This window comes from Shewanella inventionis (genome assembly GCF_019931735.1).
GTDB classification, from domain to species: domain Bacteria; phylum Pseudomonadota; class Gammaproteobacteria; order Enterobacterales; family Shewanellaceae; genus Shewanella; species Shewanella inventionis.
The window spans coordinates 2,364,532-2,422,202 of sequence record NZ_CP082926.1; the positions used below are offsets into that span (position 1 = coordinate 2,364,532).

47 protein-coding genes and 1 pseudogene (2 of these 48 only partly in view) are annotated in these 57,671 nt (G+C 41.9%); 23 read left to right on the forward strand and 25 right to left on the reverse strand.

Annotated features, from left to right (window positions below):
• The 9 genes and pseudogenes from pflB to K8B83_RS10580 form a co-directional block, all read right to left on the reverse strand.
• Window positions 1-231 carry the beginning of a formate C-acetyltransferase gene (gene pflB, locus K8B83_RS10540; protein WP_188737471.1) on the reverse strand. It extends 2,052 nt beyond the left edge of the window, so 231 of the gene's 2,283 nt are visible here — the first part of the coding sequence; its start codon is at window positions 229-231; its stop codon lies beyond the left edge, outside the window.
• A gap of 389 nt (window positions 232-620) precedes the next feature.
• Window positions 621-2,153, reverse strand: a complete 1,533-nt coding sequence (locus K8B83_RS10545; RefSeq protein WP_188737473.1) for a DUF3360 family protein — start codon at window positions 2,151-2,153, stop codon at window positions 621-623.
• A gap of 492 nt (window positions 2,154-2,645) precedes the next feature.
• Window positions 2,646-3,005 (reverse strand): hypothetical protein, encoded by a 360-nt coding sequence (locus K8B83_RS10550; RefSeq protein WP_188737475.1) that lies wholly within the window; start codon window positions 3,003-3,005, stop codon window positions 2,646-2,648.
• A gap of 40 nt (window positions 3,006-3,045) precedes the next feature.
• Window positions 3,046-3,444, reverse strand: a complete 399-nt coding sequence (locus K8B83_RS10555) for a DUF1801 domain-containing protein (protein WP_223419951.1) — start codon at window positions 3,442-3,444, stop codon at window positions 3,046-3,048.
• Between the two features lie 300 nt (window positions 3,445-3,744).
• Window positions 3,745-3,987, reverse strand: coding sequence for a LysR substrate-binding domain-containing protein (locus tag K8B83_RS10560; RefSeq protein WP_398410805.1), 243 nt, complete (start codon window positions 3,985-3,987; stop codon window positions 3,745-3,747).
• Window positions 3,988-4,079: 92 nt separating this feature from the next.
• A complete protein-coding gene (gene tnpC / locus K8B83_RS10565) occupies window positions 4,080-5,714 on the reverse strand; it encodes an IS66 family transposase (protein ID WP_223419095.1) in 1,635 nt (544 codons plus the stop codon).
• Between the two features lie 23 nt (window positions 5,715-5,737).
• The gene (tnpB, locus tag K8B83_RS10570) at window positions 5,738-6,055 is read right to left on the reverse strand and encodes an IS66 family insertion sequence element accessory protein TnpB (RefSeq protein ID WP_086904928.1); all 318 of its coding nucleotides are present in this window, start codon (window positions 6,053-6,055) and stop codon (window positions 5,738-5,740) included.
• Entirely contained in the window at window positions 6,052-6,411 is a 360-nt protein-coding gene (locus K8B83_RS10575; RefSeq protein ID WP_086904927.1) for a hypothetical protein, read from the reverse strand. The genes tnpB and K8B83_RS10575 overlap by 4 nt, the downstream gene beginning before the upstream one ends.
• 68 nt (window positions 6,412-6,479) lie before the next feature.
• Window positions 6,480-7,172: pseudogene (locus K8B83_RS10580) on the reverse strand (LysR substrate-binding domain-containing protein); the annotation flags it as partial.
• Between the two features lie 243 nt (window positions 7,173-7,415).
• Between K8B83_RS10580 and K8B83_RS10585 the strand changes: the two are divergent.
• The gene (locus K8B83_RS10585; protein WP_223417409.1) at window positions 7,416-8,738 is read left to right on the forward strand and encodes an IS4 family transposase; all 1,323 of its coding nucleotides are present in this window, start codon (window positions 7,416-7,418) and stop codon (window positions 8,736-8,738) included.
• Between the two features lie 66 nt (window positions 8,739-8,804).
• Here the strand turns inward: K8B83_RS10585 and K8B83_RS10590 are convergent, their stop codons facing one another.
• Entirely contained in the window at window positions 8,805-11,645 is a 2,841-nt protein-coding gene (locus K8B83_RS10590) for a TonB-dependent receptor domain-containing protein (RefSeq protein WP_223419953.1), read from the reverse strand.
• A 617-nt stretch (window positions 11,646-12,262) separates the two neighbouring features.
• Window positions 12,263-13,228, reverse strand: coding sequence for a cysteine synthase A (cysK, locus tag K8B83_RS10595; RefSeq protein ID WP_188737483.1), 966 nt, complete (start codon window positions 13,226-13,228; stop codon window positions 12,263-12,265).
• A gap of 387 nt (window positions 13,229-13,615) precedes the next feature.
• Between cysK and K8B83_RS10600 the strand changes: the two genes are divergently transcribed.
• Together K8B83_RS10600 and K8B83_RS10605 are read left to right on the forward strand one after the other, a co-directional pair.
• Entirely contained in the window at window positions 13,616-14,737 is a 1,122-nt protein-coding gene (locus tag K8B83_RS10600; RefSeq protein ID WP_188737486.1) for a beta-ketoacyl-ACP synthase III, read from the forward strand.
• 32 nt (window positions 14,738-14,769) lie between these two features.
• Window positions 14,770-16,002, forward strand: a complete 1,233-nt coding sequence (locus K8B83_RS10605; RefSeq protein ID WP_223419955.1) for a response regulator — start codon at window positions 14,770-14,772, stop codon at window positions 16,000-16,002.
• An 81-nt stretch (window positions 16,003-16,083) separates the two neighbouring features.
• On the opposite strand, the gene K8B83_RS10610 is transcribed toward K8B83_RS10605, so the two are convergent.
• Together K8B83_RS10610 and cysZ are read right to left on the reverse strand one after the other, a co-directional pair.
• On the reverse strand, window positions 16,084-18,408 hold the full coding sequence (locus tag K8B83_RS10610; RefSeq protein ID WP_223420049.1) for a carbohydrate binding family 9 domain-containing protein: 2,325 nt from the start codon (window positions 18,406-18,408) through the stop codon (window positions 16,084-16,086).
• A 190-nt stretch (window positions 18,409-18,598) separates the two neighbouring features.
• Window positions 18,599-19,372, reverse strand: a complete 774-nt coding sequence (gene cysZ, locus K8B83_RS10615; protein WP_223419956.1) for a sulfate transporter CysZ — start codon at window positions 19,370-19,372, stop codon at window positions 18,599-18,601.
• Window positions 19,373-19,532: 160 nt separating this feature from the next.
• Between cysZ and K8B83_RS10620 the strand changes: the two genes are divergently transcribed.
• The 8 genes from K8B83_RS10620 (at window position 19,533) to K8B83_RS10655 (ending at window position 29,517) form a co-directional block, all read left to right on the forward strand.
• Entirely contained in the window at window positions 19,533-22,958 is a 3,426-nt protein-coding gene (locus K8B83_RS10620) for an AAA family ATPase (RefSeq protein WP_223419958.1), read from the forward strand.
• A gap of 21 nt (window positions 22,959-22,979) precedes the next feature.
• A complete protein-coding gene (gene zipA / locus K8B83_RS10625) occupies window positions 22,980-24,047 on the forward strand; it encodes a cell division protein ZipA (RefSeq protein WP_223419960.1) in 1,068 nt (355 codons plus the stop codon).
• Between the two features lie 134 nt (window positions 24,048-24,181).
• Window positions 24,182-26,194, forward strand: a complete 2,013-nt coding sequence (gene ligA, locus K8B83_RS10630) for an NAD-dependent DNA ligase LigA (protein ID WP_223420051.1) — start codon at window positions 24,182-24,184, stop codon at window positions 26,192-26,194.
• A gap of 54 nt (window positions 26,195-26,248) precedes the next feature.
• Window positions 26,249-26,746 (forward strand): DUF2919 domain-containing protein, encoded by a 498-nt coding sequence (locus tag K8B83_RS10635; RefSeq protein WP_188737498.1) that lies wholly within the window; start codon window positions 26,249-26,251, stop codon window positions 26,744-26,746.
• Window positions 26,747-26,814: 68 nt separating this feature from the next.
• Window positions 26,815-28,026 (forward strand): HD-GYP domain-containing protein, encoded by a 1,212-nt coding sequence (locus K8B83_RS10640; RefSeq protein WP_223419962.1) that lies wholly within the window; start codon window positions 26,815-26,817, stop codon window positions 28,024-28,026.
• A complete protein-coding gene (locus K8B83_RS10645; RefSeq protein WP_223419964.1) occupies window positions 28,023-28,829 on the forward strand; it encodes an SDR family oxidoreductase in 807 nt (268 codons plus the stop codon). The genes K8B83_RS10640 and K8B83_RS10645 overlap by 4 nt, the downstream gene beginning before the upstream one ends.
• A 50-nt stretch (window positions 28,830-28,879) precedes the next feature.
• Window positions 28,880-29,113 carry an RNA-binding S4 domain-containing protein gene (locus K8B83_RS10650; protein ID WP_223419965.1) on the forward strand — a complete coding sequence of 78 codons (234 nt, stop codon included), beginning with the start codon at window positions 28,880-28,882 and terminating at the stop codon, window positions 29,111-29,113.
• 11 nt (window positions 29,114-29,124) lie between these two features.
• Complete coding sequence (locus K8B83_RS10655) at window positions 29,125-29,517, forward strand: ribonuclease E inhibitor RraB (protein ID WP_188737507.1); 393 nt, start codon at window positions 29,125-29,127, stop codon at window positions 29,515-29,517.
• A gap of 136 nt (window positions 29,518-29,653) precedes the next feature.
• Here the strand turns inward: K8B83_RS10655 and K8B83_RS10660 are convergent, their stop codons facing one another.
• Both K8B83_RS10660 and K8B83_RS10665 read right to left on the reverse strand, forming a co-directional pair.
• On the reverse strand, window positions 29,654-29,854 hold the full coding sequence (locus K8B83_RS10660) for a hypothetical protein (RefSeq protein ID WP_223419967.1): 201 nt from the start codon (window positions 29,852-29,854) through the stop codon (window positions 29,654-29,656).
• A 123-nt stretch (window positions 29,855-29,977) separates the two neighbouring features.
• Window positions 29,978-30,655: an SDR family NAD(P)-dependent oxidoreductase gene (locus tag K8B83_RS10665; RefSeq protein WP_188737510.1), complete on the reverse strand. Its 678-nt coding sequence runs from the start codon at window positions 30,653-30,655 to the stop codon at window positions 29,978-29,980.
• A gap of 202 nt (window positions 30,656-30,857) precedes the next feature.
• Between K8B83_RS10665 and K8B83_RS10670 the strand changes: the two genes are divergently transcribed.
• The 5 genes from K8B83_RS10670 (at window position 30,858) to K8B83_RS10690 (ending at window position 38,953) form a co-directional block, all read left to right on the forward strand.
• A complete protein-coding gene (locus tag K8B83_RS10670) occupies window positions 30,858-31,619 on the forward strand; it encodes a TSUP family transporter (RefSeq protein WP_223419969.1) in 762 nt (253 codons plus the stop codon).
• A gap of 48 nt (window positions 31,620-31,667) precedes the next feature.
• A complete protein-coding gene (gene sbcD, locus K8B83_RS10675) occupies window positions 31,668-32,984 on the forward strand; it encodes an exonuclease subunit SbcD (protein WP_223419971.1) in 1,317 nt (438 codons plus the stop codon).
• Window positions 32,984-36,682, forward strand: a complete 3,699-nt coding sequence (locus K8B83_RS10680; protein WP_223419973.1) for an AAA family ATPase — start codon at window positions 32,984-32,986, stop codon at window positions 36,680-36,682. The genes sbcD and K8B83_RS10680 overlap by 1 nt, the downstream gene beginning before the upstream one ends.
• Window positions 36,683-36,991: 309 nt before the next feature.
• Window positions 36,992-38,278 (forward strand): peptidoglycan DD-metalloendopeptidase family protein, encoded by a 1,287-nt coding sequence (locus tag K8B83_RS10685; protein ID WP_373284875.1) that lies wholly within the window; start codon window positions 36,992-36,994, stop codon window positions 38,276-38,278.
• 258 nt (window positions 38,279-38,536) lie between these two features.
• Window positions 38,537-38,953 (forward strand): VOC family protein, encoded by a 417-nt coding sequence (locus K8B83_RS10690; protein ID WP_188737519.1) that lies wholly within the window; start codon window positions 38,537-38,539, stop codon window positions 38,951-38,953.
• Between the two features lie 70 nt (window positions 38,954-39,023).
• On the opposite strand, the gene K8B83_RS10695 is transcribed toward K8B83_RS10690, so the two are convergent.
• Window positions 39,024-40,289: an MFS transporter gene (locus K8B83_RS10695; protein ID WP_223419975.1), complete on the reverse strand. Its 1,266-nt coding sequence runs from the start codon at window positions 40,287-40,289 to the stop codon at window positions 39,024-39,026.
• 372 nt (window positions 40,290-40,661) lie between these two features.
• Here K8B83_RS10695 and K8B83_RS10700 point away from each other — a divergent pair, with 372 nt between their 5' ends.
• Window positions 40,662-41,036, forward strand: a complete 375-nt coding sequence (locus tag K8B83_RS10700) for a VOC family protein (protein WP_188737523.1) — start codon at window positions 40,662-40,664, stop codon at window positions 41,034-41,036.
• 34 nt (window positions 41,037-41,070) lie between these two features.
• On the opposite strand, the gene K8B83_RS10705 is transcribed toward K8B83_RS10700, so the two are convergent.
• From K8B83_RS10705 to K8B83_RS10715, 3 genes are all read right to left on the reverse strand, one after another.
• Window positions 41,071-41,670, reverse strand: coding sequence for a M48 metallopeptidase family protein (locus K8B83_RS10705; RefSeq protein WP_188737654.1), 600 nt, complete (start codon window positions 41,668-41,670; stop codon window positions 41,071-41,073).
• A gap of 132 nt (window positions 41,671-41,802) precedes the next feature.
• Complete coding sequence (locus K8B83_RS10710; protein WP_188737525.1) at window positions 41,803-42,240, reverse strand: DUF3010 family protein; 438 nt, start codon at window positions 42,238-42,240, stop codon at window positions 41,803-41,805.
• A gap of 107 nt (window positions 42,241-42,347) precedes the next feature.
• On the reverse strand, window positions 42,348-43,703 hold the full coding sequence (locus tag K8B83_RS10715; protein ID WP_188737527.1) for a DEAD/DEAH box helicase: 1,356 nt from the start codon (window positions 43,701-43,703) through the stop codon (window positions 42,348-42,350).
• 170 nt (window positions 43,704-43,873) lie between these two features.
• On the opposite strand from K8B83_RS10715, the gene rssA reads away from it, so the two are divergent.
• From rssA to nrdG, 3 genes are all read left to right on the forward strand, one after another.
• Entirely contained in the window at window positions 43,874-44,818 is a 945-nt protein-coding gene (gene rssA, locus K8B83_RS10720; protein WP_188737529.1) for a patatin-like phospholipase RssA, read from the forward strand.
• A 220-nt stretch (window positions 44,819-45,038) separates the two neighbouring features.
• A complete protein-coding gene (gene nrdD / locus K8B83_RS10725; protein ID WP_188737531.1) occupies window positions 45,039-47,156 on the forward strand; it encodes an anaerobic ribonucleoside-triphosphate reductase in 2,118 nt (705 codons plus the stop codon).
• On the forward strand, window positions 47,156-47,623 hold the full coding sequence (nrdG, locus tag K8B83_RS10730; RefSeq protein WP_188737535.1) for an anaerobic ribonucleoside-triphosphate reductase-activating protein: 468 nt from the start codon (window positions 47,156-47,158) through the stop codon (window positions 47,621-47,623). The genes nrdD and nrdG overlap by 1 nt, the downstream gene beginning before the upstream one ends.
• Here the strand turns inward: nrdG and K8B83_RS10735 are convergent.
• Window positions 47,613-48,851: an NADH:flavin oxidoreductase/NADH oxidase family protein gene (locus K8B83_RS10735; RefSeq protein WP_188737537.1), complete on the reverse strand. Its 1,239-nt coding sequence runs from the start codon at window positions 48,849-48,851 to the stop codon at window positions 47,613-47,615. The genes nrdG and K8B83_RS10735 overlap by 11 nt on opposite strands.
• Window positions 48,852-48,981: 130 nt before the next feature.
• Window positions 48,982-51,432 carry a TonB-dependent receptor gene (locus K8B83_RS10740; protein WP_188737539.1) on the reverse strand — a complete coding sequence of 817 codons (2,451 nt, stop codon included), beginning with the start codon at window positions 51,430-51,432 and terminating at the stop codon, window positions 48,982-48,984.
• 458 nt (window positions 51,433-51,890) lie between these two features.
• On the opposite strand from K8B83_RS10740, the gene K8B83_RS10745 reads away from it, so the two are divergent.
• From K8B83_RS10745 to K8B83_RS10755, 3 genes are all read left to right on the forward strand, one after another.
• Window positions 51,891-52,247 carry a YibL family ribosome-associated protein gene (locus K8B83_RS10745; protein ID WP_188737541.1) on the forward strand — a complete coding sequence of 119 codons (357 nt, stop codon included), beginning with the start codon at window positions 51,891-51,893 and terminating at the stop codon, window positions 52,245-52,247.
• Between the two features lie 37 nt (window positions 52,248-52,284).
• Complete coding sequence (gene ribA, locus K8B83_RS10750) at window positions 52,285-52,893, forward strand: GTP cyclohydrolase II (protein WP_188737543.1); 609 nt, start codon at window positions 52,285-52,287, stop codon at window positions 52,891-52,893.
• A gap of 155 nt (window positions 52,894-53,048) precedes the next feature.
• Window positions 53,049-53,837, forward strand: coding sequence for a hypothetical protein (locus K8B83_RS10755; protein ID WP_223417167.1), 789 nt, complete (start codon window positions 53,049-53,051; stop codon window positions 53,835-53,837).
• A gap of 139 nt (window positions 53,838-53,976) precedes the next feature.
• On the opposite strand, the gene K8B83_RS10760 is transcribed toward K8B83_RS10755, so the two are convergent.
• The 4 genes from K8B83_RS10760 to K8B83_RS10775 all read right to left on the reverse strand — a co-directional run.
• Entirely contained in the window at window positions 53,977-54,339 is a 363-nt protein-coding gene (locus tag K8B83_RS10760; protein ID WP_188737546.1) for a VF530 family protein, read from the reverse strand.
• Between the two features lie 109 nt (window positions 54,340-54,448).
• Window positions 54,449-55,909, reverse strand: coding sequence for a carbon starvation CstA family protein (locus K8B83_RS10765; protein ID WP_188737549.1), 1,461 nt, complete (start codon window positions 55,907-55,909; stop codon window positions 54,449-54,451).
• Between the two features lie 164 nt (window positions 55,910-56,073).
• Window positions 56,074-56,784: a two-component system response regulator BtsR gene (btsR, locus tag K8B83_RS10770; RefSeq protein WP_188737551.1), complete on the reverse strand. Its 711-nt coding sequence runs from the start codon at window positions 56,782-56,784 to the stop codon at window positions 56,074-56,076.
• A protein-coding gene (locus K8B83_RS10775) for a sensor histidine kinase (RefSeq protein ID WP_188737553.1) crosses the window boundary here: on the reverse strand, window positions 56,781-57,671 show its 3' portion. 786 nt of this gene lie beyond the right edge of the window; the window shows 891 of its 1,677 coding nt (coding positions 787-1,677); its start codon lies beyond the right edge, outside the window; its stop codon occupies window positions 56,781-56,783. The genes btsR and K8B83_RS10775 overlap by 4 nt, the downstream gene beginning before the upstream one ends.

Below are 57,671 nucleotides of genomic sequence, written 5' to 3' on the forward strand. Positions count from 1 at the left end.
ATCAGTATCAAAATCGACAGGTGCGTGAGTTTGGTTTTCTAACTTGATGCCTTCCATCACTTTATCCCATAGCGATAAAGTAGCATCGGTTGCGCCAGCTAAGAATGCTTCATCACCCTCGTATGGCGTATAGTTTTTCTGGATAAAGTCACGTACGTTAACTTCTGTTTTCCAATCGCCAGCTACGAAACCTTCCCACGCATTGGCAAATAGTTCGGTTTTATCTGTCATTTACTTAACCCTCTGGTTGTTTAATTACGGATACCTTTCAAGTAAAACAAGCGCTGTTATCCGTTAAATGTTTGCATTCTAGTGTCTAGGAACATTCGCTAGACTGAGTCGTTTACCGCTTCTGCGACATTCTTGGCAATCGGTATGCCTAACTCACTTTAATGACGCTTCAGATCTAATAACCGGCAATGGTTTTAAATTGGTAAGACCATTTATCCACCTAATAATAATAGCACAAGCCATAGGTATTTTCGGCACATTTCGTTATTGGATTGGTAAAACTGTTAACTGGTTAACAATACCGTTTTTTATTTGGCGTTAAGCAGCCAACAAAAAAAGCGAAACATGATCTGTTTCGCTTTTTTAGTGGTTTTTTGAGTGAGGTTTTATTATAGCAGTGCAGGGATGCCTTCAATCATTCCTACGGCAAGCATGGCAGCTAAACAAATCACAAATGCAAGGCCTGGGATCACAATTCTGTCAGCAAATGATAATGTTTTAGGGCGCTCTTTATCGCCAATCAAACCATTGTTATCAAGTAGCATTGTTAGTGCCCAAGCAAGTACTGGGTTGGCAACAAATGAGGCGAAAATACAAATGCCGGCAGCTTGACTGCTGGTGGTATCTTTTACCATTTGTAAACCCGCTTCAAGTAGCGGTAAAAACACACCGACTAATAGCGCAATAGACATTACAGGGCGCCATACGGTGATATCCATTGGGTAACCTACAATCGCCACAATAATACATAAACTACCGAGTAAAATTGCGCCTGCTGGAATAGGGCGTTTAGCGATAGCCGCAGGGATCATGTATGTTCCCCAAGATGAAGTAATGTTACCGCCACCTACAGCTGTACCAACCATCTGTCTGATTGAGCATGTGGTCATCGTGTCGTCCACATCCATTAATACTTTTTCTGCACCTTTAGGGTAGTTGAGCTCTTGGAAAATACGGTGACCCAAAAAGTCAGGTGACCACATTGCGACAGCTAAAATGGCGAAAGGTAGAGAGGCGATAAAGTGGGCCATATTAGGTAAGCCCAACATCCAGCCGTGTTCTGTAGAGCCCCACCAGTAAACGGGGTTTAAATTAGGGATACCAGGTGCGGTAGTAAATTGCAGATCAAGCCCTGCGCCCAGTCCAAATGCTAACGCAATGGCAGCAATCGAACACAGCGGAATGGCTAACCAACGTTTGCCAAACTTAGCTAATGACGCATAGATTATGACGTTTATTACCAGGATGATAAAGGCTACATACCCTAGTGAATAATCTAAGCTGTGTTTCGCTTGTAAGCCGCCAGCCCAATCAAACAACGACCCTATTTGACTCTTAGCGCCCATAAAGCCAAGAAACACCAATAAGCCGCCAGCAACTCCACTACTGGTGAGATTAACCAGTTTTGAACCCCCTTTGAAATAGCTTAACAACAAGCCGAATATACCGATAAGGATTGCTAAAGCTAACGGATGAGCACCAGCAAGGGCGATGGTGCCAATGAGCGGGATCATTGGGCCGTGATTTCCGCCAAGGTTTGCACGTGGATTAATTAATCCCGAGCTGATAATACAAAACAATAATGCAGGAATAAGCATTTCTACGCGCACAATTTGAATGGCAAATTCAGCCCCCAGATTGACATGCTCCCACTTTTCACTGAGCCCTGCCGCCCATGCAGCCATTACCGCTGAGTACATTACTGTAATACCAATAGTACCTGCGATGGCTGGGACTAAGTCTTCCCATTCAAAGCGAAAGTCACGCCCAGGAAGGTTAAGTCCCCAGCGCCTTGGTTTCATTATTTTTAATTCGTTTTCTAAGTAGGCATCGCGCGTTGCAAATTCACTGGCTGGGCGGTGAAGTTCACTGTAACTCGCTTCATTGTCTGGTGTGGCTGCTTGATTGCTTGTATCTGACATAATTTCTCATTCTCCGAAAAGAACAGGTTATTTCATCAATTGATGAAGTTGAGTGTGTTCCATTGCAGTGATGGCGGTTGGCCATTAAGTTAGCTAGCCAATGAGCTTAATGCGCTCAGATCACCTTACTCGACTGCGATGCATTTTCATCAAATTGCGCCACAGTGATGTCCTTATAGTGTGTGTTTTTCTTGGTAAGACCAATTTACCTGTTAATTTTAGCATAGGCCGTGCAGACCATCACTTGCTATCAAGAAAGTTGATGTTTTGTTTATTCGAAGTGGGAGCTGGTTAACAAATTGAAGCTAATATTAGATCAATAAATTGCATTTATACGGGATGGTGTCGTTTGTTTTTTGTTCAAATCAAGGTTGCAGGGTAATGTTGTTATTTGATTGGTGATGTAAGGTTGCTTCATTACCGCGCCCAGCACTGAAAACAAGGCGATGCTCTGAAGCAAATATCTTCAAGTTGATTTGGCATAGCCAAAGTTTACAGGCACCGAAACGAAACGAGCATAGTGTCATAAGCAATCATATTACAACATTGAATGACATCGGATTTCATTTGATGTAAAAGCATATCATTGTCAATTACATCATCTGTATTTAACAGGGCGCTGCGCTGTAAACGGCCTAAAAAACTGTGGTGTTGAACCTGGGTATGGTGAATGTCTTTATCGAGTTCAATCTCAATATCCCATTCTGCAAACGCCATTTGAATTTCTTGTTCAAATTGCTTTTGCATCAATATATTATCGCCATCAGCGTCAGCTAAATTGTCAGCGGTAAATTCATGGGTTATTACCAGCTCAAATTGAGCAAGCATATCCAGCATATTGTTATGAACCATGTGGTTCTCCTATCCAGTGATAGTATTTGTGATTAGCATACTAGCTTGCTTTACAATGGTATTTTTGCTGCATGTGCTTTACCGAGTGTGTTGCAATTTCAGTGAATACCGTTAGGTTTATATCTGATAATTTATTGATGTAGAGGCACGATTTACCTAATTTATGCTTGCCTAGCTTTGAAAGTAATTGTTGGTATGCTTCAAATCCTGGCATGATATACACCACTAAATGTTGTTTACGCGGTGAGAAGGCTATGACGGCAGATCCGCCTTCTCGGCCACTCTCATATTGATAATGATAGTGACCAAATCCAATAATGCTTCCCATTAAATAGGGTTTATAACCCGATGCGCTTTCAAGTAGTGATAACAGACTATGTGCATCTTTCTGCCTGGCCTCATTATCTAACTTTGATAGAAAGAGTTTAATGTCGTCCATTTATTTATCCTCTTGCAGTATCGAAAAACCTAATTTTTTAGAAGGGTAATCGCATTTGTTGCCGTTGCATGTGTTCATTTAGTCATCAATTTTACGCCATATTTACGCCATAATGTTTACAAACAAAGCCCACTGAAACTGTGTTTTTTATCTAGATTACCTACACTTTAGCACTGTCTGTGCATATCCGTTGAGTGGTTTGAATTTTTGATTCAGTCATTTACCCGTCGTTTATTGTGGGTCTAAATATCTTGTGCTGGCATAGTCGATATAACGCTTTTGGATATTGTTTTATTAATGCTATTTTTTTGCTAATCGTTTGGCCTCAGCAATAAGGCAGGCTCTTAACGGATTATCACCCGTATCTTGACGCCATATAAACGACAAATGACGATTTAAATTAAGCTCTGGTGTGTTGAGCACCACCAACTCACCTTTAAATACGTCTTTTTCAATATCTAAATAGGGCAGGCAGCTTAAATAGACTCCATTTTTAACAAGTGCTTTTAATAAACGTGAGCTTACGGCAGCATGGCGTGACATAAGTAATAAAGCAAAAAATCTGGTTTCTTAAATTTCAGGCACGGCAATACTTAGGCCACTGGCCCAAGCATTGCTTGATTATGAGCGGTTTATTATTGGTATTGGTCGAGATAATTCCAAGGTAGGTATTTTTCAGGATGCTTTTTTGCATCATCCGCATCTCGTTGCAGTCGCGTAAAGTAATCAAATACATTGATGCCTGCTTCATTGCCTGTTGCTATCATCGACGTGATAACATCGCCAATGTTCGCACCGAGTAAGCTTTTACGAAACATCGCATTTTTTCTATCTCGCACCACTATTTTTAACATCGATTCTATGCGGTTATTATCTATTTTTACCCCTTCGTGATGGCAAAATAAACTCAGCCCGTCATAGTGTTTTAAAAAATAACGGATAGCTTTGCCTAGACCGCTATTTTCTTCAATGCTTTCATTAGTAAAGTGCTTTTCACCCCAACTTTTAATCGCTTCAAGTATGGGTAATGAATGTTGCTGATGGTACTCAAGTCGCTCGCGTGCGGTGAGTTCACGTTCAATGGTTGTCTGTTCATTGCGCCAAACTTCACCATAGAGTGTGAGTATATTTTCAACCTCTTCGGGGAAATGATTAATGACATCGACAAACTGGCGCCTTGCATGGCTATTACAAAGTGATGTTTCAACCTCGCAAGTACTTGGCTGATTACTGGCGAGCGCATCACTCATTAATATCGGTGCGACAGTGACTTGTCGTTTGTAGAGTATGCGGTCGATAAACTCACCTGCGTGCCCAATATTGGTTTCAAATAACACAATATCATGGCCCGTTTTTAAGCTGGCAATCACTCCTGATGTATAAACACCTGAGCGCAAGCGTGTTTTCTCGCTATTACGTACTTTCTTTTCAACTGGCTTGGCGTCAAGAATACGGTGGGTGGTGTCATCTAAGTAATAGTGCTTTGCATCGCCAGCCAACTCAAACAAGTGCTGGTAAACAGGATAAATCGCATCACAGACAAGCTCTACTTGGTCAAACACCGTCGACGCAGTGATGTTGACGCCCAATAGCTTTTGGATGTTGCCTTGACGATAAAAAGGTAGCCCTGCAAAGTATTTATAAATCGCCATTAACGCACGCGCAGAGTAACCATATTTTTGATGACTATTACCGTCATGTAATACTTCATCGGGCAGGTTTGCCGTGAAATAGGCACCACACGCATTGCAACGCAAGCGCTCCATAATATGTTGCTCTGGGGTAAAAGGCGTTTGCCCTGTAATGCGCAACAAACTGCCAGGCTCGACTTTATAGACCTTACCTTTCAAACATTCTGGGCAGCTATCCCCTTTATTTACTTCGTTTAACGCATGTTTGATGATAACCGGTTTGACCTGTGTAAAGTCTTCATCCTGTGTTTTTAGTTTTTTACTTTTCTTGCTGGTTTTTTTCTGTGCTTTACACAGGTCGCTTTGTTTTTCTGATGATTTTTCAATCCCAAGTAACTTACGTAATTTATGCACGGTGATACCGTGGTCAGCTAGCTTGTTTTGTGTTGTTGTTAATGTCAGTAACGCATCAAGCAATAACTGATAATCATCAGCGCTAAGCGCAAGATTATTTTCTTTGGCTTCAATCACTCGCTTGATTAAATCATCGAGAGATTGTGCATCGATATCGTTAAAAGGTTTTGCCACAATAAGCCTTTTGCCTGCGGGAATAAAAAAGAGGATGGAGTATGATCCCATTTAAAATGAAATCAAGCGGTTATTTATAATGGGTGGTAATTCCCGCTGAGCAATTGCCGTAAATGTTTGGCGTCCACGGACGTCATGGCACTATTAATGGTTGGCCAGCCAGAGAACTTGCCCTTAGATAAACGCTTTGTCATCAACCAAAAACCGTTATTTTCATAAGCGAGTGCGCGCACCATGGTTTTGTTACGATTAATAAAAACAAACAAGGTACCAGAGCGAGGCTCACAATGAAGGCGTTGTTTACACAGCGTAGCTAACCCATCAATGCCTTGACGAAAATCAGCGGGCTGGGTAGCAATCAAAATGTCGCTATGACGGGTTAAATGGATCATGATTTTATGGCCTCAATTAACTGAGCAAACCGTGTTTCGCTGACTTCGCCAGATACGGCTAAAGAATTGCCATTGTTGAACTTCAGGGAGATAGAAAGCGACTCGGTTATCGGCGTTGCATTGGGTAGTGAAATAAAGTGATTGGATACATCACTTGATGAGTTGGCGGTAAGCCAAGTATTGAATTGCTCATGACTAATACGCAACTTTTTAACAATGGTTGTTTTTGAATAATGCGGTAAAAGGGCGATCGCTTGCTGGCGCAAATTTTCAGGGATTGCACTACCTCGAGAAGGTTTATTGCTTCGCCACTGTTCAAAGTTAGCGAGGGTGTTAAGGAGTTTATCTGGCATCATTGTGACCGGGTTGATTTAGTTACAATGATTAAATCAGGTTAATTGAAATAAGTTGAGCTACGCTGCCGTAAGCTCACTAATAAACCGACTTGTTCATATTCTTTCCACACATTGAGTTTATCAATCAATCCGTGAATTGCTGCATCAAAAATGCGTCGTGTACCCGCACCAGGTTCTCTTAATACCCATTTAGCGAGCTCTAGCTGAGACAGGCTGGTTTTGGGGTGCTGAGCGAAGGGATGGTGGGGGGCTGCAACAACGACAAGGTGGTCATCTATCCACGGTTCTTGATGAAGTCGACTGTCATCAATACGTCCTTCAATAATGCCTAAGTCAAATTGGTAATCTAGTACTTCTTTGGCAACATGATCACTGTTTTCTACCGCGAGCTCTATCCTGAGTTCAGGAAAGTCATTATCAATGTTACTGATAAGTTGAGGGAGTAGGTGTTCTGCTGCAGTTTGGCTGGAGCATAGCTTAACGGTGCCGCTGATAATATGTTGGTCATGTAGGCCGAGGGTTATTTGTTGGGCATCTTGGAGCAACTTTTGAGCTCTTGGGCGTAACCATTGCCCCCAGTGACTCAAAATTAATCGATTTCCTTGACGTATAAATAACGGACGTCCCAGTAAATGCTCAAGTTGACTTAATGACATACTCACAGCAGATTGGCTCATCGATAATTTTTTGGCCGCCGCACTAACACTTTCTAGGCTGGCCACTGCGTCAAAAACAGCGATTTGTTTTAATGTGAAATGCATACATTACCTATTGATAGTAAAGCCAATGAGCCAATAGTCGGTCATTTTGGCTATACGGTATAGTCATCAATGTGAGTTTTGTGGCGAGATTAGCAGTAATCCAAGAAACAGGCGGGCTTTACCCCCATACATACAAATAAAAAAACGGCATCAAAAGATGTAATGCCGATCGTTTAAGCGACTTGAACGATCTTTTCTAGGCTTCATAATCGGTCTTAGATTTATTTCTGAGGCCGATTTTTTATGTCTGAATTTTCTTTAGAGTTACAAGCGACTGCTGAATTGCATTTTCCAGAGTCAATCGACTCATTTCGCAAAAATATCCCTATCGAATGGGTATCGGAAGCCGTTAATCAAACAGGCCGTGCCGCCGTCAGAAAGAGAAGATTCCCTGCTGAACAAGCCGTTTGGTTGGTACTTGGGATTGGTTTGATGCGTAATCGTTCTATTAGCGATGTTTGCGATAAATTGGAATTGGCTTTTCCTGATTCAAAAGGCGATTTGCCCCCCTTAGCCACGAGCAGCATTGTTAAAGCTAGACAGCGCATTGGTTATGAACCATTGCGGTACCTATTTCACACCACGGCAACTCACTGGGAAGCTGAAGGACAGTCAGACTCAGTCTGCGGTCTTAAGCTTCTTAGCGTTGATGGCACTCAATTTAAAACGCCAGAAACTGAAGATAATAAAAAGTTAGGCTACGCCAGAGGTAAATCAACATTCCCCTCGGTCCTTGCTGTGACGCTCATGTCAACACGAACGCACCTCATTTCTGATGCCGCCTTCGGCCCCATAACAAACAGTGAAATATCTTATGCTCAACAACTTGTAGGCTCAGCCCCAGATAATTCTTTGACTCTTTTTGACCGTGGTTTCATGTCTGCAGAGCTTTTTGAATCATGGCGTGGAGCAGGAGCGAATACTCACTGGCTCACACCAATAAAAAGCAAATTTAGGTACGAAGTTTTAGAAGAATACTCAGAGCACGATAAACTGATAAAAATGCCTGTGTCACCTGATGCAAAAAGAAAATATCCTCACCTTAGGGATAGTTGGCAAGCTCGTTTGGTGCTTATTCCTGTGCCTAAAGGAGAAATCAAAGGGTTTATAACCTCACTAGAATGCCCGATTACCTACCCATTGAAAGATATCATTAACGTTTATTGGGAACGCTGGGAAATAGAGCAGAGTTATGGTGAACTCAAGCAAGGTCAACTGAATAATCAAGCCATTCTTAGAAGCCAAAAAGTCGAAGGTATTTATCAAGAACTATGGGGAATCTTAATTTCTTATAACCTAGTTCGATTAGAAATGAAAAGGATGGCAGAATCTCATGACGTAGAGCCATTAAGAATAAGCTTTATCAATGCATTAAGACTCATTCAAGATGAGTTCCTATGGTGCTCAGGACGGACACCTGGAACGATCCCTAAAAAGCTGCAAAACCTTAGGGAGAATGGAAAGCGATTAATCCTACCAAAAAAAAGAAAGCGAAAACCATTTCCAAGACAAGTGCTATATAAAGCACCACGTTACCCCTATAAGAAAAGAGCCGCTCACTGTTAAGCGAGCGGCATTACATCAAAAGATGCCGTTTAAAAGACAGAACTTACAAAAACATCATATCAATGTTTAAAATTTATAAGTTGCTGTGGTGTGGAAGAAACGACCTACGTTGTCATACGCTGAGCTTGCTTCTTCAGTACCTGTAGTACCGTAAGGTAAGTCACGGTTAAATACGTTGTCGATACCAAACTTCAATGTCACGCCAGAGTCAAAGTTATACGCCACAGATACATCACTGATGTAGTAGTCGCCATAGGCCATAGCGCTGCTTGGGTTTGCATTGTTATCTAATGTGTAGTTAGTGTACAAGTCTACCGCTTGGATATAACGAGTTCTCCAGGCATAGTCCCAGTTATTGATCGCATAACCTACACTTAAGTTAGCCTGCCACTTTGCATAACCAGCCGTACCAGCAAGCTCTTCATAAGTGTCTGGCTCATCTTGGAATGAATAATCATTACGCTTAAGCAGACGAGTCGCAATCAGGTTAGTTGTTACGTCACCTTCAAAGGCTTCAAAGGTGTAGCGAATATCAAAGTCGATACCAGATGCTTCAAGTGAAGCGATATTTAACGCAAATTGTTTAATTTGGGTAATTTCGCCAGTGCTTGAATCACGAGTAATCAAACTGCAGTATTCGTTGTTAATACCTGATGTAGAGTCTACACAACGGTCAAGAATATCTTGAGCACCTACAGCGCTAATGGCGTTTTCGATTTCGATATCCCAGTAATCAGTGGTAATAGACAAACCTTCGATAAAGCTTGGTTGATATACCACACCTAAGGTGTAACTTGTTGACTCTTCTTCTTTTAACTCTTCATTACCGCCACTTAATCCTTCAAGTGTTTTGTCATCATAATCTGAGTCAAAGCTGCTTGAAACGCCTAATGCGGCACAGTTTGCTTCGCGAACAGAGGCATCACTTAAGTCATTTAGGTTTGATGTGCGGCAAGGATCATCAACACTAAAGAACGTTTGACTCGCAGCGCCATAAAGCTCACTGATGTTAGGTGCACGGATTGCTTCAGAGTACGTAGTACGAACACGAACTTCGTCGTCGACTTCCCAGCTTAAGCCTGTTTTCCAGGTAGTGGCATTGCCAATGGTGCTGTAATCAGCAAAACGAACAGCTAAATCAAGATCTAACTGACGAACCATAGGTAAGTCAGCTAATAACGGCACTGTCATTTCGGCAAAGACTTCGCTGACGTCAAATTCGCCTTTGTCTTCACCCAATACGTTGAAGAAAGTTCCTTCAGCATTATCAGGTTCAAAGATTTCACTTTGTTCTTTACGGTATTCAACACCGGTAGAGAACCCAACATAACCCGCTGGCATTTCAAACAAACCAGAGTTTGTCATAGTGCCACCTAATACGGTCTGCTTAATCACCGAGGTACCGATAGAGGTGGTATTAATATAATCAATGGCTTCTTGGCTAGGAGCACCAAACCCAAAAATATCAACAGCCACACAGCCAGCAGCTCTTGCTGTTTCATCGCGACATACGGCTTCGCCATCAACTAAAATTGAATCAAGCGCATTGGCGTAATTGCTATAGACTAAGTTGTTTTTGTTAATACGCTTAAGATCAGTTTGGCCATAAACAGCGTAAACATCGTAATCCCAATCTTCTAAAACAACACCTTCCATACCTAAAACGTAGCGTTGGGTTTCACGGGTATCATCTTCGATACGTACACCTAAATCCGTCATAAAGCGACGAACGTTGATCGTGTCTACGTCATTAGCTTGCATTAAGCTCGCAAGTTCTGGGCTAACAAAGGCATTATCTATGCTGACATTGTTAACTGAACTACCAAAGAAAAATGCAGGTTGTCCTTCGTCAGTTGACTGACTATTAACGTATTTGCTTTCAAAATAAACGTTGTGATCATCGTTTAGTTGGTAGTTTGTTTTGAAGTTAATATTGTAACGTTCAAATTCAGGCTGCAAGGTAACAAACTGATTTAAGTTAGTGAAGTCACAATCGGCACAACGAATACCATCAACGTTTTCGCCCAAGTACACATCTTTCATTGAACCGTCAGCGTTAAAGGTTTTCCAACCATCTAAATAAAACGTGCCGGCATTACTGATGCTGTAATGACCTGCATTTGGCGTTAAAATTTTATCAGGATCAGCTGGGTCGTTATTATCTACGGTGCGGCTTGAGTTGGTTAAACTGGCAAACGATGTTGCAGTTTGCTCGCGGTCATAAGCGGCTAATTCATCTTGTGCACTGTACTCAACGGCAAAAGCAATATTACCATCGCCTTGCGCAAAATCGGTACCGTAAGAAAGAGAGAAACGATCTTTATTAAAATCGCTGTCATCAGCCCAGCCTTTTGTGGCAGAAACATCTAAACCGTTAACATTTTTCTTTAAAATAAAGTTAACCACGCCTGTTACCGCATCAGCACCATAAATTGCAGATGCGCCACCGGTGATCACTTCTACTTTATCAATCCACACACTTGGGATGGTATTGACGTCAACAGATGAAGTACCCGCAGAGCTTGATACATGGCGCTTACCATTAACTAGCACTAGGGTTCTAGCAGTACCCATGCTTCTTAAATCAAGTAAGTTAAGTCCAGAAGTACCAATAAAACGACCAGAGTTTGCCAATGAGTAGGTGTTGCCTAGTGCAGGTAATTGGTTTAGCGCTTCACCAATGTTAGTTACACCTGTTGATAACAATTCGTCACCGGTAATAACAGTTACAGGTGTTGGCGCGATTGCACCTTCACGAATAATGCGTGAGCCCGTAACAGAAATACGTTCAACATTTGATGCGTCTGTTTCTTCTGCAACAGCATAGATTGATGTGGTGGCAGACAAGGCTACACCACTGATTAACGCAATGCGAACCGCACTGGCTAATTTTGAATTAACTTGCATTTATCACTCCCAGAAATGTTTTTTATTATGGTGTAATTGTTGTCAATATATTGCTGAGCAAGTTGACATAACATTACACGTACATGGATATAACCATTAACGAAATAAAAAACAACACTGTAAAGTTTAATCGTTTCCAGTTAAGAGTTAACTTATGTCGTTATTTTTAAATACAAAAAATCAACAAGTGGGCGACTTAAATACAAATTTGTAAATTATTGCATTTACAAAAGTTGATATTGTTATCGAGGTGTTGGTAAATAATGTTAATAATAAATTCGCAGACGGTTTTTTAATCTAATATTGTTGATGATATGTAATTTAAATTTATTTAAAAAATAAGATGAATTTATTTAATAATGGGATATTTAACGATAAACGTGATGATAAATAGCACAATGGCATATTGCATACATTATATAAAAATAGGTTAATGCCATTACGCTTGCTGAGAAATTTCAACCAAAAATGTAATCCAGGTGTTGGATATGCAATTTTATTGATTGTTTATGCATCTCAATATATAAAAAAGCCAGCAATTTTTTGCTGGCTTTTTAGTGATACCGATAAGGTGTTTGAGCTAAACCCAAACAATTGTACGCTGGTATGTGGTGTATTTACTGTACGTTTTCGCTATCGCCAAATTCACCAGCAAATAATACTGATGATAAATAACGCTCTGCAGCCGACGGTAGAACAACCACAATGGTCTTGTCTGCAAATTCTGGTAACGCAGCAATACGGTTTGCTGCAACAACAGCAGCGCCTGAAGAAATACCCACTAAGATACCTTCTTCTTTCATTAAGCGGCGTGCCATTTCAATAGACTCTTCGTTAGTGACTGCTTCAACACGGTCAATAATCGATAAGTCTAGGTTGCCCGGAATAAAACCAGCACCAATACCCTGAATTTTATGAGGGCCTGGTTGGATCGGTTGTCCTGCTAATGCTTGTGCAATAACCGGTGAGTCAGCGGGTTCAACAGCGACTGAAGTAATGGTTTTACCTTGTGCTTTAAGGTAACGGCTTACACCTGTTAATGTGCCACCTGTACCTACACCTGCAACAAATACGTCAACAGCACCATCGGTGTCATTCCAGATTTCAGGGCCGGTGGTTTTTTCATGTATCTCTGGGTTAGCAGGGTTACTAAATTGTCCAAGTACTAAATATTTTTCTGGGGCTGATTGGCGAATTTCTTCTGCTTTATCAATCGCGCCTTTCATGCCCTTAGCGCCTTCTGTTAACACTAAGTTTGCACCTAGGGCTTTGAGTAACTTACGGCGCTCAAGGCTCATCGTGTTAGGCATGGTTAATGTTAATTTGTAACCGCGAGCAGCAGCAACATAAGCAAGTGCAATACCTGTGTTACCTGAAGTCGGTTCTATTAATTCGATGTCTTTGGTTAGCAAACCTTTTTTCTCTGCATCCCAAATCATGTTAGCGCCAATACGACACTTAACACTGAAGCTTGGATTACGTGCTTCTACCTTTGCTAACACCTTGCCATTACTGACACGGTTTAAACGAACTAACGGGGTATTACCTAAAGTGTATGAATTATCTTCGAAAATTTTGCTCATGGATTATTTGCTCCTATGGTTGCATCAAACAATCATAATCAGATAGACAGGATTTAGAAGTGAAAGTTTGTTCTTCTTTATTCTTTTTAGTTATTAGCGTTTATGCTGTTATACTAAATCAGCAGTTATTGCTGGGTTATTGGCCTTTTAGGCTAAAGAATGCTCAATTGATGGTCTGACCATTATGCAATTTTAATTTAGTATGACGAAAACAAAATATAAAATACTAGAATAGCTGCAATCAGTTAATTCAGCTCGCGCAAAAGCAATAAGACAGATGCAGAGGGTAGTGATTGTAATGACATCATTATACTTAACTCACATCAGGGGACCGTCTTGTTGCTAATGAGCATTAACTCTCTTACTCACAAATAATGGTAGAGCAAAATGAATAAAGTTGTGATTTCTGGTAGTGGTTTGTACACACCACCGCATAGTGTGTCTAATGACGAATTGGTCACTTGCTACAACAGTTATGTTGATCAATATAACCAACAACATGCCGCAGAGATAGAGGCGGGGACGACAGCCGCATTGGCATACTCTTCAAGTGAGTTTATTGAAAAAGCATCAGGCATTAAAAGCCGCTATGTGATGGTTAAAGACGGTATTTTAGACACCAATATCATGATGCCATTAATAGCCGATCAACCATCTGAAGCATTATCCATGCAAGCGGAAATGGGCATAGCTGCGGCCAAACAAGCCTTAGAACAGGCAAATGTTAACCCGGAAGATATCGATTTAGTGATTGTTGCCTGTGCTTATACCCAACGAGCCTATCCAGCCATTGCCATTGAAATTCAACAAGCCATGGGCACGAAAGGTTTTGCCTATGACATGCTAGTGGCATGTTCATCAGCCACCTTTGCAATTGTGAATGCGGTTAATGCAATACGCGGAGGTACAGCAAGTCGTGTGTTAGTGATTAACCCTGAGTTGACCTCACCACAAATTAACTTTCGCGATCGTGACAGTCATTTTATTTTTGGTGACGTAGCCACTGCTGTGGTGGTTGAGCGTGCTGATCTAGCAACATCGACGAATGCCTTTAGTGTGTTATCGACTCGTTGTGTAACCGATTACTCAAGCAATATTCGCAGTAACTTTGGTTTTGTTAATCGTTGCGATCCAGCAAATATCAACAGTGCTGATAAGCTGTTTCATCAACAAGGTCGTAAGGTGTTTAAAGAGTTACTGCCGATGATTTATCAACACCTTGATGCTCAGTTTGTTGACGAGCAAATAAAACCTGAAGAGTTTAAGCGTTTATGGTTACACCAAGCTAACATTAATATGAATTTGTTTGTTGTGAAAAAACTGCTTGGTGATAATGTTGAACCAACACAAGCACCTATCGTTTTGGATGAATATGCCAATACGGCTTCTGCTGGCTCTGTGATTGCTTTTCACAAATATAACCAGGACTTTAAAACCGGCGATTTAGGCTTGTTGTGTTCATTTGGTGCTGGGTATTCGATTGGCAGTATTGTATTAGAGAAGTGTTAATTTATTTAATAATCAGATAAAAGGGCAATGTATTGAGAATATTGATTGTTGAAGACAGTGAAACGATATCTAAAATCTTAAAACATTTAATTGTGCAAGATCTTGGTTATCATGTTGATATTGCACCAGATATGGCCAGTGCACTCACGTTGTTGGAGCAGCATCAGTATTTTGTTGTCGTTGCCGATTTGAACCTACCAGATGCATCTAATGGCGACATTGTGCGTCTGGTGTTATCTGCTTATAAAACACCGTGTATTGTGTTAACCAGCAACCTCGATGCTGATCAGCGGCGTGAAATTTTAAAATTAGGTATTGTTGACTACATACCAAAAGACAACCGTTACAGTTATCAGTATGTGGTAAAACTTATAGATAGGTTATATCGCAATCAACAGGTAAAAGTGCTGGTAGTGGATGATTCTGTTGTTAGCCGTAAGTTTGTGCGTATGTTGCTTGAGCATCACCTTTTTCAAGTAATAGAAGCTAATGACGGTGAAGCAGCGCTTGCCATACTAGAGCAAGAGGATGATATTCAACTGCTGATCACCGATTACAACATGCCTATCATTGACGGTGTTGAGTTGATCCTGCGTGTACGTGAAAAATATAACCGTGAAGATATCGCGATTATAGGTTTGTCTAATGACAGTGACGAAAGTTTATCGGCAAAGTTTATTAAAAATGGTGCAAATGACTTTTTACAAAAGCCATTTGTTCATGAAGAGTTTCATTGTCGGGTGCTCAATACGTTAGATTCGCTCGATATGATGCGAAATTTATGGAGCAAGGCAAACCGTGACTATTTAACTAAAATTTATACTCGGCTGTATTTTTTTTCCGAACACAACAGCAAAGATTCTGAAAACGCTTTACTGTCGGTGGCATTATTAGACTTAGATTATTTCAAAAAAATTAACGATACCCATGGCCATGATGTTGGCGATCAGGTGTTAATTGAGTTTGCTCAGCGTCTAGACAATGCATTTGGATCTAATTTTACGGTTGCCCGGTTTGGCGGTGAGGAGTTTGTGGTGGCATTTAAAGGATTAGATGACATTAAAACGACTACCTTAATGGATAAGTTTAGAGAACAATGCGAAGCTAATCCTATGCAAACCACCGCGGGTGATTTAGTGGTTACGTTTAGTTGTGGTGTTGCAACGAGAAATAATGAAACACTGGATCAAACATTACAACGTGCCGATGAACTCTTGTATCAAGCAAAAACGGCGGGGCGTAATCAAGTGATTAGGGCCTGTTGATACCAAAAGTTATCCCAAAACAATAATGCCGTTGATGTAGTTCATCAACGGCATTATTGTTATTTGGACGGGAAAATTTTGTTATAACAACCAAGCGTAACTTACTTTCATGAAGTAGGTTTTTTCATCTTGAGTTAATGAGTCAATATCATCATTTGCTACAAATGCATCAGAATAACCAAGGTAAAATACACTTTGTGGATTTAATTTGTAGCCATACAACAACTCGTTACCAAGATCTTGATAGAGACTATCGGGCTTTTGGTATAAATATAGCGCTGGATCGCGTTCAATGTGGGTATAAACCGTACTGAAACGAATAAAGCTGTTAAGTGTGAGTTGCCAATTTAACCGTACATCACTGAGATTTGCCGTAAACAAACGGCCATCATCAACATCTAATGTTTGATAACGGTGTGACACATCAAGAACTAATGATTCAGTTAACTTCCACTCAACACCGGGATTGAACATATTAACAGTTGCAGAACGATTGTTGGCAAAATCAATATCATCACCTAAATACATGTCGAGCTCTAATTTCAGCGAGCCGATAGGGGTGAAGTTGGTGTAAAACCAAGCTAATGTTTCGTCAAACATGGTGGTATTGTTGTCAATATCACTGATACTTGGGTTATGACGTCTCCCAACGCGTTTACGCTGAACAATACCTGAAGCAATATAGCTTTGGAGTCCACCTTCAAACTCTATAAACATTTCGGCTTCTTGTTCGAGTAATTCATGATTTTCGCTATGGCTGATATCCCAGTCGCCGCCAAGTTCTATTCGATTAAAAAAGTTGTCTTGTGGATACCACATGTAGCCACCGCCAATAACAAACTTATTGACATCGACTTTGTCGATAAACCCTAAGTCTGCTCTAAAATCACGGCCAATAGACTGATATTGGCTCGAGGCATACCAATTACGGCGTTCATGCAGATAAGTCACATTTAACATTCCATCATCAAACTCATCTTCTTTGTTGGTGCGCAGTACACGCTCATTGAGTGCACAATTACCAAATTGACAGTCAGCAAGATCTTGGTTGCAATCGTTGTTATTGCAAAATTGCGTGAACAAATCTTCAGGGTAAGCCGTTTGTGAGTGTGCATACTGGGCGGTCAGAGTGTCTTGCTTAGTGGGCTGATATTTAATGTCGGCGCTGGCTAGATAGTTATGGTAGTCATTGGCTTGTTTTAATGTCACTAAACCACCAATTGAAAATTGCTTACTGGGGTCAAAGCGATATCGAGTTGCCACATTATGGCTTTGCTCATCAATGACAGCGATATCTGAACTTAAGTTACCGGGCACCAAAAACTGACTTTGTTCATCATTTGCCGCCAACATGGCAAAGGTATGATCATCGGTTTTGCTGGTGAGCTTTATTCCATAATCGGGTGAGCTAATGTTGCGAGTGTGCAGTAACTCAAGTTGCGTGTCGAAATAATCTTTATTGTCTAAGAAAAACGCCCGTTTTTCAGGAAAAAACAATGCAAACGTATTGTTAACATCTAATTGACCTGCATCGGCTTCAACCTGTGAAAAATCAGGATTAATAGTTGCATTAAGTAAGGTTGTTGGTGTTATTCCCCATCGTAAATCAACACCAGCCTCAACATGGGTTTTATCATCCCAAGGGCCTGCATTACTCACGTCTCGTTGGTTATTTTGGTTTGCAACTAGTGATGGCGTAATTTGCAAGTCTTTACCTTGAGTCGCCCCTTCAAGGCCTGTTGCAGTGCCTAGTTGACACAGCTGGCAAGACACATTGCGGTCAATTTTATGGGTCGAGAAACGGTGAGTCTTGTTTCTTGGATAAAAGCGGATAAGTTCGATGCCCCATGTTTGTAAGGGGTGGCGGTCATCAAAGTTAAATAAACGCAGCGGCAGTTGTATTTCGACCTGATAGCCTTTATCGGTTAATTTGCCTTTGCTGTACCAAATACCATCCCAGGCGTCACTTTCTTGGCCTGTCAGTTCGTTTTCAATTGAATCACTTTGTACGCCATAGGCATTGATAAAAAATTGATAGGCTAAGCGGGCATTATTAAAGGTATCAAGCTTAATACCCACCATATCATCTCCCCAAGATTTATCTCTATCCCTGAGGTTTACCCTGATCTGTTCGGGTGCGGGGTCATGTGCGATAAAAGCAAAGTATAAGCTCGATTTTGAGGCAAACACTTTAGCGGAAGTCGTCACTGGTGCGGCAATATTTTCGCCTGGTGAGGTTTCATATTTAAGCGTGACTTCTGCAGCTTGTTGCCATACCGCTTCATTGAAATCGCCGTCTATTTCAACTTCTTGATTAATTGTTGGAATAGTTAAATGAAATTGTTCACTAGAGCCGGCAAAACTCAGCGGTGTGACACCAGCAGACAAGACACACGCCATTAACATTCCACGCAAAACGTTACTCACAGTCACTGTTACTCTTTAATTGTTATTTGAGGCTATTGTCGCAAAAAAGTGTCTTTAGGGCAGGTCTGACTTGTGAGTAACGTATCAATGAATTGTTACAGGATGTTGGCGTGACATAAAAAAGCCTGTTCAACAGAACAGGCTAATGGTCATCCAAACATAAAGTGTTTTAATCTGGAGCGACAAGTGGATTTTTGTATGCGTCACGGTATTTATCAACCCACATCGCGGTTGCACCACAAATAGCCACAGGCATCACAATAAAATTAACAATTGGGATCATTGAAAATAATGTGACCGAAGCGCCAAAGCTATAGCTTGACCCTTTGGTATTTTTAAGCGCGAATTTCATGTCATTAAAACTGACTTTATGGTTGTCAAACGGATAGTCACAATACTGAATAGCCATCATCCATGCGGTAAATAAAAACCATAAAACGGGTGCTGCTGTTTGGCCGATAACGGGTACCCAAAACAATATCAAAAACAGTAATGCTCGTGGTAAGTAGTATTTTAACTTAGTCCACTCACGACCAAGGATACGCGGTAAGTCCTTTATCATGTCTACAGAAGAGCCAGTATTAACATTTTTACCTGTAAGGTGTTGTTCTACTTTTTCGGCGAGCAAACCATTAAAAGGCGCCGCTAACCAGTTCATCACCGAGCTGAAAACGAAAGACATAACAACTAACATGGTTAACACCGCTAATGGCCATAAAAAGAAATGCAACCAAGTTAAATAGTCAGGCAACTGACCATTCATCCAGTCAAAAAGTTCAGATAGCTGGCCGACTGCAAAATACATTGCACCTGCAAAAAGCACTAAATTAATCATTAACGGGATAAATACAAATGAGCGTAATCCCGGCTTTTTAATTAATTGAAAGCCTTGCATAAAATAATTTACACCGCTCTTTTTTACGGCTTGAGTGTTGTTTATCATTAAATACGCCTGTTTTGTGTCTTATAACATTGATTTTGACTAGCCAATGATAATAAAACAAGCGATAAACTGTTTCAAAAGGATAAAAATCGTTACAAAATGCAGCTCAATTGCTAAAGTGAGCTGCTTTTTTCTTTTAATGCGTACCTGAACTGGCAACATGAGATTAAAACAAATAAAACTTGCTGGATTTAAGTCGTTTGTAGACCCAACAAAAATCCCATTCGATAATGCGCTTTCTGCCATTATTGGCCCTAATGGTTGCGGCAAATCAAATGTGATTGATGCCGTGCGTTGGGTGCTGGGAGAAAGTAGCGCTAAAAATTTACGTGGCGATTCGATGACCGATGTGATTTTTAACGGCTCATCTTCACGTAAACCCATTTCTGTCGCTGGCGTTGAATTAGTTTTTGAGAACTCTCAAGGGCGTTTAGCAGGACAATATGCAAGCTATCAAGAGATTTCTGTTAAGCGGCAAGTCAATCGTGACAGTGAATCGACTTATTTTTTAAATGGTCAAAAATGTCGTCGCAAAGACATTACCGATCTGTTTATGGGTACTGGGCTTGGTCCACGCAGTTACGCCATAATCGAACAGGGCACTATCTCTAGGTTAATTGAATCTAAACCGCAAGAGCTTAGGGTTTTTATTGAAGAAGCCGCAGGCATTTCGCGTTATAAAGAACGTCGCCGTGAGACTGAAAATCGCATTCGCCATACTCGAGAAAACCTTGAGCGTTTAAATGACATTCGAGTTGAACTTGGCACTCAACTCGATAAATTATCACAGCAAGCAAAAGCAGCATTACAGTATCGCGAACTTAAAACCCATGAGCGCTTGCTCCATAGTCAGCTATTGGTGATGCGTTATCAGGAACTGCTGTTCCAAACAGATACACTTGATGGCGAACTGACTTCGCTAAATAGCCAATCAGAACAACTGCAAGCTACATCACAACATGCCGATACCAGCTTGACCTTGCTCAAACAACAACTTGCTGAATTAAGCGATGCAGAACATAAAATAGTTGAACACTTTTATGCCACGGGCAACCAGATTACCAAGCTTGAACAACAGCTGAAACATCAGCAGCAACAAGATACACAGTTACAGCAACAAATAAGTGCTGTAGAGCAACAATTAGCCGTTGGTGAGCAGAAGATTGCGACGCTAAACGATAATTATCAACTTTTGCTGATTCAAGCTGATGCACTAACACCGCAATGTGAACAAGCCCAAATGGCGCTTGAGTTCATTGATGAGCAGCTTGCCGTGATTGAAGAAGCCTGTGATGAGCAACAATTGCAATTAACTCAATATGCTGAAACTTTGGCATCGAATAAAATGCAATTGGCGTTGTCGCAGTCAAATTTCACTCACCAGCAACAAAGTTTGCAGCAGGACGAACGGCAAAAGCAGCAATTGGAGCAAGAGCTTGCAGCGCTAACTTTGCAAGACAATCAAACCCAATTAGCCGATACACAAACGCAACTGGCTCAAATTGATACGCAACTCGATAACGCACTTCAAGAGCAACGCGTGCGTGAGCAACAAGTTAGCGCAACCCAGCAGGGTGCAGAGCAGCAACGTGAACAATATCAAACGCTAAAACAAACGATTACGCATCGCCATGCCCGTTTACAGCTTATAGAGGAACTACTTGCCGCCCACACACAAACCGCAGGGCAGCAACTTTGGCAAGTGCTTGACGTGCAACCAGGTTGGGAAAAAGCAGTCGCTATGGTGTTGCATGGGCTGAGTCAATTTCCGGTATTGAGTCACGAAGAATCTTCAACTAACCCAAAGCCAATCGGGTTTACTCAAGGGCACACAACAAGCAATATTGCCTTTAAGACCGAGGTTAATCTCGCACCTTGGCTCAAATCAGTAACCTGGGTTCATACACTTGATGAGGCAAAACGACTTTTGCCACAATTAAGTGAAGATAGCTATTTAGCAACCCAAGATGGTTATCTTGTGGGGCAGGGTTTTGTGTTAAATCAAACCCAAGCTGGGCAGTCTGCTATTGTACTTAGTCAAGAGCGGACCGAATTGAATGAGCAATTACTCGAGTTTGAAAGCCAGTTGAACCTTTCTCAACAAGCCTTAACAGCAAGTACACAACAAGCCGCAGAGCAACAATTACAATTAGGCCAGCTACAACAAACGTGTCATCAATTGCACATTAGCCAGACTAAATTGCAGTCCATTTTGGCTAGCTTGCAGCAGCAACAACATGATAAACACCAAAAACAGCGCAAATGCCACGACGCCTTAGTTCAGCTTGAGCAGGCTTACAATGATAAGCAAATGCAAATAGAGGCCTACGAAGAGCAAATCGTTGCTCAAGAAGAGGCGCTGTCGATTGCCATAAACCAACACGAAGTGGCTCAACATGCTTGGCAAAACAGCCAGGCAAAACTGCGTGAAACCAAAACACAGCGTGCACAGGCGCTTAATCTGCTCACACAGCACCAGGCTCAATTACAAAAACAGCAGACTCAGCAGGCGCTGAGCTCTCAACAATTGCAACAACAAACTGAAAAACAAGCAGAGCTGTCAAGTCAATACGATCAGTTGCAACAAATATTACAACAGAATCAGCAGCAACGTGGTGAGCATCAACTGGCACAATTATCGGCTCAGCTGACACAAACACTTGAGCAGCAGCAAGCCCTCCAGCTACAATTGCAACAAAACCGCGCTCAACAGGCTGAGTTACAAACCAGTTTAGATAGCTCAGTATTGATGCAAAAACAACAGCTTGTAGCGTTACAGGACTTGACTCAAAAGATAAGCGCGTTAAAGTTACGTCGTGAGGGTTTAAAAGGGCAGGCCAATGCCCAACTGCAATTATTGCAAGAGCAGCAAATTCAGTTGCAACAGGTCATTGCCGATATGCCAGAGCACGCAAGTGTTAACGTATGGGCAGAGCAGCTTGAAAAGGTAAAACAAAAAATAGTTCGCTTAGGGGCGATTAACCTCGCAGCAATTGAAGAATTTGAAACTCAACGCGAGCGAAAAGCATATTTAGACAGCCAAGACGATGATTTAAATAAAGGGTTGTCAACGCTAGAAGATGCCATTATAAAAATAGATAAAGAAACAAAAAGCCGCTTTAAATCGACATTCGAAGCGGTTAATCACGATTTAGGGCAGCTATTCCCTAAAGTGTTTGGTGGTGGTAGAGCGTATTTGGCGCTCACTGATGATGATTTACTTGATACTGGCGTGACTATCATGGCACAGCCGCCAGGCAAGAAGAACAGCAGCATACATTTACTTAGTGGTGGAGAAAAAGCCTTAACCGCTTTATCATTAGTCTTTGCTATTTTTAGACTAAATCCAGCACCTTTTTGTATGTTAGATGAAGTTGATGCACCTTTAGATGATGCCAACGTCGAACGTTTTTGTCGTTTGTTGCAAGAAATGTCTCAAAGTGTGCAATTTATTTATATCAGTCACAATAAAATAACGATGGAAATGGCTGATCAACTCATTGGCGTTACTATGCATGAACCGGGCGTTTCAAGGATAGTCGCAGTGGACATTGAAGCCGCAGTTGCCTTAGCCGATGCGGTATAAATTAGAAAGACAGGGATACTAATGAAAGATCTACAACTGGTGTTGTTTGTACTAGGTGCGATTGCAATTATTGCAGTGTTAGTGCACGGTTTTTGGTCAATTAGAAAACAACAACCTAAAGCAATGAAACAAAGTCCAATGGCCGGATTTTACAAAGACCAAGCGCAACGTCGTGACTCAGAAGGGTTCGACGCTGATGGCATTGGTAAAGTGCGTGTACGTAAAGCCGACGAAGTTGATGAACCGGTAATCAAACCGATTTTAAAAACAAATCTAGGCCAAAAAACGGAACATTCAGATCCAATCCCAAGCCATACCCCTTTGCAAGATTCATTACGTCGCACGCCTGAGCCAGCAAAGCAGCCTACTCAACAAGCTTTGTTTACAGATGAGGAAACCGCACCTTCAGCACCTGTTGCTCCGTCACTCGTGCAAAATGTGAGTTCAGCAATGAGCTCACCTAAAAAGATTTTTAATTCTGCAACGAGCACTGGCAAGTTAGAAAGCTATACCGGTAAACCATTACCGGTAAGAGCTGAACCGGTGAAAGCTGAACCTGTTAACACACAATCGGCTAAAATTGAGCCTAAAGTGCAGCAACAAACGCTAAACACAGCCCCTGAGCAGATGGCTACACAGGAAACCCCAGCAAAAACGGTTCAAGCAAATGATCCTGTCGAGCCTACAGACGTGCTCGTGCTGCATATTGTTGCAAAGCAAGGCCAACAAATACATGGTGCGGAGTTATTGCCTAGTTTGTTGTCACTTAATTTTAAATTTGGTGATATGGATATTTTCCATCGCCACATTGATAATGCAGGTAATGGTAATGTATTGTTTTCATTAGCCAATATGTTAAAGCCTGGTGTGTTTGACCCAGACAATATGGAGCAGTTTGTTACTCAAGGCGTGGTGTTGTTTATGACATTGCCTGCTTTTGGTGACCCCATAATGAACTTTACCATTATGCTTAACTCTGCTTATCAGATTGCTGATGATTTAGACGCAGAGATCCTTGACGGCCAACGTCAGCCTTGGTCTGACGCTATTAAGAAAGATTATCTTAGACGAGTAAAAGCGGCGCTATAATATTATCCGCTTATTCTCAATGCTATAAGGCCGCCGCAGCGGCCTTAATTGTTTTATCCCTATTATTTTGCCAGTAGTGCCTCACACTGGCTAAACAAATGAAAGTACATACTTGTATGATGACGGATACCCAAATGCACGAACTTCAAACTGAAATCGATCAACTCACTCAGGCAATTAATCAACATAATATTCGATATTACGTAGACGATGCACCGTCAATTCCCGATGCAGAATACGACAGATTAATGAAACGTTTGATTGAGCTTGAACAAGCCCATCCGCACTTAGCGTTACCGGACTCGCCCAGTAAAAGAGTGGGGGGGATTGCGTTACAAAAATTTGATCAAATCACCCATCTAAAGCCGATGCTCAGTTTAGATAATGCGTTTGAAACCGATGATTTTGTTGCATTTAATAAACGTATTGCCGACAAAGTGGGTGCAGTTGATTATGTTTGTGAGCCTAAGCTTGACGGTTTAGCGGTGTCGATTACATATCGTAACGGAGTACTTGAACGTGCAGCTACTCGTGGCGACGGCTCTGTGGGCGAAGACATCACACAAAATGTGCGTACTATTCGCGCTATTCCCCTTAAGTTACGTGGTGAAGGCTTTCCGGAGTTAGTTGAGGTTCGTGGTGAAGTGTTTATGCCTAAAGCGGCATTTGAGGCGTTAAACCAACGTCAAATGGCTAAAGGCGATAAAGTATTTGTTAATCCTCGCAATGCCGCTGCGGGGAGTTTACGGCAATTAGACAGCAAAATTACCGCATCTCGCGCCCTAGGATTTTACGCCTATGCACTTGGCGTTGTCGAAGGCGAGTCTCAAACAATGCAATTGACTCATTATGGCCAATTGAACCAACTAAAGCAGTGGGGATTACCGGTAAGCCTAGAAGTTAAAGTCTGTGACACCCTAGAAAATGTATTTACATATTATCAAGATATTATGTCTCGTCGCAGCCAACTTGAATATGAAATCGACGGCGTAGTGATCAAAGTCAATGACATAGAAAAGCAGCAGACGTTAGGTTTTGTTGCTAAAGCACCACGTTGGGCAATTGCTTATAAATTCCCAGCACAAGAAGAAATGACATTACTTGAAGCCGTTGACTTTCAAGTGGGCCGCACAGGTGCAGTTACCCCTGTAGCCCGTCTAAAACCTGTGTTTGTAGGTGGGGTTACGGTATCAAATGCGACATTACATAATGCTGATGAAATAGCCCGTTTAGGCGTAAAAGTTGGCGATACAGTGATTATTCGCCGTGCCGGTGATGTGATCCCGCAAATTGTTGCCATTGTGCCAGAGCAACGTCCAGATGATGCTCAAGACATTGTGTTTCCTCAGTATTGCCCAGTATGTCAAAGTATTGTGGAGCGCCTAGAAGGTGAAGCCGTTGCCCGTTGTAGTGGAGGATTGTTTTGCGAAGCTCAGTGTAAAGAAGCCATTAAACATTTTGCCTCACGTAAAGCATTAAACATTGATGGTTTAGGCGATAAAATTGTCGAGCAGCTGATTGATAAAGAATTAGTCAAAACCCCAGCAGATTTGTTTTCGCTTACCGCTTCAGCCATCACCATGTTAGATCGAATGGCGATGAAGTCTGCCACCAATATTGTTAATGCCATTAAACAGGCAAAAACCACCACTTTAGCGCGTTTTTTGTATAGTTTAGGTATACGTGAAGTCGGTGAGGCAACAGCAGCAAACCTGGCGCAACATTTTGCTGAATTTGACAAAATTCGCACCGCCAGTGTTGAGCAATTGCTTGAGGTGAGTGACGTAGGCGAAGTGGTTGCAAGGCACATAAGTCAATTTTTTGCTCAACCACATAATATTGAAGTAATAGAACAATTACTCAATGCAGGTATTACCTGGCCAAAGATAGCGCAAGCCGATGAGTCACAACTCAGCCTTAAAGGACAAACTTGGGTACTTACCGGAACCTTAAGCCAACTCAATCGAAATGACGCTAAAGCACAATTACAAGCACTTGGCGCAAAAGTTGCGGGTAGTGTATCTAAAAACACAGATTGCCTAGTCGCAGGGGAAGCTGCTGGGTCAAAGCTTGCAAAAGCACTAGAATTAGGTGTTAAAGTCATAGACGAACAAGGACTCCTAGACTTACTTAATGCCAGTCATTAATCTGATAAAGATAAACATTGAACTAATGCCTATGGCCGCCGATAAGAGTAAATTGTGAATTTTAGTCATATAACCTGGCTTGACGATCGCGGCCATATCAAACCGCCATTATTTTTATATTTAATATTGGTGTTTCTGGCCAGAGGTTGGTGTATTTTTATTGCATCACTCACTCAGTTTAATGACCGCTCTGGTTTAGTAAGGTTGTTTTATCCAGAAAAAACCGACTTTATTTTGGCCTTAGTTGCGGGGGTTGGAGCGGTATTTATTTATGGGTTGATTATTGCTGAGCGTAAGCGTAGTTGGCTAATATTAAGGCCATTATTTTGTAAAAGTATCTGGTTTTTATGGTTTTTACTTATTTTAGATGGTGTTTTTTTACTGCAACGAATAGTGCATGATGATTATTTATTTAAACTGGGTTACTCATTAGATGCGCTTTTTTTATTTTGGTCTGTGATTTATGTACTAAAATCAAAGCGGTTAAGTTACTACTTTGCTGATTGGACAACCGAAGATAACGACAGCCATCAGCCAACAAAAACACAATAACGACAATGTTAGCGTAATAATGACATTATCACTCCAGCTGGTATGGCAAATGTGAAAGGATCACTACTTTGGCTAAAGCAGAATTAACACAAATACCCGTTTCTGAAATGGTGATTGGTTTAACCGTTAAGCTGCCGTTGTCGTGGACCAGCCATCCTTTTTTTCGCAGTAAAGTAAAATTAGAGCGACAAGTTCAAATCGAGATGATAAAAGGGCTCGATGTCGATTTTGTTTATGTGATAGACGGCCATGATTTATTGCCGGTAGTAGCAGCACCAGTTGACGTTGAATCGCCAGCAGAAGAGCAAATCCAAGAAGTAGATTACCGGCCATTGGCTAAAAAAAGCATGCGAGTAAGTCAGCAACGCTTTATCAAGTGCGTTAATGACAGCCGTACCGTGTTTAGTAAAGTGGTGAGCGATCCAGAAGGTGCTTATCGCGAGGCTGCAACACTAGTAGAGAGCTTGGTTGAGCACCTATACGAAAGTGATACGCCACATTTAACCCTAGTCAGTAGTGGTGAAGCCGATGTGAGTGTGACCCAGCATGGTATTTCTGTTTCGGTTTTGTCGATGATGATTGCCCATGCACTTGCATTGTCTAAAAAAGAAGTGCGCGATATCGCCCTGGGCAGTTTATTTCATGATATTGGTAAACTTAAAGTGCCAGAAGAAATTAGGCGCAAACGGGGAGAATTATCTGATGTTGAAACCAACTTTTTAAAGAAGCATCCTAATTTTGGTTACGACATGTTAACCCGAAGTGGGCTCTTTCCTGAAGCCATGCTTGATATTGTTTTACATCATCACGAATACATTGATGGCAGTGGTTTTCCTGATGGCTTAACTGAAGCTAAGTTATTAATGACGACTCAAGTTGTGTCGTTAGCTAATGACTATGAAACCTTGTTATCTAAATACCATACCCCTCAAATAGCGCTGGGAATTTTATTTAAAAATCACAGCAGCAAACATAGTGATAAATTAATCTCAGTATTAGTTAAAATCTTAGGGATCTACCCGCCCGGAACCATAGTGCGCTTAACTGATGACAGTATGGCTAAAGTGATGATGACTACCGCAGATGTAAAACAGCCTCATGTTTGGGCGTGTGATAGCACAGGTGGCAATCCTGGTTTTAGATTTTTAATTAACGAAGATGTACAGGTTAAAGAAGTCATTAAGATAGATGAGTTAACAGAGGGCGCCACTAAAACGTTGCAAACTAACAACCCCATTAGCTTTTACTTTAATCATTTTAGTCATCAAGAGAATCAATGAATACAATAACAGTTATTGGTTGTGGTTGGTTTGGCCTACCTTTTGCCAAACACCTTATAAACCAAGGCTTTCAAGTTAAAGCGTCAAAACGACAAGTCGACGATTTAGTCTCTTTACCGCAATTAGGTATTGAAGCTTACCAGTTGGATTTGGCTAATGTCAGCCATGATGCAAAAAACTCATCGTTATTTGATGCAGATGCCATTGTCATTAATATTCCACCTGGGCTCAAACGTGGCAATTCCGATTACCTTCATTATTTAACAACACTTAAACAGTTAATGGGTGCAAGGCTGTATCAAAAAGTGATTTTTATTAGCACGACGGGCGTGTATCCCTCTGATGATCAAACGGTCACCGAAGCTGATGCCAGCGCGTTTAACGATACTGCCAGTACCTTGCTGCAAGCAGAAGCCATATTTGCCACTCTGCCTAATAGCTGCATTGTGCGGTTTTCTGGTTTGGTGGGTCCTAAGCGTCATCCAGGACGTTTTTTTGCTGGTAAGTCAGATGTTAGCGGCGCTAACGTTGCCGTTAACTTAGTGCATTTAGATGATTGTATAGCCGCAGTGAGCCTAGTATTAACCAGCTCAAATACATTGCCCATTTATAATGTTGCAGCGCCAATACATCCTACTCGTGGTGAGTTTTATGTTGCAGCAACAACCCACCTTGGCTTAACCGCACCACAATTTAATTTACAGCATCAACCGAGCAAAGTGATTGATGGTCAATTAATTTGCCAAGATTTAGGTTTTCAATATCGTCATCCAGATCCACTTAAAATGCTTGATGCTTGCTAAACGGTCATAGGCTATAATAGCGGGCATATTTTGATTAAAAGGCAATTATTGTGACGACTCAAACTCAAGCGTTTGCATTACTTCCAGGTGATGAATTCGTAGAACTGTACAAAGTATTAAAAGTACAAGGCTTAGTAAATGGTGGTGGCGATGCAAAGCATGTTATCACTGAAGGTCAAGTGACCGTTAATGGCGAAATTGACACCCGTAAACGTAAAAAATGCATTGTAGGTGATGTTATTTCGTTTAACGGTGCAAACATTGAAATAGTTGCGGCGCAATAAAGGACAAATACATGCAATTCCCTGATGATGATAACGGCCAAATGTTAGCAGCAATGGCTGAAGCTGGCATTGATTTAACCCAATCACTTGAAGTTGATTTCTTTTTGGTATTTGACGATCAGCGTGATGCTGAATCAGCTATCGAAGCCTTAACTCAGAGCGACATGAAGGGTGAACTAGAGCTTAACTTTGATGAAGAAAGTACCAAGTGGGAAGTGATTGTTTGCCTACAAATGGTGCCAGAATATGATGCTCTTGTTGCCAAAGAAACCGAGTTAAATAGCTTTGCACAAGAGTTTGACGGTATTTCTGATGGTTGGGGCGTAATGCAACATCAGCATGGCGACGATGAGTTTGCTGATGACGATGATGACCACGAATGCAGTGAGCATTGTCACCACTAATAATATCTCGTTTCATCATGTATTGATTTATTTTCAATAGATAGAAAAAGCCGTTAATGCTCGCATTAACGGCTTTTTTATTATTAACCAATTAATCCACTAGTCAGCTAACGAATCAACAGGCCGATAAGAAAAGCTATTCTTTAATTTCTTCAACCACTTCTTTGGTTTCTCGGCCAATGGCTTTCACCGTATCGCGTGTGCCGTGCCCAATTGCCGTGGTGACTTTTTTCGTTGTGTGGCCTATTTCTTTGCCAGTCTGTTTTAATTCTGCGCAAGCGGATAAGCACAGCACCATGCCTAAGGACACTAAGATTAAAATGACTTTTTCATACATTGTAGTAACCTGCTAATTTGTAGGTGTTAAATACAATCTAAAAGATGGACTGGTATAATAGATCTCCAATCAACCAGAAACAATGATAAGTAACTGCCCATAGGGTTTACATTACTGCTTTAGCTAACCACGGTTAATGGTTAAATCAGAAATATAGCCATGCTGCGTTGCCACCAAGGCATTTTTTAGCATCAGCGCAGCTTCATCGGCTGTCATAAAGCTTGATGTGTCAATATCTTTACCGCTGGTAGACCAAAAATCGGTCGCCATTCCGCCAGGGTAAACCGCAATTAATTTCATTGGGCAACCTTTTAGCTCTAACCTTAACGACTCAACTAAGCCTTTTACCGCCCATTTTACCGCACAGTAAGTTGACTCATTTGCTTTGCCGGCGAGGGCTGCAGTCGACATTACCACCACGACATTAACCTTATGATCGCGATAGCGACTCACAAGCTCACGTAATACTAAAATACTGGATGTGAGGTTGTTGCTAATGAGCTGATCAATAGCTTGTGGGTTTTGTTGTTCGATAGGGCCAAAGTAACCACTGCCAGCACAATGAATGACTGTCGTGGGTGGTGTCGATAATTGTGAAAATAATCGACTTACATCGTCAGCAACACTCAAATCTGCAACTTGGCTGACAACTTTGTCTTGCTGTGCTGGGGTTAGTGTCGCGGTCACTGCGGCCAGTTTTTGTTTGCTACGTCCGCTAATGAGCAGTTGGCAATCGTCGGCTGCATAGTGTTGAGTAAGTGCAGCACCAAGGCCGCTGCTGGCACCTGTAATGACAATCATCGTAAATCCTGAGGCAAATTTTCATTAAGCTGGTCACTATACCAATGCCTATGCAAACTGCAATCGTGGATAATTGGTGATGCATTCAATAAACGTGAATAAATTAACAGAACGCTTTGTATTTTGACGTTAAAGATTGTCTAATAACGCCTTGCTCATTGTCATACAGACAACACATTTATCGCGAATAACGAGAACCTCCATGTTTGAACTCACACTCCAGCTTGCCGTTGTTTTATTTGCTGTTGCTTTAATTGCCGGATTTATTGACTCCATAGCCGGTGGTGGTGGCTTATTAACAATACCCGCATTGATGTGGGCTGGTCTGCCTCCAGCTGCTGCATTAGGTACCAATAAGTTGCAAGCTTGCGGGGGCAGTTTTTTTGCCAGTTTGTATTTTGTGCGCAAAGGCATGGTTGATTTACGCAGTATTCGGTTATCGTTGGTATGTGCTTTTATAGGAGCCGCAATAGGCACTGTTTTTGTGCAAATGATTGACGCTAAGCTGCTTGAGTTAGTGCTGCCATTTTTAATATTAGCCATAGGGTGCTATTTCTTATTTTCTAAAAAGATCAGTGAAGATGATCGCCAGCAAGTTTTCACCCCCACTGTGTTTGCCTTCACTGCTGCGCTTGGTGTTGGCTTGTATGATGGATTTTTTGGCCCAGGCACCGGCAGTTTTTTTGCATTGGCTTTTGTCTCTCTTGCGGGGTTTGGACTGGCTAAAGCTACAGCTCACGCTAAGTTATTAAATTTTGCCACTAACATAGCATCATTAATCTTCTTTTTAATTGGTGGCCAAGTCGTGGTGGTGTTAGGGCTTATTATGTTGATAGGGCAATCTATAGGCGCAACGCTTGGCTCACGCTTAGTGGTGACTAAAGGTGTTAAAATTATTAAGCCGTTGGTGGTGATAATGTCACTGGGTATGAGCCTTAAATTACTCTGGTCGCAATACATGTAACAGGGCAGCAGACTGTTTATTAAAGTTAGTTTTCATTAAAGGGATGTTATGCGCATTATTCACACATCAGACTGGCATTTAGGGCAATATTTTTATGGCAAAAGCCGTGCGGCAGAGCATGAAGCTTTTATGGCGTGGTTACTTGATCAAATAGATACTAATCAAGTTGATGCCCTCATTGTAGCCGGTGATATTTTTGATACAGGAACACCGCCAAGCTATGCTCGCGCGTTATACAATCAATTTATTGTTCAAATTCAACAAACGGGTTGCAAGCTGATTATTTTGGGTGGCAACCATGACTCCGTATCAACGTTAAATGAATCACGGCATCTATTAGCTTGCCTTAATACCACTGTTATCCCTGGGGCGTTTGAGCAAGTGAGTGAACATGTATTACCGCTTAAAAACCGGCAGGGAGAGCTTGGCGCCATTTTGTGCGGTCTTCCTTATCTTCGCCCTCGTGACATTGTGTTGAGTGAGTCTGGTGAATCATCAACAGATAAGCAGCACAAGCTAGGGGCTGCCATTAGTGATTTGTATCAGCGCTGCTTTGAGCAGGCAACCGAGTTAAATGCTTCACTTTCATCAGCCGTGCCAATCATTGCAACAGGACATTTAACGACAGTAGGAGCCAGTACATCAGAGTCGGTTCGAGACATTTATATTGGCAGTTTAGATGCCTTTAATGCGGCGCATTTTCCGCCTGCCGACTACATTGCCTTAGGGCACATTCATCGCCCACAAGTGGTGGCAAAATCTGAACACATTCGTTACAGCGGCTCGCCAATAGCGTTAAGCTTTGATGAGTTAACAAACCAAAACGATGCTAAAAAATCCGTATTTTTGGTTGAGTTTACTGATAATAAACTTGCGCACGTTACGCCGCTTATGGTGCCAATGTTTCAAGCGATGCAGGTGTTAAAAGGTGATTTAGACAGTATAGCGCAACAATTAAATACGTTTGCTGCAAATGCACAGGGCACGGCAACAACTTGGTTAAGTATTGAAGTGTCGCAGCAAGATTATTTGTCTGATCTGCAATCACGCATTGCCGACATGACTCAAGATAAAGCCGTTGAAGTATTACAACTTAAACGCGCTAGAAGCCAACGACAACAACACATTAAGCAACTTGATAATGAGACCTTGTCAGAGCTCAGTGTGAATGAAGTCTTTGCAAGACGATTAGCGCAAGAGCAGTTTGATACTCCCTCACAACAAGCTCAGCTTGCTCGCATAAAGCAGCAATTTAGCCAGGTTGTGTCGGAAGTAGAGTCAGAAATCAATCAACAAGACTCAGCTGCCAGCCATGTACTTCACGAGTCAATGGATCAAAAGCGTGAGCAAGAAGGTCAAGCATAATGAAAATCTTAAGCCTACGTTTTAAAAACATTAATTCACTAAAAAATGAATGGAAAATCGATTTTACCCAATCACCGTTTGCTGAAAATGGCTTGTTTGCCATTACAGGCCCAACGGGCGCAGGTAAAACAACCATTTTAGATGCAATTTGTTTAGCGCTATACCACCGCACTCCGCGGTTAAATACTATTTCAAAAAACACAAACGAATTAATGACCCGTGGCACAGCTGAGTGTTTAGCGGAAGTTGAATTTGAAGTAAAAGGTGTCGCATACCGTGCTTTTTGGAGTCAGCGCCGATCACGTGATAAAGCAGACGGCAATTTACAAGATGCTCAAGTTGAATTAGCCTTACTGAGTGATGGAAAAATTCTTGCCAGTCAGATTAAACGTAAAACAGAGTTGGTAGAAGAAATCACCGGGCTTGATTTTGCGCGTTTTACTAAGTCGATGATGTTATCTCAAGGACAGTTTGCCGCCTTTTTAAATGCAGAAGCCAACGAGCGAGCAGAATTATTAGAAGAACTGACCGGCACAGAAATATACAGCTTAATTTCAGCTCGAGTGCATCAACACTTTAGCGATGCCAAAACCAATTTAAAGGTGTTAGAAGCCAAGCTTGGCAGCGTAGAGCTGTTAGATGACACTCAGCGTGCAGCACAAGAGATACAAATTAAACAGCTGGATCAATCGTTAGATGCACAGCAACAGCAGCTTTCTAAGCTCAACGAATTGTTAACCTGGGCAGACGACACTACACAAGCTAACAACAACCTTGCTCAGGCTAAAGCGCTGCATCAGCAAGCACTGTTGCAGCAACAACAGCACAGTGAAGCACTCGCTCAACTAGCGCATAGCGAACCGGCTCAGCAGATTTCTCCCTTGTTTGACCAACAAGTCTTAGCGCAAACCAAAGTGGCCAATTTAACGGCACAAATAGCTACGCTGACACAACAAACGCAGCAAGCGGATACCGCGTTAACCACTTATAAACAGCAACATAGTAAAAGCCAGCAGCAGCTTAATGAGGTTAGCAAAGCACATAACGCACTACTGACTTTAATCGATAAGCAAGTGCTGCCTTTAGATCAACAAATTGCCCAGCTAAGTTTCCAATTATCGCAAGTGACGTCAAGCCAGCAACAAACAGAGCAGCAGCAACAAGAAGCGATTAAACAACAGCAAGCATTATTGGATCAACAAGCGACATTAACAGCCGCTAAACAACAAATAACCCAGCAACTTGACAGCCTGCCTCAAGGGCAAGAAGTGGCCAAAAAATTTGCCGCATGGCAAAACCAGTATCAGCAGATTATACAATTAAGTCAGCAAGGTGAAGGTGTTAAGCAACAGTTAGATAAACAAAAGCTGACCCTAAATGAAACCGAAAAAGCGTTAACACAGAGCGCTCCTAAAATAAGCCAAGCGCAGGCTGATTTCGCGCAAACATCGGCACAACACACGGCCAGCCAAGGTGCATTAACCACGTTGTTAGCTGGGCAAGATGAAACGAAGATAAATGCGCAATACCAACAATTATTGCAGCAACAAACTCATCGTTATCAGCTAAGCCAATTGTTTATCCAGTTTGAACAACAACAGCAGCAATACCAAACCTTAACCAGTCAATTGGCACAGATTGACGAAGAGTCATTAGCAGTAGCTCAATCGCTTACCGCAGTAAGAGCCCAGTGGAGTGATAAAAATCTGCAATACAAAGATGTGCAAATGTTACTGCAACAAGAGCAGCAAATTGCCAGTTTGAGTGCACAAAGAGCCAAGTTAAAAGCAGGTGAACCTTGTGCACTGTGCGGTTCGACCGAACATCCCTTGATTGAGAAATATGAAACACTCAATGTAACTGCAACTGAGTTGCGTGCCCAGCAGCTACAAATCGAATTAGATGCGATTAAACAGCAAGGGGAAGAGTTAAAAAACCAGCAAACAGCGATGCAAGTGAATCAAGAGCATGTTCAAAAACAATTAAGTCAGGCTCAATCGCAAATACAAGCAACACAAACACAATGGCTGCAACAAACACAAGCACTCAATGTTTCTCTGCCTTTAACATTGCAATCTAACTCATCCTTAGCCGCTTATCTTGCTGATGCTGAAAATAAACAACAACAGTTAGCATCGACCATAGAGCAGATTAATCAAAGCCAGAAAACCTTACATCAACATCAGCACGCTTTTGTACAAGCAGAGCAAGCGCTCAGTAAACTGATAAACCAGCAAGAGTTATTGCAACAACAGCGAGAAAATGTGCAGCAGTCGATGTTAGCGCAGCAGCAACAGCTGGAAGCGTTAAACCAGCAACAAGCAGACATGATTGAGTTAGTGACGTCACACATTAATGCCTGCGGCCTTAGCGCCCCTGATATAACTCAAGCTACAAACTGGTTAGCACAATTGCAACAGCAGCTTGATGCATGGACTCACGCGCAGCTACAGGCGGTAGAAAACCAGCAAGCGTTATCAATTACCACTGAAAAGCTTGCAGCAAGTCAGCAACAGATAACGGACATCACCGCGAAACTAGCATTAATCACAGAACAAGTGAGCCAAGCTCAAGCTCAGCTCGATAATGTCAAAGCACAGCGCCAAGCCATATTTGGCGACAAGGTCATTGACGATGAAAAATCTCACAGTCAACAAGTATTAGAGCAGGGACAACAAACTTTAGCGGCGATAGAGCAACAAGTGCAGCTTGCCGATAAACAGTTAACCAGCTTACAAGCACAACAGCACAGTATTACTGTGCAGGCTAACGATGCCACGGCAGAATATCAACAATTACAGCAACAATGGCAAACTGCTTTGCAAGACAGTCCATTTGCCGATGAAGCTGCTTTTAAACAAGCAAGGTTGACGCCGCAAGCGCGACAAAAGTTACAACAACTTAAACAACAACTCGACAATGACATTGTTAAAGCAAACACCATTGTTGAGCAAGCCAGTTTACGCCAAACCGAGCTCGCCGAACTTGGCGAGCAAAAACAATACCATGGTCAACATGTTCATGAATCTCAGCAGCAACAACAAACCATAACAACACAGCTCCAGCATGATAAACAGATGCTGTGGCGATTAACTCACGAGCTTGAGCAAGATGCGAGCAAACGAGCTGGCCAGCAACAACTGCTAATTGAGTTGGCCCAATTGCAACAAGAATACGATGACTTGGCTTGCTTACATTCGTTAATAGGTTCACAAAAGGGCGATAAGTTCCGTAAGTTTGCCCAAGGCCTTACTTTAGACCATTTAGTCGCTCTGGCGAATCGGCAGCTTGAACGGCTTCAAGGACGCTATTTATTAGAGCGTAAAGAGTCAGATGCGCTTGAGCTACAAGTGCTAGATACCTGGCAAGGTGATGCCGTTAGAGATACCCGAACCTTGTCGGGGGGAGAAAGCTTTTTAGTGAGTTTAGCCCTTGCATTGGCGCTTTCTGATCTTGTTAGTCATAAAACGAGCATTGACTCACTGTTTTTAGATGAAGGCTTTGGTACTTTGGATAGCCAAACATTAGATACCGCATTAGATGCACTCGATAATTTGAACGCCTCGGGCAAAATGATAGGTGTGATTAGCCATATTGAAGCCATGAAAGAACGAATTAGCGTGCAGGTAAAAGTGAATAAAATGAATGGGCTTGGGATCAGTAAATTACAAAATGAGTTTGCTGTTAATGCAACTTGATCGGCTTCAAACTCCCGTAATTACTGTAATCGACCGCAAATTAATTATTAATTAAATATCATTTTTTATTTGTAATATGACTATTTTTTGATATAAAAGAGCGTTGATATGCATTTTGAGTGCAAAAGTCCTTGTTTTAAGCAGTTTTACCGGACGGCGTAGTATCAAGTATTGGGCCATATTTATGATAAAAACGATGTGACAGCAGATGGTTAAACTCCTTGTGCTTAACTTCGCAATAACAATTTGCAGTAAAAGAAAAACAATAAATATAAAGCGTCATCTTTTAGGGTGGATTAGACATTGCTAATGAGTAAAATTATGGGCTATCAAAGGCCAGATATAAGCTCGCTGAGCTTACCTAACTTGCATAAAAAGTTATTACTAGCAAGTGTATTTGTTGTCGGTGCAGCGTTATTATGGCCCACACAACAAGAGTTTTCATCACAACGTATTCCAGTGGCTATCGACATAGACTCGTTACTGCCACACATAGCACAACAAAATCAGGTTGCTACTTCCACTCAACAAAATACCCCTATTTTAGATAGAGTGATTGAAAGCGGTGATACCCTTAGCCATTTATTTGAACTGGCCGGTATCGACCAACGCACCATGTATAAAGTGCTAGAAGCAGACTTAGAAGTACTGGCCTTAGATACATTATTACCGGGTAACCGTATTCAGTTTTGGGATAACGCCAATGGCGAGCTTGAAAAGTTAGAATTGTATTTTAACCCTGCTCATCAAGTGGTGTTTACCCGTTTTGACGATGGCAGTTATGAAGTAAAAGACATCAACATTGATGGTATTTGGCAAAATCGAATTGTCGGTGGTGAAATCAATGGCTCGTTTTATGTTTCGGCAAAAAATGCAGGTCTAAGTGCCGCTGAAATTCAAAAAGTAGAATCATTACTTAAGTCTAAACTCAACTTTTCACGCGAGCTGCGTGCAGGTGATACATTTTCTGTACTGGTAAATGATCAGTTTGTAGAAGGCGAGCCAACAGGAGTGACATCAATAGAAGGTATTCGTATCAATACCGGACGTCGCGATATTACCGCATTTCAAAATACCGATGGCAATTTTTACGACATTAACGGTCAAAGTTTGGCGCCAGCATTTCAGCGTATTCCTTTAGACCGTAAAGTGCGGTTAACCTCACACTTCAATCCGGCGCGTAAACATCCAATTACAGGCCGTATTCGCCCACACAATGGCACCGACTTTGCGACACCGATAGGCACCAAAGTCGTTGCCCCAGGTGAAGGTGTTGTCACTATGGTGACTAAGCATGCGTTCGCGGGTAACTATATTGTGATCGAGCATGACAATAAAGTGCGTACGCGCTACTTGCATTTGTCGAAGTTTTTAGTCAAAAAAGGCCAACGTGTAACGCGCGGTCAAGTGATTGCATTATCGGGTAATACAGGTGCATCGACAGGACCACACTTACATTATGAATTTATTGTCAACGGTCGCCCAGTGGATGCAATGAAAGCCAATATAGCAGAAGCCAAAGTGTTGCCTAAAAAGCAATTACAGGAGTTTCAGGCATTAGTGCGTAGCAGAACCATGATGATGGATTTAGGTTAATCATTAGCGACTAAATCATCAAAACGAATAAAAATGCAGCTATATTAGCTGCATTTTTTGTTTGAACACGAGCGTTTATATTGCCTCTTTGTACATTGCTACACTATCTGGATTGGGCATTTATAGTACAGCGATGAGATTTCTCTAAGTTTCTACTTTTCGATGGTATGAGTATTTATAGTAAGCTCCCCAATACGGTTGCTACCCACGGTTATCAAGATTTTCAGGCTGATTGCTTTAAAATCCATAGGTAAAACAATGAAACAGAATATCGTGCATATTGCACTAGTGATAAAAGATTACGATGAAGCAATCGATTTTTATGTCAATAAATTAAACTTTGAGCTTATCGAAGATACTTATCAGCCGGAACAAGATAAACGCTGGGTTGTTGTAGCACCGCCAAACTCTCATGGCGCGGCGATATTACTGGCTAAGGCGTCTAAGCCTGAACAGCAAGATTTTATAGGTAATCAAACCGGTGGTCGTGTATTCATCTTTTTGAATACCGATGACTTTTGGCGTGATTACAAGCGGATGAAATCGATAGGTATTCACTTTGTACGTGAGCCACAAGAGCAAGACTACGGCACTGTTGCGGTGTTTGAAGATTTGTATGGCAACCTATGGGATTTACTTCAGTTAAACCCCAATCATCCAATGGCAAAAAGGTAAGATTAGTTTTATCTTGGCAATGCTATTTATCAATTGTCATTTAACTTAACTTGCAAGTTGCTCGCTGAGTTTATTGTTTTACATTGTCCGCATCCACCTCGGTTCTTGGGTCCATTTCATATGCGGTTGGGCTTGCCATATCGGTGACGGCACGAAAGCTTTCTTTTGTTGCCAGTGTTGAAGGGGCAATATGGCTGCGACGTCTTAATAATACGATAACGAAGAAAATCGCCAAACAAGAACTGGTAAAAGCATATAACCCCTTGGCGCCTAATAATCCCATAGCAACTGAAGCTATGGGGGCACCAATAGCCGACGATAATCCCAGAGTGATGAGCATAGCGCTGCTTATTTCAACAAAATCTTCAGCGGTGGCGTTGTCATTCGCATGGGCTAAGCATATTGCATATAGCGTCATACAGGTTCCTCCCCAAAAAAAGGCTGATATCGCTGCAGGCCAACCGCCAAAAGTCGTGACAATGTAAGGAAGGGTAAAAAACACTAGTGACACCATGGTGCCACCTAATGCGGTAAACATTAAAACACTGCGTCTATCAAACCTATCAGACAATTTACCCAGCGGTACTTGAAAACATGCTCCGCCAAGCACGGTGGCAGATAAAAATGCACCGAGTTGAATGTTGTCAAAACCATTATCTTTAGCATAAATAGGGGCTAAAGCCCAAAATGCACCTGTGACAAAACCAGCAACCACGGCGCCAATCAATGCAACATGAGAGTGGAGCCACACCTTTGGCATATTTAACTTAACCTGCTTTACCACTGCTGGTGCAGATGAACGTGTTAATGACACAGGTATGATGGCGATAGAGATAAAGATGGCTGCGAGACCGTATAGCATCGATTCTCGCTCACTACCTAAATTGAACAGTTGTTGACCACACATCACCATGATTAAATTGAGTGTGGTATAGATAGACAGTATTGTTCCCCTATTACTGGCTGTAGACGTGCCGTTTAACCAGCTTTCGATGATCATGTATAGGCCAGAAATCATTACTCCTATCAAAAACCTTAACAACATCCAACTATAAAACTCAGGTAATAAAGGAAACACTAAGATGACCACTGAGTAGCATGTAGCTAATACCGCAAAACTTCGAATATGACCAACTCGTTTAAGCATATAGGGTGTGGCTAAACAGCCGGAAACAAACCCTAAAAAGTAGCCAGATCCGGTCAAGGCGACTTGTGTATCGCTAAAGCCTGATTCACTGGCTGCGATGGGGAGTAAGGTCAATAATAATCCATGACCAAGAATTAAAAATGCATTCGATATGAGTAATGCTGAAAGTGGGATTAACGCGTTTAACATGTTACTCCAAAGGCTACTATGTCATATGCACAGGCATACGATGAGCCACTATTTGTGGTACTTAATTCAGGTTTTCTATGCGGACTTTAATCCTATGTGTTGCTATTTGATTCTATTATTGCGCCAATCGACTATGAACAGCGTGCTAATGAACGACTGTTGCTGTTAGATTAGCTTATCAGCATCATCAAGGTTGGAAGATTTATACCAAGTATTAAGATTATTTTTTATTCAATATTATCAAGCGATTAGTTTGTGACTGTCACGATGAATTTAACTTAATAGCACCAACTCGGTAGGTGTTTTATTTGTGTTGCACTTATATTGAACAAACTTGAATATCACAAAGTGCCAAAAAATTAGGGGGAAGCGATGGATCTCAATCAAGTAACATTACCTGTATCGAATATGGATAAGGCGGTGGCGTTTTATCAAGTTTTGGGGTTTACCTTAATCGTTGATACCCCACATTATGCGCGCTTTGAATGCCCGATAGGGCAGAGTACCTTTTCGCTATCATTAGAGCCTGAACCGACGATGAATGGGGTGGTGATTTACTTCGAACATGCAGAGTTAGATTGCTGGGTAAGTGACTTGCAAGCAAAAGGGATTGAGTTTGCTCAGCTACCCACAGATGAAGCATATCTATGGCGAGAGGCGGTTTTGTTTGACCCAAGTGGCAATAAACTTAAGCTTTATTGGGCGGGTGATAATCGTTTAAATCCACCTTGGCGAGTTAAATCTTAAAATGCCTTCTGTTTGGTTTAGTCAAATCTGTACCTTAATTATAAGGTGACTGGCCTGCTTCTTCTGCAACTAGCCACACACGCATATCAAATTCGAGTTGGTGATAGTCTGGCAGCATAAAAGTACAAAGTTGATAAAAAGCTTTGTTATGATCTTTTTCACGCAGGTGGGCGAGCTCATGTACCACCACCATTTGCAGCAGTTCAAACGGGATATATTTTAATCGTGATGAGATACGGATTTCATTTTTAGCTTTTACTTTGCTGCCCTGGCGCCGATTAACATAAGAATGTAGCCCAAGTGCATGGTGGCTGGCATTAATTTTGTCGTCAAAAATGACTTTTGCTAATGGATCAGACTGACGCAAATAGGTGTTTTTTAACCCTATCGTCATATCATATAAAGCTTTGTCTGTACGGATGTCGTGTACACGCGGGTAGCGACTTAAAAAGTGTGCGCCCAATGCATTGCTATCAACCAATTGACGTATTTGCTCAACGATGTCTTGGCGATAACCACTTAAAAATCGTAATGCACTGAGTTCACTTTGCCGCTGTTTAATGTCGGCGCTGGTGATTAAGGTGCTCAAGTCTGTTTTGGGCTTGAGCGCTTGGCTTGCCGATTTTAGCGGCATTTTTGGCGGTGCTTGGCGATTTTTGGGTTTGCTGTCTGGCATGGGGGCAACTTGGGAGGCAATTAAATTTGAGTGGTAATGTAGATGATTAAGGCGTTACTAACTATTGCAGTAACGCCATAATGTGGCGGTTTATGCTTTACCAAAAATAATGCGGTTATGTTGAACATAAGCCACATCAAACGCATTTTTTTGAACACGTTTTAAGTCAAGTGATTCAAAATCAACTTGCGGCGGATTACGTTTTAACTGTTCTTTAATGGCAACCGGTGAAATGAGGCTTACCGGCAGATCAGTGATTTGAATGGCGGCTTCAAGTTTAAAGCTAGTGGCACTGCCGGCTAACTTTCCTTTTTGTTCACGTTCAATAATGGCGATGTGATCGACTTTATAATCTTCCATTAATTTATGAAACGCAAAATGAAACTCGCGAATACTTTCTGTTTCGTTAGAGTTTGACACGCTAAACGACACTTTACGGCATGCTGGTACGTTGAAGGTTTCGCCTTCATAAGTGAGCAAGCTGATAATGGCTTCGCCGCCTTTTAATTCTACACCACAAATTTTCATGTTAATCCTTACTGTTTTTACACACACCTGCTTTACGCTGATGTGTCGTTGTTCAATGGATCACGCTTAAGCGCAATCCTAAATGTTGTGCGCGTTAAAGTGTTTATTTAGTCTTCAGCGCTGTTATCTTCTTCAATAATTTGGATCGGTTTAGCTTTACGGCGCATCGGTGCGTCACCTACGTCAACACTGGTGATAAAGCGTTTATCACGCTTAGGTGCCGCTTTCGCTTTTTTAGCCGTTTTTGTTTTACTGGCCGTAGCACGCCCTTGTGGCGCATTGTTTGTTTTGCCTGTTGCCGGTTTGTCTTTGAGGCCTGTAAATTTAGCTTTCATGCCTTCGATTACTGTGGGCTCAAAGTTTTTACGCAAAAACAGCTGCACTTTTTTAAAGCTGTCCCAGTCTTTAGGGCCAACAAAAGAGATGGCATCACCTTTAGCACCCGCTCTACCTGTACGGCCAATGCGATGGACGTATTCTTCGGCAAATTTTGGCATGTCAAAGTTAATCACTAATGACACGTTAACTAAATCAAGCCCGCGAGATGCCACATCAGTGGTGATCAGTATTTGCGACTGACCACGTGCAAACTGATCCATAATGTGATTACGTGCAGATTGCTTTAAATCACCGCTCAATGCCGATGTTGCAAAACCTTGTGATGCCAGTAATGTGGCTAATCGGTCTGTATCAGAGCGCGTTGCGGTAAACACAATCACTTGCTTGTGTTGTTCTTGGGTTAAAATATGCTGCAATAACGCTTGTTTGTGGTCTAAATGGTCAACCAAAATAATGCGTTGTTCAATGTCTTTGTGTTCTGAGTACGACTCACCAATAGCAACGTGACTCGGAGACTTTAGTAAGGTTGCTGCAATGTCGTTAATGCTATCGTGATCTAAGGTTGCAGAAAACATTAAGGTTTGGCGACGTTTATGATCGGCCGCGTCATTAATGGCTTTTAATTGTGGTGCAAAGCCTAAATCGAGCATACGGTCAGCTTCGTCAAGAATGAGCAGTTCAAGACCGTTTAAAAACAAATGACGTTGTTGTAAATGATCCGCAATCCGGCCTGGGGTTGCCACAATAAAATGTGGGTCTCTTGCGAGGGCTTTGGCCTGGTCGTTAAAGTTTTCACCACCGAGTACGCTAATGGCTTTATATTGGGTGTTGGCCACTAATAAACGTAGCTGACCGTACACTTGTTGTGCCAGCTCACGCGTAGGCAACAAAACCAAAACACGAGGATCTTTTTTCGACAAGGCTTTCGTTGAGATTATACGTTGCATGGCCGGTAATAAAAACGCGAGGGTTTTACCCGAACCGGTTTTAGACGAAGCCATTAAATCTTTACCAGATAAGGCAATGGGCAGTGCTTGCGCTTGAACATCGGTAGGCGTGGTAATGCCAAGGTGCTTTAAACTGTCAAGCAGGCGCTTGTCCAATTGAAAATCGGTAAATTGCAAAGGTAAATCCCCTAAAAAATGTTAGCCACGGATTATAGCTGTTTCACTGTGCTATAGCCAACAAGAGTCGCTTTAGTTATGCTATTTTTTAACATCTTAGCTTTGCATTGTATTTGCACATTAAAGATGTTGATTGAATGATAATCATGCCTCGTTTGAAAGGAATAAATATGACAAAGCCGACCGTAGGATTAGTGTTAGGCAGCGGAGCCGCAAAAGGCTGGGCACATATTGGCGTGTTAAAAGGATTAGCATCGTTAGACATATACCCAGATAAAATTGCGGGTTGCTCAGTGGGGGCACTTGTTGGCGCTGCTTATGCTAATGATCATTTAGATGAACTCGAAACCTGGGTAAGCGGCTTTTCTAGCTGGGATGTACTTGGGCTAATGGATTTAGGTTGGCGTAAGGGGGGCTTAATCAGCGGGCAAAAAGTGTTCGATGTGCTGGCTAATCGCATTGGTGATCTCAATATTGAGCAATTAAATAGGCCGTTTGCGGCAGTGGCTACCGATCTGTATTCTGGCCAAGAAATATGGTTTAGAGAGGGAAATTTACGCCATGCTGTAAGGGCATCGTGTTCTATGCCTGGCTTTTTACCCCCAGTGCAACAAGATAACCGTTGGTTAGTTGATGGTGCGGTGGTTAATCCTGTGCCCGTTTCGTTGTGCCGGGCAATGGGCGTAGATATTGTTATTGCGGTTGATCTAAATGGTCATCGTCGTGGTCACATGCACATGATGCCTGAACAATTAAAAAGCCGTGAGCCTAAAAAATCTCAACCTGTTACTGAAAAACCACAGTTAGAGTCTGGCTTTATGGATTTGTGGGGCAAAGGTAAAGATTATATGAGTGACCTAACGGACAAGTTTTCCCTTGGTGGCGGTAAATCTCACCCGGGCATGATAGCTGTTATGTCTCAGTCGATGGACATTTTAGAGCAAAGACATAAACGGTCGCGACTAATGGGCGAGCCACCAGATATTTATATCGTGCCTGATGTGGTTGATATTGGCACTATGGAGTTTCATCGAGCCAAAGAAGCGATTAAAGCCGGAGAAGTTGCGGTACAAGATATTGCCCATTTACTTAAGGCGACGTTGTCGAGTCGTTAATATTTTGCAGCAGGTTATTGCTTAATGTATGGCCTGCTGTCGCTTTTATTTTTTCACTACGGTTAACTGCAATTTGTCTTAATCTTTACCAGTCTGCTTTCTTATGATCTGGATCAAAGAAACGTATCCCGTTATAGCGCCTAATACACACCATATAGTGTTGTTTATTTATTTTGTGCCAATATATAGTGTTTTGCGGCATTTATAAAAGGTGGGTCGTATGCTAGTTGTGGTGAAAAGGGATGGATGCCGTACTGCGTTTGACGCAAGTCGCATCAAAGATGCGGTGTTAGCTGCAATGGATTCTGCGGGGCAAGCAGATGATCAATATGCACTGGAATTAGCCAAAGCTATACAGCTACAGATGGCCGAGCGCACGCAAGTTGATATACATGAGCTACAAGATGCGGTTGAAAATTTATTAATGTCGGGGCCGTTTAAGTCTGTTGCTCGTCATTATATTGAGTATCGCCACGATCGCGACAAACACCGTGAAGCTAAAAGTAAGTTAAATTGTGCTATTCGTGGTTTAGTTGAGCAATCTGACAGTGCTATTTTAAATGAAAATGCCAATAAAGATGCCAAAGTGATCCCAACTCAACGGGATTTGTTAGCCGGCATTGTGGCAAAACATTACGCCAAAACTCACCTATTACCAAAAGATGTGGTCGCTGCCCATGAAAAAGGCGAGATTCATTACCACGATTTAGATTATGCGCCTTTTTTCCCAATGTTTAACTGCATGCTCATTGATTTAGCGGGCATGTTGACTCATGGTTTTAAAATGGGCAACGCTGAAATAGACACGCCTAAATCAATTTCTACTGCTACAGCCGTTACGGCACAGATTATTGCCCAAGTGGCCAGCCATATTTATGGCGGTACAACGATTAACCGCATTGACGAGGTGTTGGCTGAGTTTGTACAAAAAAGTTATCAAAAACATCTTGCTGTGGCTAAAAAATGGCAAATAGCTGACGAAGCGGGTTTTGCCATGACCCAAACCGAGAAAGAATGTCACGATGCTTTCCAATCGCTAGAATACGAAGTGAATACGTTGCATACCGCTAACGGACAAACTCCATTTGTGACCTTTGGTTTTGGTTTAGGCACATCATGGGAATCGCGGTTAATTCAAAAATCTATTTTAACAGTGCGCATGGCGGGTTTGGGCAAAAACCGTAAAACGGCAGTGTTTCCCAAACTGGTTTTTGCTATTAAAGATGGGGTTAATCATAAAGCCCAAGACAGTAATTACGACATTAAAAAGATGGCGCTGACCTGTTCTAGTATGCGTATGTATCCCGATATTTTGAATTACGATCAAGTGGTGAAAGTCACGGGTTCATTTAAAACCCCAATGGGATGTCGCTCATTTTTGGGTGCCTATGAAGAAAATGGGCAGTTGGTTCATGAAGGACGCAATAATTTAGGGGTAGTGAGCTTAAACTTACCTCGTATCGCGTTAGAAGCAGGTAATGATGAACAGCGCTTTTATCAGCTACTCGATCAACGTTTATTAATCGCGCGCAAAGCGCTAGATACCCGCATTGCGCGTTTAGAAGGGGTTAAGGCGCGAGTGGCTCCAATTTTGTATATGGAGGGGGCCTGTGGTGTTCGCTTAAAAGCAGATGACGATATAAGCGAGATTTTTAAACACGGTAGAGCCTCTATTTCATTAGGTTTTATTGGGTTACACGAAACCATCAATGCTATTTATGGTCACGACAAGCATGTGTTTGATGATGCCGCATTACGGGCAAAAGCGGTGGCGATCATCAGTAAACTTAAGCAAGCGACTGAGTCGTGGAAGCAAGAAACCGGTTACGGCTTTAGCTTATACAGCACACCTAGTGAGAACTTATGCAGTCGCTTTTGCCAGCTTGATACGGCGCAGTTTGGGGTGGTTGCTGGGGTGACAGATAAAGGCTATTACACCAATAGTTTCCATTTAGATGTTGAAAAGAAAGTTAACCCGTTTGATAAAATCGACTTTGAACAACCTTATCCGGCAATCGCTAATGGTGGGTTTATTTGTTACGGCGAATACCCCAACATGCAACATAATATTGAAGCGTTAGAAAATGTGTGGGAATACAGTTACAGCCGAGTGCCATATTATGGCACGAACACGCCCATTGATGAGTGTTATGATTGTGGCTTTATTGGTGAATTTAACTGTACCAGCAAAGGGTTTGTGTGTCCTAAATGCGGTAACCATGAACCCAGCCGCGTGTCAGTGACTCGCCGTGTGTGTGGCTATTTAGGCAGCCCTGATGCCAGGCCATTTAACTTTGGTAAGCAAGAAGAAGTTAAACGCAGAGTGAAACATTTGTAATGCATTACAGTGCATACCATAGTGTTGATGTTGTTAACGGTGAAGGTACCCGCTGTACGTTATTTGTCAGTGGGTGTGAACACGCTTGTAAAGGCTGTTATAACCAAAGCACTTGGCGACTTGATGCTGGCCATGTGTATACTCAAGCGCTTGAAGATCAAATCATTACAGATTTAAACGATGACCGCATAAAACGCCGAGGCTTAAGTCTTAGCGGTGGCGATCCGCTTCACCCAGCTAACGTGGAAACCATTTTACATTTAGTTAAGCGGGTTAAGCGTGAATGTCCCAATAAAGACATTTGGCTGTGGAGCGGTTATCAGCTTGCAGAGTTGAGCGAGGCGCAACAAGCAGTGGTTGCACTGGTTGATGTATTAATTGACGGAAAGTTTGAGCAAGATAAAGCTGATCCCGCGCTATTGTGGCGCGGAAGCAGCAATCAGATAATCCACCGATTTAGTCGTTAGTAATCCCAAGTTGATGGCGATAACGCTTAGTGCGTTGTTTGGTTTTAAATTGATCGACCACTAAACTCCATAGTGCTGAGTCGTTTGTTTGCGGTGTTGCTCCTTGGCTCATGCGGCGAAGTTGGCGTTTAATTATGGCCATGGTGGCCAATCCTGCCAGGGTTTTATTTTGCCAATCGACTCGAGGTAATGTTGGGCTAAAGTCTGGCTGTGTTTGCCATAAGTTGGCTAAGTTAGGGTAAAAAGCCAATGCACTGGCAATACCACACATTACAAAGCCGGCATCGAGCACTTGCTCTGCAATCTCCTTACGGCGTATGCCACCTGTGAGCATTAATGGAATAGGCGACTTAGCCACTAATTGACTGGTTAAACTAAGAAAATATGCTTCACGGGCGAGGGTACGTTCATCGGCACTTCGTCCTTGCATAGCGGGTGCTTCATAACTGCCGCCAGATAGCTCAACCACATCGACGTGATATTGGGCCAATAGATTAATGACTTGCTCTGCATCTTCTACATCAAATCCACCGCGTTGAAAATCGGCTGAATTAAGTTTTACTGCAATATCAAATGTGTCGCCACATCGTTGTCTTATTTGCTTAACCACGTCTAATAAAAGTTTGGCTCTATTTTCAAGTGTGCCACCCCATTCATCGGTGCGTTTGTTGGTTAATGGCGATAAAAACTGTGCCAGTAAGTATCCATGTGCAGCATGGACTTGCACGCCGTCAAATCCGGCCTGTTGTGCCATGCTTGCTGTTGTTGCAAAACGTTCAATTACATCTGTAATATCATCATGATTCATTGCTTTAGGCTGCGTAAACATTGAAGAATGCTTGCCTAAATCTAATGCGATGGCTGATGGGGCCAGGTTTTTACCGCCCATAGCCTTAAATACTTGTCTGCCTGGGTGGTTAAGTTGCATCCATACTCGGGCGTTGTTTTGCTTGGCAATACTGGCCCATTGTGTAAAAGGAGCTAAATCACTGTCGGCCTCTAACGCAACGCCCCCAGGACCTGTCATGGCATAACGGTCAACCATAACATTGCCAGTAATTATTAACCCTACGCCACCTTTTGCCCATGCATCATAAAGCGCAAACAATGCGCTGTCGGGTTGTTGTTTTGCATTGGCGAGGTTTTCTTCCATGGCGGCTTTGGCAATACAATTAGGGATAATGCCACCATTAGGTAAGGTATATGCGCTAAATAAACGGTTTGTCATGAAATGCTGTCCATTTATGGTATTAAATAAGGGAATTAAGTGAATTGACCCATGCCAGACATCATAAAGTAATACCATCACAACACCAAACAGGCCCTAGGGTCTGTTTGGTGTTGTTGAGAGAAGTTGATTAAATACGGTAGGTTACCGTTAACTTAGCATTACGTTCTTCGCCTGGTAATCCACCTAAGAACATGGCTTTTTCGTAGTATGATTTATTAAATAAGTTATTGAGATTTAATTGAATTTTATATCGTTCAACATCATAACTAATTGCAGAGTCTACAACAGTATAGCTTGGGACGTATCCGTCAGGAATGCCGAACGAGCTTGAGTTGGTGCTTCGCTCGCCAACATGCTCAGCACCAAGACTAATCGATACAGGTGCAGGTAAACCAAACTCGGCTGCATAAGTCACCCAGGTGCTTGCTGTTACGTAAGGTACACCTTTTTGATGTTGACCATAATCGCTACTGTTTGGATTTTGGTTGTCTCTTGCATCTTGATACACAGCATTAATGTTGACCTTCCATTGCTCACTTAAATAGGCGTTTAAGTCCATTTCGACGCCTTTGGTGTCTTCGCTGCCATCGTAAAAATACGGATCAATATCGGATGTCGTCGCGCTACTGTCGTAATCTGGGTTACTGTAGGCAATATTGGTACGTGAAGATTTAAAAAACACTAATGATGCCAGTAGCTGGTCTTCAAATGCTTTAAAACGTACGCCAAGGTCGTTACTGATTGATTCAGAATCATCTCGGTCGGCTTCTGTGCCTGTTACATCGCCCAATACACTGTAGGCTGTTCGACCTTTAGAGTGATTAACAAAAATAGAGATATCATCAGTTGGCATGTACGTTAAACCAAGGTTGTAAGTAATACCGTTGTCTGTGGTATCTGCTTCTGGCTGTGGCTCTGCCAGGCTACTGCTATATCGAGAATCGACGCCTAAATGCTTATAGGTTTGCCTGATCTCATTGAAGGCAACACCCACTCGGCTGGTAAAGCCTGCACCTAAATATCCCACATGCTGCACTCCAAGCCCCCATGCACTGACTGACTTATTGTAATTACTGGTCACTAGAGGGTCGTAATCTTCAAAATCACCTTCGGCCCAATTAGGATCGCGGATATCATAAATATAGGGGAGCGTTCCTTGGTAGCTTACGTCACCGTTACTGTCTTTTAATACGTAATCGGCATCCCATATTGACGACTGTTTAAATCGAATTGTTCGGTCTTCAAAGTTAGCGTTAACCAATAATTCGTTTTCAATGTTGCCAATGTCAAAGTCGTAACGCAGATCGGCAAAATATTGCCATGACTTTTCATCTGCTGTGACTTTACGGTATTCCTGACGACGAGCTGCATAGGGATACAGTACGTCATCTTCAACTAATGGTGCACGGGGATCTGCATTAATGACACCATTGCGTTGCCAGTAAACGTAATTATATGCACCTGTTTGGCGAGCAAAACCCGTTTCATAATTACGATATTGCAATTGCTGATTTAAGAATAGGTCGTCAGTTAAGTATATGTTGTGGGTAAGTTTAAAGCGTAATTCTTCGCTTTCGTTATCTTTTGCCATCGGGGAAATCAAACCATTATGGCCAAAGTCGTAGGGGGTTTGGCCATCACTAGCACTGAGCGAGTCTGCAAGTTGTTGACGCTGCTCATCGGTAAGTTGCACGCCACTGCTGGTTGGGTCGTTAACCAAATCTTCCCATGTCACTTCGTCAGCGGTTTTACCGTCAACCGATGCAGCGTTATAAATACGAATAGGGTGACCAATGGAGTCGACAGGAATAGCGTCTTTGATATAGGCAGTAGAGAACATCAGATTTTGACTGTCATCTACAACAAATTTTAATGAGCCGTAGACTTCATCTCTGTCTGTGCCAAGATCGCGATAGCCGTCACTGCGGGCGCTTTTTGCAACCACGCGATAGGCAACATCATCGGTTATGCCTCCCGTACTGTCGGCCATTAGTGAATAGCTGTCCCATTGTCCAACTTCGGCTTCAATAACATGTTTGCTTTCAAACTCTGGTTTTTTTTCGATTAAGTTAATCACACCGCCAGCGCTACCCATGCCGTATAAGCCTGTGGCAGGGCCTTTTAATACTTCAACTGAATTAACATTGGTGAGGGAGCGGGTTGGGTTAAATGTATTGCCAAGGCCGGCGCCGCCGTACATGCCATCAAAGGTGTAATTGGCTCCTAAACCGCGGATGACAAGGTTGTCGCCAATACCATAATTATTACCTGCTTGGGTCACGCCACTGATGTTACGCACTAGATCTTTCATGTTACTAATGCCCTGCTCATCAATGAGTGCTTCATCAACAATGACAACCGCCGCGGGAGTCTCCATCAAAGACATGTCTGATTTTGTTGCTAAACCGGAATTCATCACTACCTGGTTTTGACGACCGTATACAGTAATACGTTCATAGTCTTGTGCAGTGGGTTGCGTTTCAGTACTCGAGTCATTAGGTGTTTGCGCGTGTGCATAAATAGGAAATAAAATACTTTGGCAAGCAAGAGCAAGTAAAGATAATCGTAGCGATGTCATAGTGGATACCTCGTTTAATGATTTTGCGAATGATAATGATTATCATAAAGATTGCAATTGAATTTGAGTCATCATGTGGCAAAAACGCTAACAAGAAGTTTATTTGCGCTATTTTTAAGCTGATTGGCTGCAACATCATCATAACCTGTTGCATAAGTTGTTAATTTTTATAATGGAGTAGCTTTATTGTTAGTTATTTGTGATTTCGGATGCTGGCGTTTGTAATGCAATAACTGGTTTGGATCAGGCGTAAAAGACAAGACAGCAAAACCTCTAATCGATTTTTAAAGGTGGGTTATCTTTGTGGGAAGAAAAATTGTCTTAGTAGCCATATATGCGTAGTTTGGTTGTCGCATATTAGGTAGGTTTGGGTATATAATCTGCATCCGAAAAGGTGTTGTGAGGCATAGCTAAGTATCGCTTCTTCAATAACACACTAAAGTATTTAAGGTAACCAAATGAATTTAAAGCAAGAACTGCAAACATTAAATGACAAATTAGATAAGTTTCGTCGCAAATTAGCCGCGGCAGAACAGCGTGGTGATGCCACGGTTGTCATGCAGTTTAAGAAAGAAATTGCCACTGTCACTAAACGTATTGCCAGTGTAAAAGGTCAGCAAACTCGCGAGTTAAGCAAAGAGAGTGTTGCATTAAAAGCGCTTGGTTTTAAGCGTGCAATCACAAAAGCAGAACAGGCTGACATGGGTAAGTTGACTAAATCGGTTAAAGGTTTAGTTGTTGTGCACCCTTTAACGGCTCTTGGTCGTGAAATGGGCATTAAAGAAGTCACAGGCTTTGCTCCTACTCAGTTTTAATATTTTCTTTTACAGTTAGTTGTCGTAAGGTTAATTCATGTCGATAAAATATATCGCAACATCTAAATTACCCACTCCTTGGGGAGTGTTTGACATGCATGGTTTTGAAGAAACCGCTACAGGTAAAGAACATGTTGCGTTGACATTTGGTCAGCTTGATCCCACACAAGCGATGTTAGGTCGTATTCACTCAGAATGTTTAACGGGTGATGCTTTATTTAGTTTGCGTTGTGACTGTGGTTTCCAATTACAATCAGCGATGCAATCCATTGCCGAGAAAGGCCAGGGTTTTTTGTTGTATTTGCGTCAAGAAGGTCGTGGTATTGGCTTATTAAATAAAATCCGTGCTTATGAACTACAAGACGGCGGTGCTAACACGGTTGAAGCCAATGAACGTTTAGGCTTTGAAGCCGACATGCGTAAATACGACATGATAGCGCCTATGCTTAAACAAATTGGCGTAGAAAAAGTCAGCTTAATGACAAACAACCCTCGTAAAGTGATGGCCATGCAAAATGTGGGCATTGAAGTGGTTGAGCGTATACCATTGCAAGTGGGCAAAAACCGTTATAATGAGTCATATTTAAAAACCAAGTCTACTGAGCTTGGCCATATGATGTCTGAACATCATTTCAACGATGAATAGGAAAAACGAACCGTAATCTTATGGCAATGAAACCCGAGCGTCATCTTTGGCTTTTGGATTTATCACCATCGACTCAATCAAGGTTTTCTTTTTTGGCACCAAACCGCCTCGTTTTATCAGTCTGCGCTTTCATCGGCTATAGCATAAGTTGTCATGTGTTAGCCGATGAGCTCATCAGTTCAGAACCCGACGCTTCCCATTATGCGTTTGCTAATTATCTTGGCAGTGGTGTTTATCGTACGTCAGGCCAAAGTGCTGCCGTGGTTAATGTCCCTTTAGGCTTTGATTTAGAAGGGTCCGACAGCCATCTTCTTAAGTTTCGCTTATCGACTTCGTTTGGTTTTTTTGACTACTCTTTTAACGACTTGCCTGGTGGCAGTTTGCCTAAAAGTGTTGGTACACTGACCGTGACTCCCGGCATTGAATATCATTGGCTGGTGGACGAGAAATTGACTCTGGAGTCGTATTTTGATCTCGGGTATGGGCATAATTTCTCTACACACAGCCATGTGGGTATTTACTCAACAGGGCTGTCGAGTTTGTACCGCTTTGGCCCTGCGGAGTATAACCCTGTGTGGGTTAACCGCATTTATTATGCTGGATATAAAAGCAATCAAAATGACGGCACCGAAGGCTACTCAGTATTAAAAACCGGTGTAGATGTTGGGGTTAATTACGGTTGGCAGTGGGATGATATTTGGGTTGAGCCTCGGGTGTTTGTTGCAGGCCATTGGTATTTTAATCAATTAAAATTTGTGACACCCGTCGGCGAAGATGTGCTGACATCCTACACCTACGAAATAGGCACAACGTTGGCTTTTTCTAAACCGTTAACCTTTGCGGCCATTGGCCTAGACAGTGTCGAAATTGATCATTTTGGTTTGAGTTATCAAGTTGGCGGCGGGCTTAAAGTGTGGCGCTTAATATTTGGGTTTCCACTGTAAAGTAAGTGCTATTAATCAAACTGTGTTATTTCTATCCAAAAAGTGCTGAATTATTAGCACTTTTTGTCTAAGTTTTACCGATCAGGATAAAAAAATTATCAGAGATTGTTGAGTTGTCACATAATTAATGGAAATGGTATTAACCTTTGCCCCAAATATCAGCATTGACGGGCTTGGTCGGTTCAGCTGTTTTCGCTGAGGCTGATTTGTTAACTGGTTTAGATGTTTTTACGCCATGTTGAACCTTGATGGCGGGTTTGCGTGTGTCATCTTTTGGTGGTGGAAGTGGTAACTTATTCGTTTTAAGGTACAAGTATTCAACTTTGTCACGCGCCCAAGGTGTTTTTCGTAAAAACTTCAAGCTTGATTTAACACTTGGGTTATCTTTAAAACACATAATGTTGATTCTAGACGCTAATTCTTCCCAACCATATTTTTCAACCAGTTGGGTGACGATAGTTTCTAGCTTTATGCCGTGAAGTGGGTTATTTGCTTGTGTCATGGACCGTGCGTGCTCAATAAATTTGTCACTATTATACCCACATTAATGGCAAAGAGATATCAACACAAAACGGCAGCCAAGGCTGCCGTTTGTCATGAGAGGGAGAAAGTTATTGTTCGTTAGCTAAGGTGATGTTGTCTTCATCATCTGAATCAATATCGCCTTTACCTTTAGTTTTAATGATAATCAGCGCTGCAATTATTACTGTTGTGACAATACCGGCAAGGGTAGAAACGGTCATAGGCAAGCCTGCACCCAATGTAGATGAGTTCAGCATAAAGCTAATCACAACACAGGTCATAAACATCGCGGGTACAGAACAAATCCAGTGGAATTTATTATGCCGAAGTAAGTAGGCAGCTGCTGTCCATAGCATCAATACTGCTGTGGTTTGGTTTGCAACACCAAAATAGCGCCAGATAATACCGAAATCGACTTGAGTTAATACTGCACCGATTGCAAATAAAGGTAGAGCCAGCAAGAGGCGCTTTGGTAATTCAACTTGTTTGATGTTGAAGAACTCAGCCAAGATTAAACGAGCAGAGCGAAACGCGGTGTCACCAGATGTGATTGGAAGCACAATGACACCAAGAATAGCCAAGAAACCACCAAATGCACCAAGCAATCCGTTAGATGCTTCATAGACGACGTTAGCTGGGTTGCCTGCCATACCAGCATTAAGCCCTTCAACACCGCCAAAGAATGATAAAGCAATGGCACACCAAATCAACGCGATAACACCTTCACCAATCATGGCACCAAAAAACACAAAGCGACCATTTGATTCGTTTTCAACACAACGAGCCATTAATGGAGATTGGGTTGCGTGGAACCCTGATACTGCACCACATGCAATCGTAATAAATAGTGCAGGCCATAATGGCATGTCGTTAGGGTTAAGGTTAGTAAAGAAGTCACCCATTTCAAAGCCAGGTAACATAGTATGCTCAGATGACAGCATCAACGCGACAGTCAATCCAAGTGACATAAAGACTAAAAGTGCGCCAAAAAATGGGTAAAAACGACCGATGATTTTGTCGATTGGCACAATTGTGGCCACTAGGTAATAAACAAAAATAATGCCAACAAAGATGGCAACATCAAAGCCAGTCAACTTGCTTAGAAGACCTGCAGGTGCAGAGATAAATACCACGCCAACAAGTAATAGTAAGATAATGGCAAACAAATTCATAAAGTGTTTGGCATTTTTACCCAGGTATTTACCGGCTAAGTTAGGTACCGATTGCCCATGGTTACGAACCGATAGCATACCTGAGAAGTAATCGTGGACGGCACCAGCAAATATACAACCCAATACAATCCATAACATGGCAGCAGGACCATACAAAGCACCTAAGATTGGGCCAAAAATAGGACCCACACCAGCAATGTTTAACAATTGAATTAGATACACTTTACTCTTTGACATTGGCACGTAATCGACGCCATCAGTTTGAGTAAATGCAGGTGTTTTTCTTTGGGTGTTGATGCCGAATACTTTTTCGACAAAGGCCCCATAAATAAAATACCCACCGATGAGTAAGCCAACACAGAGTAGAAACCAAGTCATTTTTATATCTCCCCTTTTATTTAGTATCACAATTGTAAAGTGTTTAGGCGATTTAAAGGGGAGCATTGCAGTGACAGGTAGAATTGACTGCTTAAGCGGCAAATAGTGGGGATGAAATGTGTGGCTAGTTAAAAAGCGTGCGTTGCATCACTTAATTATATTGTCTATTGAAATCCAAGTAACTGTTTGAGCTCTTTAAGATAACGGCGTGATACCGGTACGTGAGTGCCACTGTGTGTTGTGACTTCAGCGCCAGTGTCGGTGATTTCTATTTCAGATATGGCGTTTGGCGACAACAGGTATTGTTTATGACAACGAAATAACGGCGTTTTTTCCTCAAGGGCTTTTAGCGTGAGCTGGGTGTGGGAAAACCCTTTACTTGAATGCACATGAATACCGCCCATATCACTCACAATAAATTCAACATCGGCAGTAGCGATAACTTTGAGTTTATTGCCTGTGTAGCACGGCAAGTGAGTGAGTTGGCTAGGTAATATATGTGTTATTGATTGTGGCGCCATATTACTGCGCACTTTATCTAGAGTTTGATTAAAACGATTTTCATCAATCGGTTTTAACAAATAGTCGAATGCATTGTTATCAAACGCTTTTACGGCGTATTCATCAAAAGCGGTAATAAATACGATTCGCGGCATTTGCTCTGGGTTTAACATGGCTATTAATTCCATGCCGCTGATCCTGGGCATTTGAATATCCACGAAAATTAAGTCCGGCTTTTGCTGGTTTATTTGCTGCAGAGCTTCGATGGCATTACCGCATTGGCCTAGCACGTTAAAGTCTGGATGTTTCTCGAGTAGGTAGGCCACTTCTTGGCGGGCAAATGGCTCATCATCAATAATTAAACACCGGATCATAATGTGCTCTTTTCAAGTGGGATACGAACCTGTACACACGTAAATTCTTCATCTTGGCTTGTGACTGTTATTCCATATTGTGTCCCAAACAGATTTTGTAGGCGCTTGTGTACTAAGTTCATCCCTAGACCTTCAGTATTGGATGCAGGGCTATACAGTCCTGCATTGTCGATGACTTTTAGGAGTAAATCATTGCCATCTGTGTTTGCTTCAACGTTAATTATTCCTGCTTCAAGCATGCGAGATGTTCCATGTTTTACTGCATTTTCAATTAATGGTTGCAGGGTAAAAGCGGGCATTTTGTGATGGTGATATACCTTGGGTATAGTAATACTTACCTTGAGTTTATCGATAAACCTTGCATGTTCAATGGCGAGATATGCATCAATGTGTTCGAGTTCATCGGCTAGGGTGACAAGTCCTGTTGTGCGTGTGAGGTTAATCCTTAAAAATTGTGACAATTGTTGTAGTAACTTTTTCGCCATTTTGGGATCACGATTAATAATGGCACTGATGGTATTTAAGGCATTGAATAAAAAATGAGGGTTGACTTGGGCTTGGAGTAACTTAATTTCTGCCTGCATTAACAGGCTTTTTTGTTGTTCAAAGCGTCCATATAGGATCTGATTTGATAATAATCTTGCTATACCTTCACCTAGGGTACGATTGATATTTAAAAACAGTTTGTTTTTAGGTTCGTATAACTTAATGGTACCTACCACTTCATCATTACTGCGCAGTGGAATGACCAAACTTGACCCCAAATTACAGTGTTTTGAAATTGAACAGGCATAAGTTGTGTCAACGCCATCGGCAAACATCACCTTATTTTGCGATATAGCATCTAAGGTGATCTTAGAAGAAATCGGGGTATTGGGAAGGTGGTG

Coding starts and splice junctions, on each gene's coding strand:
- tnpC (WP_223419095.1), bottom strand. CDS start 5,714: ATGGGATCATACTCCATCCTCTTTTTTATTCCCGCAGGCAAAAGGCTT.
- K8B83_RS10610 (WP_223420049.1), bottom strand. CDS start 18,408: ATGTTAATGGCGTGTGTCTTGTCTGCTGGTGTCACACCGCTGAGTTTT.
- K8B83_RS10680 (WP_223419973.1), top strand. CDS start 32,984: ATGAAAATCTTAAGCCTACGTTTTAAAAACATTAATTCACTAAAAAAT.
- ligA (WP_223420051.1), top strand. CDS start 24,182: ATGCACGAACTTCAAACTGAAATCGATCAACTCACTCAGGCAATTAAT.
- nrdD (WP_188737531.1), top strand. CDS start 45,039: ATGCTAGTTGTGGTGAAAAGGGATGGATGCCGTACTGCGTTTGACGCA.
- K8B83_RS10600 (WP_188737486.1), top strand. CDS start 13,616: ATGAATAAAGTTGTGATTTCTGGTAGTGGTTTGTACACACCACCGCAT.
- K8B83_RS10740 (WP_188737539.1), bottom strand. CDS start 51,432: ATGACATCGCTACGATTATCTTTACTTGCTCTTGCTTGCCAAAGTATT.
- nrdG (WP_188737535.1), top strand. CDS start 47,156: ATGCATTACAGTGCATACCATAGTGTTGATGTTGTTAACGGTGAAGGT.
- K8B83_RS10545 (WP_188737473.1), bottom strand. CDS start 2,153: ATGTCAGATACAAGCAATCAAGCAGCCACACCAGACAATGAAGCGAGT.
- K8B83_RS10665 (WP_188737510.1), bottom strand. CDS start 30,655: ATGATTGTCATTACAGGTGCCAGCAGCGGCCTTGGTGCTGCACTTACT.
- rssA (WP_188737529.1), top strand. CDS start 43,874: ATGACAAAGCCGACCGTAGGATTAGTGTTAGGCAGCGGAGCCGCAAAA.
- tnpB (WP_086904928.1), bottom strand. CDS start 6,055: ATGATCCATTTAACCCGTCATAGCGACATTTTGATTGCTACCCAGCCC.
- cysZ (WP_223419956.1), bottom strand. CDS start 19,372: ATGATAAACAACACTCAAGCCGTAAAAAAGAGCGGTGTAAATTATTTT.
- K8B83_RS10575 (WP_086904927.1), bottom strand. CDS start 6,411: ATGATGCCAGATAAACTCCTTAACACCCTCGCTAACTTTGAACAGTGG.
- ribA (WP_188737543.1), top strand. CDS start 52,285: ATGTCGATAAAATATATCGCAACATCTAAATTACCCACTCCTTGGGGA.
- sbcD (WP_223419971.1), top strand. CDS start 31,668: ATGCGCATTATTCACACATCAGACTGGCATTTAGGGCAATATTTTTAT.
- K8B83_RS10590 (WP_223419953.1), bottom strand. CDS start 11,645: ATGCAAGTTAATTCAAAATTAGCCAGTGCGGTTCGCATTGCGTTAATC.
- K8B83_RS10550 (WP_188737475.1), bottom strand. CDS start 3,005: ATGGTTCATAACAATATGCTGGATATGCTTGCTCAATTTGAGCTGGTA.
- K8B83_RS10765 (WP_188737549.1), bottom strand. CDS start 55,909: ATGACTTGGTTTCTACTCTGTGTTGGCTTACTCATCGGTGGGTATTTT.
- K8B83_RS10745 (WP_188737541.1), top strand. CDS start 51,891: ATGAATTTAAAGCAAGAACTGCAAACATTAAATGACAAATTAGATAAG.
- K8B83_RS10710 (WP_188737525.1), bottom strand. CDS start 42,240: ATGAAAATTTGTGGTGTAGAATTAAAAGGCGGCGAAGCCATTATCAGC.
- K8B83_RS10670 (WP_223419969.1), top strand. CDS start 30,858: ATGTTTGAACTCACACTCCAGCTTGCCGTTGTTTTATTTGCTGTTGCT.
- K8B83_RS10735 (WP_188737537.1), bottom strand. CDS start 48,851: ATGACAAACCGTTTATTTAGCGCATATACCTTACCTAATGGTGGCATT.
- K8B83_RS10685 (WP_373284875.1), top strand. CDS start 36,992: ATGAGTAAAATTATGGGCTATCAAAGGCCAGATATAAGCTCGCTGAGC.
- btsR (WP_188737551.1), bottom strand. CDS start 56,784: ATGATCCGGTGTTTAATTATTGATGATGAGCCATTTGCCCGCCAAGAA.
- K8B83_RS10700 (WP_188737523.1), top strand. CDS start 40,662: ATGGATCTCAATCAAGTAACATTACCTGTATCGAATATGGATAAGGCG.
- K8B83_RS10655 (WP_188737507.1), top strand. CDS start 29,125: ATGCAATTCCCTGATGATGATAACGGCCAAATGTTAGCAGCAATGGCT.
- zipA (WP_223419960.1), top strand. CDS start 22,980: ATGAAAGATCTACAACTGGTGTTGTTTGTACTAGGTGCGATTGCAATT.
- K8B83_RS10695 (WP_223419975.1), bottom strand. CDS start 40,289: ATGTTAAACGCGTTAATCCCACTTTCAGCATTACTCATATCGAATGCA.
- K8B83_RS10705 (WP_188737654.1), bottom strand. CDS start 41,670: ATGCCGCTAAAATCGGCAAGCCAAGCGCTCAAGCCCAAAACAGACTTG.
- cysK (WP_188737483.1), bottom strand. CDS start 13,228: ATGAGCAAAATTTTCGAAGATAATTCATACACTTTAGGTAATACCCCG.
- K8B83_RS10760 (WP_188737546.1), bottom strand. CDS start 54,339: ATGACACAAGCAAATAACCCACTTCACGGCATAAAGCTAGAAACTATC.
- K8B83_RS10645 (WP_223419964.1), top strand. CDS start 28,023: ATGAATACAATAACAGTTATTGGTTGTGGTTGGTTTGGCCTACCTTTT.
- K8B83_RS10560 (WP_398410805.1), bottom strand. CDS start 3,987: ATGTCACGCCATGCTGCCGTAAGCTCACGTTTATTAAAAGCACTTGTT.
- K8B83_RS10660 (WP_223419967.1), bottom strand. CDS start 29,854: ATGTATGAAAAAGTCATTTTAATCTTAGTGTCCTTAGGCATGGTGCTG.
- K8B83_RS10620 (WP_223419958.1), top strand. CDS start 19,533: ATGAGATTAAAACAAATAAAACTTGCTGGATTTAAGTCGTTTGTAGAC.
- K8B83_RS10585 (WP_223417409.1), top strand. CDS start 7,416: ATGTCTGAATTTTCTTTAGAGTTACAAGCGACTGCTGAATTGCATTTT.
- K8B83_RS10555 (WP_223419951.1), bottom strand. CDS start 3,444: ATGGACGACATTAAACTCTTTCTATCAAAGTTAGATAATGAGGCCAGG.
- K8B83_RS10690 (WP_188737519.1), top strand. CDS start 38,537: ATGAAACAGAATATCGTGCATATTGCACTAGTGATAAAAGATTACGAT.